Here is a 42996-nt window from a genome sequence, read left to right as displayed (position 1 = left end):
TTGACCGGCGCATACCGGAAGATCATCCAGGTGCTGGAAGGCAAGACCATCAGTCCACCGCCGATCTGGCTCATGAGACAGGCAGGGCGTTATCTGCCGGAATACCGGGAGACGCGGGCGACGGCGGGAAGTTTTCTCGATCTCTGTTATACGCCGGATCTGGCTGTCGAGGTGACCTTGCAGCCGATCCGGCGCTACGGCTTCGATGCGGCGATCCTGTTTTCCGATATCCTCGTCATTCCGGATGCGCTTCACCGGAACGTGCGGTTCGTGCAGGGCGAAGGCCCGCAGATGGATCCGATCGATGTTGCCGGCATTCAGGCGCTGAGGGGCGACGGAGTTCTTGCCCATCTTGCTCCGGTCATGGAAACGGTTCGCCGTCTGAGACGGGAACTCCCTGACGAGACCACGCTGCTCGGTTTCTGTGGCGCCCCCTGGACGGTTGCCACCTATATGATCGCCGGCCATGGGACGCCTGATCAGGCCCCTGCCCGGCTCTTCGCCTATCGGCATACCGAGGCTTTCGAGAAGCTCCTTTCGCTGCTTGCGGAAATTTCCGCGGAATATCTGGTCGCCCAGATCGATGCCGGGGCGGATGCCGTGCAGATCTTCGATTCCTGGGCGGGCGTGCTTGGCGAAAAGGAATTCGAAGCCTATGCGGTGAAACCCGTCGCCCGGATGATCGAGATCGTTCGCCGCCAGCGGCCGCAGGCAAAGATCATCGCCTTCGCCAAGGGCGCCGGCCTGAACCTGAAATCCTATCGCCAGAAAACCAATGCGGATGCGATCGGCCTCGACTGGTCGGTGCCGCTTTCGTTTGCTGCCGAGCTGCAGAAGGACGGCCCGGTTCAGGGCAACCTCGATCCGATGCGGGTCGTCGCCGGCGGCAGGTCGCTTGACGACGGTATCGACGCCATTCTCGAGAAACTCGGGCAAGGGCCGCTGATCTTCAACCTTGGCCATGGCATTACGCCCGAAGCTAATCCTGACCACGTGACGACACTGATCGAGCGCGTGCGCGGAGCGAAGATGTGAGCGGGCAGGAGCTGCAGACAGGCAAGACAGCCGGTCGGCGGTCGGCAATGCGGGCCTTCATCGCACTTGCCGTCTTCGTCGCCATCCTGGTGGCGGTCTATCTGGCTCAGCCGGATGATTTTCTTCTCTACGTCAAGGCTTTCCATGTCATCGCGGTGATGTCCTGGATGGCCGGTCTGCTCTACATGCCGCGGCTGTTCATCTATCACAGCGACGCGGAGCCGGGTTCGGCGCAGTCCGAAACCTTCAAGATGATGGAACAGCGGCTCCTGAAGATCATCATGAATCCGGCGATGATGATCACCTGGGTTCTCGGTCTTTTCCTCGCCTGGGACGTCTACGAATTTCGCGGCGGATGGCTGCATGCGAAGATCGGGCTTGTCGTGCTGCTCACAATGGTGCATGTGCTGTTCAGCCGCGCGGTGCGTAACTTCGCGGTCGATGGTTCGCGAAGAACGCCGCGTTACTGGCGTTTGATGAATGAACTCCCGACCGTTCTGATGATCGGGATCGTCATTCTGGTGATCGTGAAACCGTTCTGACGCGAGGATATTCTTTCTTTGGCAAGATTTCCGTCTTGCCCCTTGCGGCGTTCCACGTGAATCGCTATTTTCCTCCCCATCTCATCTCGTGGCATGCGTGTAATTTCCCGTCGTCCCCGGTTCATCTTCCGCGGTAGCGAATTTCACCGACACGCCTACATCCCCCGAAATTCTCAATATGGTCCCCCCCTTCATGGCTGAAATGAAGCTTCAAGAACTCAAGAGCAAATCCCCTACCGATTTGCTGACCTTCGCCGAATCACTGGAGGTCGAGAACGCCAGCACCATGCGCAAGCAGGAACTGATGTTTGCGATCCTCAAGGTTCTGGCGAGCCAGGACGTCGAAATCATCGGCGAAGGTGTGGTCGAGGTCTTGCAGGACGGGTTTGGTTTCCTGCGTTCCGCGAACGCAAACTACCTCCCCGGTCCCGATGATATCTATATCTCTCCCTCCCAGATCCGCCGCTTCTCGCTGAAGACCGGCGACACGGTCGAGGGTCCGATCCGCGGTCCCAAGGAAGGCGAGCGTTATTTCGCCCTTCTCAAGGTCAACACGATCAATTTCGACGACCCGGAAAAGATCCGCCACAAGGTCCATTTCGACAACTTGACACCGCTTTACCCGAACGAGCGGTTCAAGATGGAACTGGAAGTTCCGACCTCCAAGGATCTCTCCGCCCGCGTGATCGACCTGGTGGCACCGCTCGGCAAGGGCCAGCGTGGCCTGATCGTCGCGCCGCCGCGCACCGGTAAGACCGTTCTCCTGCAGAACATCGCCCACTCGATCACCGCCAATCATCCGGAATGCTACCTGATCGTCCTGCTGATCGACGAACGGCCGGAAGAAGTCACGGACATGCAGCGCTCGGTCAAGGGCGAGGTCGTTTCCTCCACCTTCGACGAACCGGCCGTGCGCCACGTGCAGGTCGCCGAAATGGTCATCGAGAAGGCAAAGCGCCTGGTCGAGCACGGCCGCGACGTCGTCATCCTGCTCGATTCCATCACCCGCCTTGGCCGCGCCTACAATACCGTCGTGCCCTCCTCCGGCAAGGTCCTGACGGGCGGCGTGGACGCCAACGCCCTGCAGCGCCCGAAGCGCTTCTTCGGTGCCGCCCGTAACATCGAGGAAGGCGGCTCGCTGACGATCATCGCGACCGCGCTGATCGACACCGGCAGCCGCATGGACGAAGTCATCTTCGAAGAGTTCAAGGGCACCGGCAACTCGGAAATCGTGCTCGACCGCAAGGTCGCCGACAAGCGCATCTTCCCGTCGATGGACATCCTCAAGTCAGGTACGCGTAAGGAAGACCTGCTGGTGCCGCGCCAGGATCTCCAGAAGATCTTCGTGCTTCGCCGTATTCTCGCCCCGATGGGCACCACGGATGCGATCGAGTTCCTGATCGACAAGCTGAAACAGACGAAGACCAACGGCGATTTCTTCGACTCGATGAACACCTGATCCTTAGCCGGATTCGCAAAGACGACGAGCGCTCGGTTCTACCGGGCGCTTTTCAGTTTGGAGCCGTCTCTGATAGATTGATTGCATGATCCAGGCACTCAACGATACGATCTATGCCAACTCCAGCGGGACTCTCCCCGCCGGCGTTGCGGTTATCCGGATAAGCGGGACGCAGGCATTCGACGCCTCCGGGGTTTTGGTAGGGGACCTGCCGATGGGCAGGAAGGCTGCGCTTAGGACGATTCGGAGCCGCAACGGTTCGATCATCGATCAGGCTCTGGTTCTGACCTTTCCGGGCCCGAGTTCCTTTACCGGCGAGGACTGTGTTGAAATACACTTGCATGGCAGCCGTGCCGTCGTTGCCGCCGTTTATCGGGAACTGGAGGCCATCGGGCTTCGTCTGGCCGAAGCGGGGGAGTTTTCCCGTCGAGCCTTCGAAAACGGAAAGCTGGATCTGGTGGAGGTCGAGGGCCTCGCGGATCTGATTGCCGCTGAGACCGAGATGCAACGGCGGCTGGCGGTCGAACAGGGTTTTGGCGGGCAGTCGGCGCTCTATATGGAATGGGCCGAGAGATTGACCCGAGCGCGGGCCTTGATCGAGGCGGAGCTTGACTTCGCGGATGAGGATGACGTTCCCGGATCGGTTTCGGACAGGGTCTGGACTGAGGTGGCGGATCTTTATCTCGAGATCGAGAAGCATATTGCCTCAGCGAAAGCCGGAGAGATCATTCGCGACGGATACAAGGTGGTCATCGCAGGTCCTCCGAATGCCGGCAAGTCCAGTCTTCTCAACGCGCTGGCGAAACGGGATGTCGCTATCGTCACGGAGATTGCCGGCACCACGCGGGATATTCTGCATGTCGACGTGGACATGGATGGCTATCTTGTGCGGTTCTTCGATACGGCGGGGCTTCGTGAAAGCGAGGATCGCGTTGAGCAGGAGGGTGTGCGGCGGGCGCGAATAGCGATCGAACAGGCCGATCTCGTCCTGCAGCTCGAAGAGATCGATTCGGACTCGAAACAGATCCTCGAGAGGGTGACCGCGGAGGTGCTGCGGGTTGGAACCAAGGCGGATATACGCCGCCCGTCGGCTGCGTACGATCTGAATATCTCCAGCGAAACGGGGGATGGGCTGGACGAGCTTCGTTCGCTGATCCTGGAAAAGCTCCGCGAAACCTGGTCCGGATCGCTGGTTCCCAACCGGCAGCGACACCTTCAGTACCTGAAAGAGGCTTCCATTTTCATCGAAGAAGCGTTAAACGGCCGAGAGCTCGATCTTCGGGCCGAGAGCCTCCGGGCCGCAGCATCGTCGCTGGGCCGCATCACCGGCCGGGTAGATGTGGAGCAGCTGCTTGACGTGATTTTTTCGCAGTTCTGCATCGGTAAGTGATTCACGTGAAACAGAGCGGCCGTGCTGTTTCATAAGGTAGGCAAATGGAAACGACATTCGACGTCATCGTCATCGGCGGAGGGCATGCTGGCTGCGAGGCAGCGAGTGCGGCCGCGCGCATGGGAGCCAGCACCGCGCTGATAACGCATAACCGACAGACCATCGGTGTGATGTCTTGCAACCCTGCGATCGGCGGTCTCGGCAAGGGCCATCTTGTGCGTGAGGTCGATGCCTTTGACGGCTTGATGGGCCGCGTGGCGGATGCCTCCGGCATCCAGTTCCGGCTTCTCAATCGCAAGAAGGGACCTGCGGTGCGCGGGCCACGGACCCAGGCCGATCGCAAGCTTTACCGCCTGGCGATGCAGCGTGAAATTTTCGACCACCCCAATCTCACCGTGATCGAGGGAGACGCCTTCGATATAGGGATCGAGGACGGGCGAGTCGGCTCGGTTGAACTGAAAGACGGACGTCGATTCGGATGCGGAACAATTGTTCTGACAACTGGCACTTTTCTTCGCGGCCTGATTCACATTGGTGACCAGAAGATTCCTGCGGGCCGTGTCGGTGAAGCCCCTTCCCTGGGATTGTCTGAGACCCTGGCGCGATTTGGCTTACGCCTGGGTCGGCTGAAAACCGGTACTCCGGCGCGGCTGGATGGAAATACGATCGATTGGAGCCGTGTCGGCTTGCAGGAGGCGGACGAACAGCCGGTTCCTTTTTCCTTCATGACCGACAAGATCAAAACAAGGCAGATTGCCTGCGGCGTCACGCGCACAACGGACGCGACCCACAAGATCATTTCAGACAATATCCACCGCTCCGCGATGTATTCCGGCCAGATCGAAGGAGTAGGTCCACGTTATTGCCCCTCGATCGAGGACAAGATCGTCCGTTTCGGCGAGCGCGACGGGCACCAGATCTTTCTGGAGCCGGAAGGCTTGGACGATCCGACGGTATATCCGAATGGCATTTCAACATCCCTCCCCGCCGATGTCCAGGAAGCGTTCATTCGAACCATTCCGGGTCTGGAGGCGGTGACGATCATGCAGCCGGGCTACGCGATCGAATATGATCACGTCGATCCCCGAGAACTGACCGCGGGCTTGGAATTGAAGAAGATTCAGGGGCTTTTTCTTGCTGGGCAGATCAATGGCACAACGGGTTACGAAGAAGCAGCAGCGCAGGGTTTGGTTGCCGGCTTGAATGCGGCGCAAAGGGCGTCTGGCAGTGAGACCTATCATTTCAGCCGCGCCGAATCCTATATCGGCGTGATGATTGACGATCTCACATCCCGCGGAGTGACTGAACCCTATCGGATGTTTACGTCGCGTGCCGAATACCGGCTGTCGCTCAGGGCCGACAACGCGGATGTTCGCCTGACGGAAAAGGCGATCGAACTGGGCTGTGTCGGGCCAGCGCGGGCGGCGAAGTTTCGGGCCTATACGCAGGCGCTGGATGCAGGTCGAGAATTACTCCGATCCCGTAATCTGACTCCCAACGAAGCCAATGGCCACGGCCTGAAGCTAAACAAGGATGGGCAGCGCCGAACTGCTTATGAGTTGCTGGCCTATCCTGATCAATCCTTGTCGGGCCTCACGGCCATATGGCCTGAATTCGCACAGTTACCGCCCAAGGTTGGAGAAGCCTTGGAGATCGAAGCGTCCTATGCGGTTTACATGAATCGGCAGGCGGCCGATATCCATGCTACCCATCGCGACGAAGCCCGCATTATACCGCAAGGCTTTGATTTCACAGTACTTCCGGGACTTTCCAATGAACTTAAGCTGAAGCTGTCGTCGGCAAATCCGGAGAATCTTGCACAAGCGGGAAAGGTTGACGGGATGACGCCAGCCGCCCTAGCTCTCATCCTGGCGCTACTTCGGAAAGAAGAAGCTGCACCACATCGCCTCAAGCGAGTCCTGTAAATGCTTCTGAACGGCAAGAGTGTTTCACGTGAAACGCAAGAGAAGCTTGAGCATTTCTCATCGCTTTTCCAGAAGTGGGCGAAGGCCATCAACCTTGTGGCGCCATCGACGCTGGACGAGTTGTGGCGCCGGCATATTGCTGACAGCGCTCAGATCTTCCAGCTCTCCCCCCAACCCCGCAAATGGCTGGATCTCGGTTCTGGAGGAGGCTTCCCCGGGATCATAACCGCGATCTTTCTGGCCGAGGCGCAGGAGGGATGGGTTCACTTGGTGGAAAGCAATCAGAAAAAGGCAGCGTTTCTTCGAGTGGCGCTTAGCGAGACGGGTGCCAGAGGTTCTGTCCATCCGTTGCGAATCGAATCGGCCTCAAAGGCTCTTCCAGATTGCGAGCGCATCTCGGCCAGGGCTCTTGCAGAGCTCGATCCGCTTCTTTCCTACACATCGGCGTGGATGATCGACAAAGAAACAAGAGCTTTTTTTCATAAAGGCCGGGATTACGAGGCAGAAGTCGAGAAAGCCCGTGGTCGTTGGGTATTCGATCTGATAAAACATCGGAGTGCCGTCGAGCCGGATTCAATTATCCTCGAGATATGCAATTTGAGGCACAAAGAACCCTAGATTTTCAGGTGCCGCATGTTTGAAAGAAATCGGGTCATCACGATTGCCAACCAAAAAGGTGGCGTCGGCAAGACGACGACGGCGATCAACCTGGCCACGGCGCTCGCCGCTATCGGCGAGAGTGTGCTGATCGTGGACCTCGATCCGCAGGGCAATGCCAGCACCGGGCTGGGCATTGAGCGCCGTGATCGCAAGATCTCCTCCTATGACCTGCTGATGGGTTACAATTCCATTGCCGAGACTGCGCTGGCAACGGCTGTTCCGAACCTTCACATCGTCCCTTCAACGATGGATCTACTCGGGTTCGAGATGGAGATCTCCCAGGCCTCCGATCGGGCGTTCAAGCTTCGAAGTGCCCTGAATGGCGGTGATGCCTTGGCCTATTCCTACATCCTGCTGGATTGCCCCCCATCGTTTAACCTGCTGACGATGAATGCCATGGCGGCGGCTCATTCTGTTCTTGTGCCTCTCCAATGTGAGTTCTTTGCTCTCGAGGGCTTGAGTCAGCTGCTGGAAACCGTCGATCAGGTGCGTCGCAGCCTTAATCCCTCGCTCGACATTCAGGGAATTGTTCTGACCATGTTCGATGCGCGAAACAACCTCGCCCAGCAGGTCGTCAACGATGTTCGGACGCATCTGGGGGAGAAGGTCTACCATACGTTGATTCCGCGCAATGTTCGCGTTTCGGAAGCGCCCTCGTACGGTAAGCCGGCGATCCTTTACGACTTGAAATGCGCCGGCAGCCAGGCCTATTTGCAGTTGGCTTCTGAAGTCATCCAGCGGGAACGTCGGCGCAAGGCCGCCTGAAGCTTTGCAGACAAGTGAGTAGTGAGAATGAACGACGACCTTTCGAAACGGCGCCTCGGGCGCGGCCTTGCAGCTCTTATCGGTGAGATGGACCAGCCGGCACCGGTCAACAGTGGTGCCCGTAGCGTCAATCCGGATCGCATGGTGCCGATCGAGCATGTGTCGCGCAATCCGAAGAACCCGCGCCGGAGCTTTGACGAGGGTGAGCTGCAGGATCTCGCAAGCTCGATTCGTCAGCATGGTATCGTGCAGCCGGTCGTTGTTCGGCCGCGTGGTGTCGAACAGTTTGAAATCATCGCCGGCGAACGCCGCTGGCGTGCGGCTCAACTGGCCGGCCTAGTCGAAATTCCGGTCATCGTTCGCGATGTGGATGATCGGACGGCGCTTGAGATTGCTATCGTTGAAAACGTCCAGCGCTCAGATCTCAATCCCTTGGAAGAAGCGCTGGGTTATGATCAGCTAATTGCCGAGCATGGTTATACCCAGAATGATCTTGGCGAAATCATCGGCAAAAGCCGAAGCCATGTGGCCAACAGCCTCCGTCTGCTGAAGTTACCGGAGCCGGTTCGCGAGATGTTGGCGGGAGGCAGCCTTTCCGCGGGTCACGCCCGTGCGCTGATCACCACATCGGACCCGGTTTCGCTGGCACGTACGATTGTCGCCAAGGGTATGTCGGTTCGCGATGCTGAGAAGTTGGCTCAAAATGACATCAAGGCTCAATCGGAGCCCGCAAACGTTTCGAAAGCGGAACAAAAGGACTCCGATACCCTTGCGTTGGAACGCACGCTTTCTGATTCGCTTGGTCTGGATGTGAAGATCAACCACAAGAACGGTAGCGGGCAGATCAGGATCAGTTACCGCACGCTTGAGCAACTCGAAGAAATATGTCGCCTTCTCGAGCGGAGATAACTTAGTCTATTCAACGGCTTGACTGAATAGCTGTGGCCATCAGCGTATGAAACGCAATGCTGGGTTCGAGGCTCTGCCTCTGTCGCGACATCAGAATTGCTGCCTGCAATCTCTCCGTTTCACGAGCAAGCGCCGACGAACTCCAGGTTCTCAGCGCTTTTTCCACGATCGGCTTCCGCTTGAAGTGAATATGCCTGCCGAGCGTCATCATGACCTGGGCGGTCTGGAGCTTCTTCTCCTCCATCTCCGCCTTCATCAGATCCAGCAGCTGGAATTGTTTCAGGCAGGATTGCAGGACGAGAAAAACCGGTGTCTTCGACGAGACGATCTTTTGGATGGCGCGATGCAGAGCGGGCAAATCGCCGCCAAGGATTGCATCGACGGCTTCATCGGCTGAAACTGCGCTCGCGTCGCCGATGATTTCATCGATCTGCGCCTCTTCGACCATACCTGTGCCACGGCAGTATAGCGCGAGCTTACGGATCTCGTTCCGGGAGGCCACGCGGTCTCCTCCAAGCAGTTCCAGGAGCCTCTGGCGGGCGTTAGGGCTGATCCTGAGGCCTTCGCTCCCCAATTCCGAATCGATGAGGCTGTTCAAAGCCTTGATATCGTCCGCGTAGCAGGGAACGACAGCGATGGATCGGGAGGGTTCAGCGATCTTGCGCAGCCCGCTCCCTTTCTTGAGGTCGCCGGCCTCGACGATCAGGATGTTGGCTGGAGCCGGGCCGTCAGCCAAAATCTGCATCGCGTCCAGAAGCGGTTTTTCGTTGGCAGCGCCACGCAGCCAGACGAGCTTCGAGCCGCCGAAAAGGCCCATTGAATTCACTTCATCGAGAAGCCGCCCCGGGTCGCCCTGCAGGTCCGAAACGTCGAGCTTGAGCATCGCAAACGGATCATCCTGGGAGATGCCCGTCTTGCCCGCGATCAGTGCCGCACGTTCGGAAACCAGGCCACGATCCGGGCCGTAGATTACAAAAATCTTGTAGATTTCCGCACTCTTCTCGGCAAACCGATCGAATTCGTGGGATTTTACTTCTGCCATACCGTCTGCGGCTGAGGTTCGCGCGAAAGCGCAATCGCGATCTCGGCGCGGATGAACTCAGCAAGTTCCCTTGCGGCGCGATTTTCGGCGTCTCGAATGGTGCGGAGGCCTGCGTAGGCCTGGCCGGAGATGTCGATGAGCGCAACGACCTGACGTTTGCCGGATTTCAGCACCTGCCCGTCGCTGATGCGGCTAATCGTGTAGGTGCCTTGCACCTGGACGCGGCCGGGGACCGGTACGCCGGTTGGAGACACGTTGTCGTCGTCAATGATGCTCGAGGCAGCGCTATTTATTGCCAGTTTTACGTTGTAGGCGGGATGAGTCGACTCGCCTGCACCACCAGAGGTCAGGAAGACGAGATGGTTGCGAACAACCTGGTCGAGACGGGTGCGGGGTTGCTCGAAGCCGACGGAGGCAAGGCGCTCGCCTGTGCCGGAAGCCTCGGAATAAAGCGGGCGAACCTGGCAGCCGGCGAGCACTGTCAGCATTACCAGGCTGGATACGAACCCAAAACGACGAAGAGAGCGGTCAAACGACAATGTTTACGATCCTCTGTGGGACGACGATTACTTTCTTCGGCGCCCGGCCTTCAAGCGCCGCTTTGACCGCATCCAGCGCCAGAACCGCAGCTTCGACCGCACTTTGATCCGCGTCGCGCGCGATTGTCAATTCGCCGCGCTTCTTGCCGTTGATTTGGACCGGCAGTGTGACCTCGTTCTCGACGACGAGGGTTTCGTCATATTGCGGCCAGGCAGCCAGGGAGAGCAGTTCCTTGTTGCCGAGAACCGCCCAGCATTCTTCGGCCAGATGTGGCGTCATGGGGGCGACAAGCTGGATCAGGATCTCCGACGCGTTGCGGACGGATCCCCGATAGGCCGCATCGCCCTCGCCGCCTGCGACCCGGGCGAGCGGCGCCGCAAGTGCGTTCACAAGCTCATAGATGCGCGCGACGGCCTTGTTGAAGGAGAGCTTGTCGTAATCGCCCTGAACCGCCTTCAGCGTCTTGTGGGCAAGCTGCGAGAGCGTCAGAGCTTCTCCGTCCTTAGCCGGCACCGGATCGACGCCGGCCAAGTTTTCGGAGGCTTCCGAAATCAGGCGCCACAGGCGCTGGGTGAAGCGGTGAGCGCCTTCGACGCCGGCTTCCGACCAGATGACGTCGCGGTCCGGCGGAGAATCGGAAAGTACGAAGAAGCGTGCGGTATCGGCACCGTAGGAGGCGATGATATCGTCCGGATCGACAACGTTCTTCTTCGATTTCGACATCTTTTCGATGGAGCCGATGGTGACTTCCTCGCCACCCTCGAGCATGGTGGCGCGGCGTTTGCCGTCCACTTCCTCGATGCGAATGTCGGCCGGGGCCACCCATTCACCGTTCGGGCCACTGCCACGGCGATAGGTTTCGTGCACGACCATGCCTTGCGTGAAGAGGCCCTTGAAGGGCTCTTTGACCTCGACATGGCCGGTCTCGCGCATGGCGCGGGTGAAGAAACGGGAATAGAGCAGGTGCAGGATCGCGTGCTCGATGCCGCCGATATACTGGTCGACCGGCAGCCATCGGTTGGCGACGGCCGGATCGGTCGGATCCTTCTCCCAAGGCGCGGTAAAGCGGGTGAAATACCAGCTCGAATCGACGAACGTATCCATTGTGTCCGTCTCGCGGCGGGCTTGCTTGCCGCATTGCGGGCAGGCGACATGGCGCCAGGTCGGATGGCGGTCGAGCGGGTTGCCCGGCAGGTCGAAGGTCACGTCGTCCGGCAGCTTGACCGGCAGGTCCGCTTTCGGCACCGGCACGACGCCGCAATCATCGCAATGGATGACCGGGATCGGGCAACCCCAGTAGCGCTGGCGCGAGATGCCCCAGTCGCGCAGGCGGAAGTTCACCTTGCGCTCCCCCTGCGGCATGTTGCCAACGATCGTTTCCGACAGGCGGTTGGCCACGATCTCGAAGGCTTCGTCGGTCGTCTTGCCGTCGAGGAAGCGCGAATTGATCATCACGCCGTCATCGACATAAGCGGTGTCGCCGACGGTAAAGGTCGCGGCATCGCCATCCTTAGGCATGACCACTGGTACAACGGGCAGACCGTATTTACGGGCGAAATCGAGGTCCCGCTGATCGCCGGACGGGCAGCCGAAGATTGCGCCTGTACCGTAATCCATCAGCACGAAGTTCGCGACGTAGACCGGCAGTTCCCAGGATGGGTCGAGCGGATGCCTGACCCGGATGCCGGTGTCGATGCCCTTCTTCTCGGCCGTTTCCAGCGCTGCGAGCGAGGTTCCGTGATGGCGGCATTCCTCGGCGAAAGCTTCGATAGCCGGATTCTGCGCGGCTGCGGCCTTGGCCAGCGGATGGTCGGCGGCGATGGCCAGGAACGACGCACCGAACAGCGTGTCGGGACGGGTCGTGTAGACCACGACTTCGCTTTCGCCGGCGGGTGCCGTCGAACTCACGATTTCCCAGCGAACCGTCAGGCCCTCGGATCGGCCGATCCAGTTCTTCTGCATCAGCCGGACCTTTTCCGGCCACTGATCGAGCGTTTCGAGCGAGTCCAGGAGGTCCTGGCTGAAATCGGTGATCTTGAAAAACCACTGCACCAGGTCGCGCTGCTCCACCAGCGCACCCGAGCGCCAGCCGCGGCCGTCGATGACCTGCTCGTTGGCCAGAACCGTCTGGTCTACAGGATCCCAATTGACCTTGGACTGCTTGCGGTAGACCAGGCCCTTTTCCATCATGTCGAGGAAGAGGTGCTGCTGCTGCTGATAATATTCGACATCACAGGTGGCGAATTCGCGTGACCAGTCGAGCGACAGGCCCATGGCCTTCAGCTGCGCCTTCATGGATTCGATGTTCTGATAGGTCCAGGTCTTCGGATGCACCTTGTTGTCGCGGGCGGCATTTTCAGCCGGCATGCCGAAAGCGTCCCAGCCCATCGGGTGCAGGACGTTGAAGCCACGGGCGCGCTTATAGCGGGCCACCACGTCGCCCATGGCGTAGTTGCGCACATGGCCCATGTGGATGCGGCCCGACGGATAGGGAAACATCTCCAGAACGTAGTATTTTTCGCGCGGATCGCTGTTGTCGGTTTCGAAAACCTTGGCATCGTTCCAGGTCTGCTGCCAACGGGGCTCGGCATCGCGCGGATTATAACGTTCAGTCGCCATTTCAATGATATTCCGGGAAAACAGGATCAAGAGTCGGGCGAGACCTTCACCATGAAACCCTGCAAGCGTCAAGTTTTACAGGGTCGGGAAAGGCCAAGTTTAGGGCGAAACACCCTTGGCAGAGCCTTATATGAGGGCTAAGCGCTGAGCTTGCAAGAAAAGCGGAAGGCATGGGTCATGAGCGTTGAAGAACGGCTGCGGGATGTGAAAGCTCGGATCGAGAAGGCGGAGCGCTTTTCGAAGCGGCCGGCGGGGTCGGTGACGCTTGTGGCAGTTTCAAAGACGTTCGATGCTGAAGACATCCGCCCGGTGATTGCGGCCGGGCAGCGGGTGTTCGGCGAGAACCGCGTACAGGAAAGCCAGGGCAAGTGGCCGAAACTCAAGGCCGAGACGCCGAATCTCGAACTGCACCTGATCGGGCCCCTGCAATCGAACAAGGCCGCGGATGCCGTGGCGCTGTTCGACGTCATTGAAACGGTGGACCGGGAAAAGATCGCCCGCGCGCTTGCCGACGAGATCAAGAAGCAGGGCAAGGCGCCAAAGCTCTATGTGCAGGTCAATACCGGGCTGGAGCCGCAGAAGGCTGGTATCGAGCCGAAAGAGACCGTTGCCTTTGTGGAACTTTGCCGTCGAGAGCTCGGGCTTTCGGTCGAGGGGCTGATGTGCATTCCGCCGGCCGAGGAAAATCCTGGGCCGCATTTCGCCCTGCTCGCCAAGCTGGCGAAGGAATGCGGCGTCGAAAAGCTCTCCATGGGCATGTCCGGCGATTTCGAGACGGCTGTCGAGTTTGGCGCGACCAGCGTCCGGGTCGGCTCGGCCATCTTCGGATCGCGCTGAAAATAGGCTTTTGCCAAGCGCCTAGCGCTTTCGTCGGGCTTCCCGGCACTCCCCGAGCACCCTAGATTGGTCATTCCGGGCTGTGCTCATGTGACGGGAGGTGCAGATGCAAAGCCGCTATTTCGACGTTTATGAGGGCTGGCAACGGGATCCGGAAGGGTTCTGGAGAGGCGCTTCCGCCGCCATCGACTGGTTCAGGGAACCGGAAAAAATCTTCGACAAGGATGAGGGGGTCTATGGCCGCTGGTTCACCGGCGGCGAGACCAATACCTGCTACAACTGCCTTGACCGGCACGTCGCGGCCGGCCGTGGCGGGCAGCGGGCCTTCATCCACGACAGCGCCATGACGGGAAAACAGCAGACTTTCACCTATGCCGAGGTTCTCGACGAGGTGAAGGCAATCGCCGCGGTTCTCCTCGACCTCGGCATCGGCAAGGGCGACCGCGTCGTCATCTACATGCCGATGGTCCCGGAAGCGATCTTCTCGATGCTGGCCTGCGCGCGGCTGGGTGCGGTGCATTCGGTCGTGTTTGGCGGTTTTGCGGCGCAGGAACTGGCAACGCGGCTGAACGATTCGGAGGCGAAACTGGTAATCAGCGCGAGCTGTGGCCTCGAGCCGGGCCGCACCGTCGCCTACAAGCCGTTGCTCGACCAGGCGATCGAACTTGCCCGGGTGAAGCCCGCTCATAGCCTTATCCTTCAGCGTGACCAGCTTCTGGCGGAGCTGCGTCCCGAACGGGGCGAGCTCGATTTTACGGAATCCGTCGACAAAGCTCGGGGCAGGGAGGTGGAATGCGTGCCGGTCAAGGCGACCGATCCGCTCTACATTCTCTACACATCCGGAACGACGGGCGAGCCAAAGGGCGTGGTGCGCGACAACGGCGGGCACATGGTGGCGCTGCATTGGAGCATGGAAAACATTTTTGGCGTCAAGCCGGGGGAGGTGTTCTGGACGGCATCCGATATCGGCTGGGTCGTCGGCCATTCCTATATCGTCTACGGACCGTTGTTGACCGGCAATACCAGCGTGATCTTCGAGGGCAAGCCGGTCGGCACGCCGGATGCAGGCACGTTCTGGCGTGTCGTCAGCGATCACGACGTGAAAGTGCTGTTCACGGCGCCGACGGCTTTTCGGGCGATCCGTCGCGACGATCCGGACGGTGAACTGGTCGAGAAATATGATCTGACCGGCATGCGCGCCCTGTTCCTCGCCGGCGAGCGGGCCGATTCGGAAACGCTGAAATGGGCCGAGCAGAAGCTGAAGATCCCGGTCATCGATCATTGGTGGCAGACGGAGACGGGTTGGCCGGTAGCCGCCAATACGGTGGGGCTCGGGTTGATGCCGGTCAAGCACGGTTCGCCGACGCGCCCGATGCCCGGTTATGCGCTCGACGTGCTGGACGATGCCGGCCATCCGGTGCCGCGCGGCACGCTCGGCAATATAGTCATCAAGCTGCCGCTGCCGCCCGGCTGCCTCGTCAGCTTCTGGAATGCCGACCAGCGGTTCCGCGAGGCTTGCCTCGACGAGTTTCCGGGGTACTACAAGACGGCCGATGCCGGGTTGATGGACGAAGAGGGTTATATCTTCGTGATGGCGCGTACCGACGACATCATCAACTGCGCCGGCCATCGGCTTTCCACCGGGGCGATGGAGGAAGTCTGCTCCAAACATCCGGACGTTGCCGAATGCGCGGTGATCGGCGTACACGATGCGACGAAGGGGCAGATCCCCTGCGGATTCGTGGTGCTGAAGAACCATGTTTCACGGGAAACCGCTGATATCGCCAGAGAAGTGGCTGAACTCGTGCGCAACGAGATCGGCCCGGTCGCGGCGTTCAAGACGGTCATGGTGGTGCACAAGCTGCCGAAGACCCGATCGGGCAAGATATTGCGCGGCACGATGCAGAAGATCGCCGACGACATGCCGTGGAAAATGCCGGCGACGATCGAGGATGCGACGGTGCTGGACGAGATCACTGCGATCCTGAAGGCCAACGGCTATGCCCGCGAGGGCAGTGGCCTGAAACAGAGCGCCTGAACGAAAAAAGCCCCGGAGACGATCCGGGGCTTTTTGAATGCAATCGAAAGAGGTTCGATCAGAACCGGTCTTCTTCCTCGTCGTCGTCGCGACGGGTGGACTTGAGCGACGAGAGCTTGGCGAAAACGGCGTCCGCGTCGATCTCCTTTTCCTTCTCTTCCTCGCGCTCGTTGCGATAATTGAAACCGAGGTTTTCGGTCTCGCTCGCGGGCTGCAGGGAAGCGCCGAGTTCGGCGGCGGTCGGCAGTGGTCGGCCCTTGGAAGCACGTTCGACTTCGAGGTCGAGGTCGATCTGGCTGCAGAGGCCGAGCGTCACCGGATCCATCGGCGTCAGGTTGGTCGAGTTCCAGTGGGTGCGCTCGCGAATCTGCTCGATCGTCGACTTGGTGGTGCCGACGAGGCGGGAGATCTGGGCGTCTTTCAGTTCCGGATGGTTGCGGACCAGCCAGAGAATGGCGTTCGGGCGGTCCTGGCGCTTGGAGACCGGCGTGTAGCGCGGGCCACGGCGCTTCGATTCGGGCACGCGAACCTTCGGCTCGGAAAGCTTCAGCTTGTGATTGATGTCCTTTTCGCCTCGCTCGATTTCATCGCGCGAAAGCTGACCGGTGGCGATCGGGTCGAGGCCCTTGATGCCCTGCGCCGCTTCGCCATCCGCAATCGCCTTCACCTCGAGCGGGTGGAGTTTGCAGAAATTGGCGATCTGTTCGAAGGAAAGCGCGGTATTGTCGACCAGCCATACAGCGGTCGCCTTCGGCATGAGCAATTGTTGAGCCATGGGTATAGGTCCTCTGTCCGTCCGCGCCGGTGTCGCGGGCCGTGGGTATCAACCACAATTTCCGGGAATTTACCGCCCTATAATCGAATTGGGACAGAATTGCAAATCTTTGAAGCGAGATCGTTGCCGCCCGGATGAACCGTTTGTCTAATTGCCGCCCTTGCCTCACCTGTTATGAATGCGGCACATATCGCTGACGGCTCGATGCGTCGTCATGCGTGCCAATTCAGGGAGGTGTTCATGTCCGAAAAAGTCTACCCGGTCCTCAAGTCTGCCAAAGCGAAAGCGCTCATCGACAAGGACAAATACGAAAAATGGTACGAGGAGAGCGTCGAGGATCCGGACAAGTTCTGGGGCAAGCACGGCAAGCGCATCGACTGGTTCAAGCCCTATACCAAAGTCAAGAATACCTCCTTCAAGGGCAAGGTCTCGATCAAGTGGTTCGAGGACGGCCTGACCAACGTCTCCTACAATTGCATCGACCGCCACCTGAAGACCCATGGGGAGCGCACGGCGCTGATCTGGGAAGGCGACAATCCCTATATCGACAAGAAGATCACCTATAACCAGCTTTACGATCAGGTCTGCCGGCTCGCCAACGTCTTGAAGAAACACGGCGTCAAGAAGGGCGACCGCGTCACCATCTACATGCCGATGATCCCGGAAGCGGCCTATGCGATGCTCGCCTGCGCCCGCATCGGCGCGGTGCATTCGGTCGTGTTCGGCGGGTTCTCGCCGGAAGCGCTGGCCGGCCGCATCATCGACTGCCAGTCCACCTTCGTGATCACCTGCGACGAGGGTGTGCGCGGCGGAAAGCCGGTGCCGCTCAAGGACAATACCGATACGGCGATCCATATCGCGGCCCGCCAGCACGTGATCGTCAACAAGGTCGTGGTGGTGCGCCGCACCGGCGGCAAGACCGGCTGGGCGCCCGGCCGCGACCTCTGGTACCACCAGGAAATCGCCACCGTGAAGGAGCACTGCGAGCCGGCGAAGATGAAAGCGGAAGATCCGCTGTTCATCCTCTACACGTCGGGTTCGACCGGCAAGCCGAAGGGCGTGCTGCACACGACCGGCGGTTATCTCGTCTTCGCGGCGATGACCCACGAATACACGTTCGACTACCATGACGGCGACATCTACTGGTGCACGGCGGATGTGGGCTGGGTCACCGGCCATTCCTACATCGTCTACGGGCCGCTTGCGAACTGCGCCACCTCGCTGATGTTCGAAGGCGTGCCGAACTTCCCCGACCAGGGCCGTTTCTGGGAAATCATCGACAAGCACAAGGTCAACATCTTCTATACCGCGCCGACGGCAATCCGCTCGCTGATGGGTGCCGGCGACGAATTCGTGAAGCGCTCCTCGCGGGAAAGCCTGCGCCTGCTCGGTACGGTCGGCGAGCCGATCAATCCGGAAGCCTGGGAATGGTATTACAACGTGGTGGGCGACAAGCGCTGCCCGGTCGTCGATACCTGGTGGCAGACGGAAACCGGTGGTCACATGATCACCCCGCTCCCGGGCGCCACCGACCTGAAGCCGGGTTCGGCGACCAAGCCGTTCTTCGGCGTGAAGCCGGAACTGGTCGACAACGAGGGCAAGGTGCTGGAAGGCGCGGCCGACGGCAATCTCTGCATCACCGACGCGTGGCCGGGCATGATGCGCACGCTCTACGGCGACCATGACCGCTTCATCGAGGCCTATTTCTCTACCTACAAGGGGAAATATTTCACCGGCGACGGCTGCCGTCGCGACGAGGACGGTTATTACTGGATCACCGGCCGCGTCGATGACGTGCTCAACGTCTCCGGCCACCGGCTCGGCACCGCGGAAGTGGAATCGGCGCTCGTCTCGCACCATCTCGTGTCGGAAGCGGCCGTCGTCGGTTATCCGCACAACATCAAGGGCCAGGGTATCTATTGCTACGTGACCCTGATGTCCGGGCATGAGGGCAATGACGCGCTGCGCCAGGAACTGGTGAAGCACGTCCGCCAGGAGATTGGCCCTATCGCGGCGCCGGACAAGATCCAGTTCGCACCCGGCCTGCCGAAGACCCGCTCCGGCAAGATCATGCGCCGCATCCTGCGCAAGATCGCCGAGGACGATTTCGGCTCACTCGGCGATATTTCGACGCTCGCTGATCCTGGCGTAGTGGACGACCTGATCGCCAACCGCCAGAACAAGGCAGGCTGATCGAACCAAAAGGCCGCTCGGGAAACCGGGCGGCCTTTCAGTCCGTGTCGCAGACCTGCCGCGGCTTGCGACCGCCGTCATAGGTCTGCACGAGGCCAGCGAGCAGCAGGTCGCCACCGGCGCTGCGGCCATCGGAGAGCACCACGTCTGCGACGATGCGGCCGAAATATTTGTCGCCGGAAATATGGGTGAGCTGAATTTTGCGTGATTGGGCGGTCAGCGCTTCGAGCGCACGTTGGGCGCCAAGGCCCGCCTCACGAAGCCGCTCGCATTTCGATTTCAGCTCCGGCGCATCGATGCCCCGGATGCGCACATAAACTTCCATCTTCTGCTGCGGCCAAGGCTGCGCTTCAACCAGCAGCGTATCGCCGTCGATGACCCGCAGGATTTCGGCCGCCACTGGTCCCGAGATTTCGTCACGCGCTTCCGCCTCGGTGGCGAACACCGCGACGATGCCGATGAGAATCAGAAGCGACTTGATCATGGAAAGGAATAAATTCCGATCCATGATCGAAGTCAATAGGAATATTTACTTAGAAATCGATCGCCCGGCCGTTGATCTCCCAGTCGCCGAAGCGGGCGGGGTCGGCGCCGCCGCGGCCGCCGAATTCTTCGGGCAGTTCGGCCTTGGCCGCTGCCTGGCGGCGCTCTTCGGCTTCCTTCAAGGCCCGCTCGGCGGCCGGGGAAAGTGGCTTCTTAGGCGCACCTTCTTCCGGTAGGATTTCTGAATTGTCGTTATCTGCGCTTTGCATCGTGGGCTTCGCCGGTGGATTATTGAAAACTCTGGTCGAATTGACCACATCATAAGGCGTTCGTGCCCAGTGGAAAACCCTTTACCCGCTCTGGGACGATATCGGCAACGGGAGAGATGACGATGAATGTAATGCGCACCGCCATGCTTCTGGCCTTCATGACTGCCCTGTTCATGGGGATCGGCTTTCTGATCGGCGGCACGGGCGGCATGATGATCGCGTTGGTGATCGCTGCCGGCATGAACCTGTTTTCCTACTGGAATTCCGACAAGATGGTGCTGTCGGCCTATCATGCGCAGGAAGTCGATGCGCGCAGCGCCCCGGAATTCTACAACATGATCCGCGACCTTTCGGCCAATGCCGGCCTGCCGATGCCGAAGGTCTATGTCTACGACAATCCGCAGCCGAACGCTTTTGCGACCGGCCGTAATCCGCAGAACGCGGCCGTTGCCGCCTCGACCGGGCTGATGCAGCGGCTGACGCATGAGGAAGTGGCGGGCGTGATGGCGCACGAGCTCGCGCATATCCAGAACCGCGACACCCTGACCATGACGATCACCGCGACGCTTGCCGGCGCGATCTCGATGCTCGGCAATTTCGCCTTCTTCTTCGGCGGCAATCGCGAGAACAACAATCCGCTCGGCTTCATCGGCGTGATCGTGGCGATGATCGTCGCCCCGTTCGCGGCGATGCTGGTGCAGATGGCGATCAGCCGGACGCGCGAATATTCGGCCGACCGTCGCGGCGCCGAAATCTGCGGCAATCCGCTGTGGCTCGCCTCAGCACTCGGCAAGATCGCCGGTGCCGCGCATCAGATCCCGAACTACGAGGCCGAACGCAATCCCGCAACGGCGCATATGTTCATCATCAACCCGCTGTCGGGCGAGCGCATGGACAACCTGTTCTCGACCCACCCGGACACCGGGAACCGTATCGCCGCGCTGCAGCAGATGGCCGGGGAGTTCCGCAGCGGTGCCTCGACGGCCGGGTTCCAGGCTGATAGACCGCAGCGCACCGCGCGCTCCGTTCCGAATACCGGTTGGGGCCGCGGCTCGGATGAACCGCGCAAAGGTCCCTGGTCTTGAACGAAGACAAGAAGAACAAGAAGCCATACAAGCCATCGGGCAAACCAGCCGAACAGCGCAGGAGACCAGCTCACTCGGAGCGGGAAAGCGGCCCCTTCAAGGCGGGCCTCGAAGTTCGTGTGACGGCCGCCAAGTTGCTGGCGGCGGTCATCGATCGCAAGATCTCGCTCGACGGCATGCTCGACCTCGTCCACGGCAATCCGGCCTATCGGGCGCTCAGCGACGCTGACCGGGCGCTGACCCGCGCCATCCTCAATACCGCACTCCGGCATCTGCCGCGCATCGAGGCGGCGATCACTTCGCTGATCGATACGCCGCTGCCGGAAGGCGCTCGGGCGCTTCACCATGTGCTGGTGATCGCTGCCGCGCAGATCCTGCATCTCGACGTGCCGCCGCATGCGGCCGTCGACCTCGCGGTCGAGCAGGCCAATCGCGACCCGCGCAATCGCCGCTTCGCCAAGCTGGTGAATGCGGTCCTGCGCCGGCTGGACCGCGAAAAGGACGATATCCTTGCCGCAACTGCCAGCATATCCCCGGTGCCGGCCTGGTTCCGCAAGCGTCTGGTCGCCCTCTATGGCGAGGCGGAGGCGGATCGTATCGCCGAGGCCCAGCTCGTTCCGGCAGCCATCGACCTGACGGTCAAATCCGATCCCGCTGCCTGGGCGGAAAAGCTCGGCGGCACGGTTCTGCCGACCGGCAGCATTCGCCTGACGGCCTTCGATGGCGCGGTTTCCGCGCTCGAAGGGTTCGACGACGGTGTCTGGTGGGTGCAGGATGTCGCGGCCAGCATTCCGGCAAAGCTGTTCGGCGATCTCAAGGGCAAGAAGGTCGCAGATCTCTGCGCGGCCCCCGGCGGCAAGACGGCGCAGCTGATTGCGGCCGGTGCCGAGGTGATCGCCGTCGAACAATCCGGTAATCGGCTGGCGCGGCTCAAGGAAAATCTCGGACGGCTTGGCTACGAGGCGGAACTGGTTGGCGGCGACCTTTTCGAGTTCAAGCCGGCAGAGCTGCTGGATGGCGTGCTTCTCGATGCGCCCTGCTCCTCGACCGGCACCACGCGCCGGCATCCGGATGTGCTCTGGACCAAGGGTCCGGACGATGTGAACAAGCTCGCGGCTCTGCAGGAAAAGATGCTGCGCCACGCCGTCACGCTGGTGAAACCCGGCGGCCTTATCGTTTTTTCCAATTGCTCGCTCGATTCGGCAGAGGGGGAGGAACTGGTTGTGCGCGTTCTCAAGGACCATCCCGAATTGAAACGTCTGGCCGTCAATCCTGGAGACTGGCCTGGGCTGGAAGGCGCGATCTCGCCGCTTGGCGAATTCCGCACCACGCCGGCCATGCTGCCCGCCAGCGAAAATTTTGTGGGTGGCATGGACGGCTTCTTCGCGAGCGTGCTCCAGGTCCGGTAAGGCTTTCTTCACCATACCGGCTGATACTTTCGAACAATCTAATAGTTGATTCCCGCCGGCAGGGCGGAGGCTGATTCCTGCGGAGTATTCCAGATTGAAGATGCGGCTCGCGGATCGCCGGAGGCTCCTGTCCTTCGGCTTGCGGGAAATCTGGCGACGCCTTTGCCGGCGCTCCGCCGGATTTCGCCTGGCCGTGACCTCCTTTTCGATGCAGGTGCCGGACCGGCTGATCGTTGCGCCGACGGATCTGCGGGCGCTCGATCCGTTCGTGGCGGAGGAGATCCTGGAGGGGAGGTTCCCGCTCGCGGGGCGGATCCTCGAAACCTATGGCCAATCGCCGTTCTCCGTCGAGCTGCCGTCTCGAGCGGCAGCGGAGCGGCTGCATTCTTTCGCCTGGCTCCGCCATATCCGCACCAACAAGACGGAAGTGGCCTGTGCCAGCGCCCGGCAGGTCGTTGCCGACTGGATCGTGCTTTATGGCCGAAGCCCGAAAGGCATTGCCTGGGAAGCACATGTGGCGGCTGAACGGGTGATCGCCTGGCTCTCGCATTCAACCGTGGTGCTGCAGGGCGCCGAGGCCGGCTTCTATCGCCGCTTCATGAAAAGCCTCGCCTACCAGGTCCGTTATCTCAGGAAGATAGCCGGCTGCACGCCCGAGGGCGATACGCGGCTGAGACTCAGGATCGCGCTCGCCATGGCCTCGATCTCGATGCCGACGCGGGCCGCCTATATCCGTCGTGAGGGCAGGCGGCTGGATCGGGAGCTGGAACGCCAGATCCTTGCCGATGGCGGGCATGTGTCGCGCAATCCGCGTGCGGTGCTCGACCTGCTGATCGATCTCCTGCCGCTTCGCCAGACCTATATCAATCTCGGCCACGACCTGCCGCAGAAGCTCATCCCGACGATCGACCGCATGTACCCAGCGCTCCGCTTCTTTCGCCATCAGGATGGCGATCTGGCGCTGTTCAACGGTGCGAGCTCGACGCCCGCGAGCGAGCTGATGTCGGTGCTGCGTTATGACGAGACGGCGGGCAAGCCGTTCAAGGCGCTGCCGCATATGCATTATCACCGCCTGTCGGCGGATGGCACGACGCTGATCGTCGATACCGGCCGGCCGCTCTCCCCCGGGCTTTCCCGCGGCGCGCATGCGGGCTGTCTTTCCTTCGAGATGTCGGCCGGCCGGCATCGTTTCATCGTCAACTGCGGTTCGCCGAAATATGCCGGCCGCAATTACCGGCACATGTCGCGCTCGACGCCCGCCCATTCGACGGTGACGCTCAACGAGACCTCGTCCAGCCGCATCATCCGGTCCCGCTTCGCGGGCTCCATGCTGCTCGGCGGCGTGTCGGATGTGGAGGTCGAGCGCTGGGACGACATGCACGGCAATGACTGGCTGCGCGCCAGCCACGACGGTTACATCCACCAGTTCGGGTTTTTCCACGAGCGCGAGATCGGCCTCAATGTGAAGGGCAACAAGATCAAGGGCCATGACCGGCTCTACCTGCCCGAGGGCAAGGCTGCCGATAACGGGCCTTTCCTGGCGGTGGCGCGCTTCCACATCCACCCGGTCATCACGCTTTCGCGGCGGGACGAGGAAAGCGTCAGCATGCGCGCCCCTGATGGCGAGACCTGGATCTTTGCGGCGCCGGGGCTGCAGGTGATGATCGACGAGGACATCTTCTTTGCCGACGTTTCCGGCGTGCGGCCGAGCCAGCAGCTCGTCATCGAGTTTTCTCCGCCGGAGACATCGGAAATACGCTGGATGCTGAGGCGCGGCGAATAGGCCGTTTCTTCTTCCGCCAAGCTGTGCTAACGGGCGGCCATCTTACCGTGCGCCGGGTTCCGCGGCGCGTTTCCAGGAGAGACCGATGGCCGTCGTTTCCAAGAAAATCCCCGCTCCCGACCGCATCAGGATCCGCACTGCGCTGCTCTCGGTCTCCGACAAGACCGGTATTATAGAGCTTGCCCAGGCGCTCACCGAACAGGGCGTCAAGCTCCTGTCGACCGGCGGCACCCACAAGGCGATCGCCGCGGCCGGCCTTGCCGTCACCGACGTGTCGGAGGTGACGGGTTTTCCGGAAATCATGGACGGCCGGGTGAAGACGCTGCATCCGATGGTGCATGGCGGCCTGCTGGCGATCCGCGACGATGCGGAACACGTCGCGGCGATGAAGGAACACGGCATCGAGGGCATCGATCTCGCCGTCATCAACCTCTACCCGTTCGAGGAAGTGCGCGCCGCCGGCGGCGACTACCCGACGACGGTCGAGAACATCGATATCGGCGGCCCGGCGATGATCCGCGCATCCGCCAAGAACCATGCCTATGTGACCACCGTCACCGACCCTTCCGATTATCCGGCGCTGATCGAGGCGCTGCGTTCGAATGACGGCCAGACGGTCTATGCCTTCCGCCAGAAGCTGGCAGCCAAGGCCTATGCCCGCACGGCGGCCTACGACACGGCGATTTCCAACTGGTTCGCCGAAGCGCTCGACATCGAGATCCCGCGCTACCGGACGATCGGCGGCGTGCTCAAGGAAGAGATGCGCTACGGCGAGAACCCGCACCAGAGTGCCGGCTTCTACGTGACTGGCGAAAACCGTCCGGGCGTGGCGACCGCTAAGCTCCTGCAGGGCAAGCAGCTCTCCTACAACAATATCAACGATACCGACGGCGCCTTCGAGCTGATCGCCGAGTTCTCGCCGGAAAAGGCGCCGGCCTGCGCGATCATCAAGCATGCCAACCCCTGCGGCGTGGCGACCGGACCGAGCCTCAGGCAAGCCTATCTCCGGGCGCTTGCCTGCGATTCCACCTCGGCCTTCGGCGGCATCATCGCGGTCAACCAGCTTCTTGACGCCGAGACGGCCGAAGAGATCGTCAAGCTGTTCACGGAAGTCATCATCGCGCCGGAGGTTTCCGACGAGGCCCAGGCGATCATCGCCGCCAAGAAGAACCTGCGCCTGCTGGTGACCGGCGGCCTGCCGGACCCGCGCTCGCGCGGTCTGACGGCAAAGACGGTTTCCGGCGGCCTGCTGGTCCAGACCCGCGACAACGGCATGGTCGAGGATCTAGATCTGCGCGTCGTCACCAAGCGCGCGCCGACGCCGACCGAACTTGAAGACATGAAATTCGCCTTCAAGGTCGCCAAGCACGTGAAGTCGAATGCGGTCGTCTATGCCAAGGACGGCCAGACGGCCGGCATCGGCGCCGGTCAGATGAGCCGCGTCGATTCCGCCCGCATCGCCGGCATCAAGGCGGAAGAGGCGGCGAAGGCCATGGGCTGGACTGAGCCGATGACCAAGGGCTCTGCGGTCGCTTCGGAAGCGTTCTTCCCGTTTGCGGACGGCCTGCTTTCGGCGATCGCCGCCGGCGCCACGGCAGTCATCCAGCCGGGCGGTTCGATGCGCGACGACGAGGTGATCGCTGCCGCCGACGAGCATGGCGTTGCGATGGTGTTTACCGGGATGCGGCATTTCCGGCACTGATTGCTGAATGTGATGCTCTGAGGGCGTGGCGTGGATCCTCGGGTCGAGCCCGAGGATGACGGCGGTGAGGGTGTTTCAGGGTTGCCTAAAGAGACATTTGAGCAAGCTGCAACGTTCCGTTTTTTTCTCTGCTTGACCCCCGCGCTCCGTCATCCTCGGGCTCGACCCGAGGATCCACCTCCCAGCCGAATAGCTATCCGTCTCTACTTCCTGTTTGCCGGATAAGGCGTCGCAAGCAACAGCATCAAGCCCGCCACGAGGAAGATCAGCAGCGTCGCCATGCCGAGGCGGGCTGAGCCGCTGGCATAGGTCATGAGCGAGAAGAACAGGGTGGCGAGAAAGCTCGTGGCGCGGCCGGAGAGTGCGTAGATGCCGAAATATCGGCCGGTCTCCGAGAGGCTGACGCTGCGGGCGAGATACGATCTGGACGAAGCCTGGACCGGCCCGAAGGCGATGCCGATCAGCAATCCGAACAGGATATAGGCTTTTTCCGCAGCGGTGCCGAACAGGCCGCCGCTGTCCTCTCCCGAGAGCGGCAGAAGGCCGAAGAAGACGAAGCCCGGGCCGGTGGAAATGATGCCGAGGGTAGCGATCACCAGCAATACCAGGCTGATGATCACGACGATCTTCGAGCCGAGCAGGCGGTCGAGCCAGCCGGCGACGATGCAGCCGAAGATCGCCACGACGTTCAGGATGATGCCGTAGATGCCGATCTCGATCGTCGCCCAGCCGAACATCCCGGCCGCAAACGTGCCGCCGAGGATCAGCAGGCCGTTGACGCCGTCCTGGTAGAGCATGCGGGCGACCAGGAATTTCGCGATGCCGGTGCGCTGCCTCAGGTCCCGCAGCGTGCCGCCAAGTTCCCTTATGCCGGAGCGGACCGCCGCGCCGAGCGGCAGGCCCTTCCTGGCGTCCGGCGTGAAGAAGAACATCGGCAGGATGAACAGGAAATACCAGAGGGCGGAGATCGGACCGGTGATGCGCGCATCTTCGCCGAGATGCGGATCGAGGCCGAAGAGCGGAGGGATGCCGATCAGCGTTTTGCCGCTTTCGGGATTGGCGGCAATCAGTGTCACGACCGCGATCAGCACGATCATGCCGCCGAGATAACCAAGCCCCCAGGCGACGTTCGAAACCCGGCCGACATCCTGCTTGGAAACCAGCCGCGGCATCATGGAATCGTTGAACACGGTCGAGAACTCCGCGGCGATCGATGCGAAGATCATGAAGATCATCGGCCAGATGATCGGCGAGCTGGGTGCCGCGAACCAGAGGGCCGAAACGCAGGCGATCTTGATCACCGCGAAGAAGGCGATCCAGGGTTTTCGCGGGCCGGCCTGATCGGCGATCGAGCCGAGGATCGGGGAGAAGACGGCGATGACCAGCGACGAGATCGTCGCCATATTGCTCCAGGCAGCCTGCGCGGAAACCGGGTCCTCGGTCAGGCGGGCGACGAAATAGGGGCCGAAGATGAAGGTCGTGACGACGGTGAAAAACGGCTGGGCTGCCCAATCGAAGAACATCCAGCCCAAGATGCCGCGCCGGCTCGTTTTTACCGGCGCATCGTCCCCATCAGTAACGGCCATTTTTCCCCCGGATCAGCCAGCCTTGCCCGTTCTCCTACATCGCCCGGCCATGCGCAAGATCGCTCAGGAGACCGGCCGCGACGGTGATCTTCGGAAGCGTCAACTCGCCGCTTTCGCTCAAGGTCACCAGTTCGGCACCGATGCGGTTCACCCGCACCCGGTCGCCGCCGACCCAGGCTTCCAGCGGCTTCTTTTCCTTCGGATGGGCGGTGAGCGCGGCGATGACGATATCGCGGCGCGCCGAGGCGAGCTGCTGCAGGCTGCGGGAGAGCGCCAGGCTCTCGTAATGTTCCGACGTGGTGATCCGATCTCCCGCGCCGATCAGGCGGTTGACCCGGAAGGTTTCGGTGACGGCGAAATAGCTCTCGGTGGCACGCGCCATGGTCTCGCCGGTGCGGTCGGCGATCAGCATGATCTCCGGCACCAGGACCAGCGTCGAGAGCAGCACGATCTCGCGGGCAAGCGACGCCGGTATGCCCTGCGCTTCGAGTTCTACGGCGCGTGCCGCAGTTTCCACGAAATCTCCGCCGGCCAGCGACGAACGAAGCCCCTTGATCGCCGCCTTGAGGCGGCTCATTGCGCCGTCCATGTCGCCGGTGCCGACCTGCGTCTGCAGGATGAGGCGGGTCGCTTCCGCAAAGGTCTCGGTGGTGCGGGCGTAGAGATCGTTCTGCAGCTGGCCGGGGATTTTTCCGTCCAGCGCATCGATCTCGGCCCAGAGCTTTGGAAGTTCGAAGCCGTCGCGGGCAAGGAAGGCGGCCTTGACGACATTCGCCGCCGTGGCACCCGTCATGTCGCTCATCTGCTGCACAAAACCCGGGCCGCCGCGGTTGATCGCCTCGTTGGCGAGCGTGGTGGCGACGATTTCGCGATGCAGGCGATGGGACTGGATATCTCCCGCGTAAGCCTTCTGCATCTTGGCCGGGAAATAGGCTTTCAGGACAGCCGAGAAATAGGGGTCGTCCGGCAGGCTGCTGTCGAGCAGCGCATCGAAGAGAACGATCTTCGAATAGGAGAGTAACACGCCGATTTCCGGCCGGGTCAGCGGCCTGCCGGAGGAATAACGCTCCGCAAGCTCCGCATCGTCGGGAAGGGTTTCGACCTTGCGGTTGAGCTGGCCTTGCGATTCCATGACGGACATCAGCCGCGACAGCTCTTCCCGGTTGCCGGTGCCCTTGCGTTCGGTCAGCGAGATCGACAGCGGCTGCAGGTAGTTGTTGCGCAGCACGAGGTGACCGACTTCCTCGGTCATCGAGGCGAGAAGCTGGTTGCGCTTTTCGCGGGTCAGGCGGCCGTCCTGCATGGCCGAATTGAGGGCGATCTTGATGTTCACCTCGACGTCGGAGCAGTTGACGCCGGCGGAATTGTCGATCGCGTCGGAATTGCAGCGGCCGCCATTCAGGGAATAGGCGATGCGGCCCTTCTGGGTCATCCCGAGATTGGCACCCTCGCCGATGACGCTGGCGCGCACGTCCGCTGCTGTGATGCGGATCGGATCGTTGGCGCGGTCGCCAACTTCCGCATCTGTCTCGGAGGGCGCCTTGATATAAGTGCCGATGCCGCCGAACCAGAGAAGGTCGACAGGGCTCTTCAGGATCGCGGTCATGATCTCAAAGGGCGTTGCGGTCGTCTTGTCGATGCCGATCGCGGCCGCGGCCTGCCTGGTGAGCTTGACCGACTTCTCCGAGCGGGAAATGATCATCGCGCCTTCGGAAAGCACCGACTTGTCGTAATCCTGCCAGCTCGACCGCGGCAGGGCGAACATGCGTTCGCGCTCGGCGAAGGACTTTTCGATATCCGGATCGGGATCGATGACAATATCGCGATGGTCGAAGGCGGCGATGAGACGGATCTTGCGCGACAACAGCATGCCGTTGCCGAAGACGTCGCCGGACATGTCGCCGACGCCGGCGACCGTGAACGGCGTCGTCTGGATGTCGATGTCTTTCTCGCGGAAATGCCGTTTCACGGCCTCCCAGGCGCCGCGGGCGGTGATGCCCATCTTCTTGTGGTCGTAACCGACCGAACCGCCTGACGCAAAGGCATCGTCCAGCCAGAAGCCGGCTTCCTGCGCCAGGCCGTTGGCGGTGTCGGAGAAGGTCGCCGTGCCCTTGTCGGCGGCGACCACGAAATAGGGGTCGTCGCCATCGATGCGGATCGTGTCCGGCGGCCCGACTATGTCGGCGCCGACGATGTTGTCGGTGATCGACAGGAGGGTGCGGATGAAGGTCTTGTAGGCCTCCTTGCCGGCATTGAAGAACGCGTCGCGGGAGCTCGCCGGGGGCAGCATCTTCGGGAAGAAGCCGCCCTTGGCGCCAACCGGTACGATCACGGCATTCTTGACCTGCTGCGCCTTCACGAGGCCGAGGATTTCCGTCCGATAGTCCTCGCCGCGGTCCGACCAGCGCAGGCCGCCGCGCGCAACCTTGCCGAAGCGCAGGTGCACGCCTTCGACCTCGGTGCCGTAGACGAAGATTTCACGGAAAGGGCGGGGTTCCGGCAGGCCGTCGAGCAGCTTCGGATCGAGCTTGAAGGCGAACATCCGGTGCGGTGCGCCATTGGCATCGCGCTGGAAATAGTTGGTCCTGAGCGTCGCATCGACCGCATTGACGAAACGTCGAAGCGTGCGGTCCTCGTCGAGATTGGGCACGTTGCCGAGGGCTTCTTCGATTTCGGCGTGATGGTCGGTGAGTTTCTTGATGCGGGCCTTTTCGGCAATCTTCGGGTCGAAGCCGTCGCGGAAGAGGCGGAAGATGGCGGCGGATATGGCCGGGTATTTCACCAGCGTATCGGCGATATAGGCCTGCGAATAAACGATGCCGGTCTGGCGCAGATAACGGGAATATGCGCGCAGCACCGTGACTTCGCGGGCGGACAGGCCGGCCAGCAGTACCAGCCGGTTGAAGGCGTCGTTGTCGATCAGGCCTTCGAAGGCGGAGAGGAAGGCCTCTTCCAGAGCCAGGCCTTCGCGGGACAGGTCGACTTCGCGCCCGTCGCCGAGCTGCAGTTCCATATCGTGGAGGACGATCAGCTTGCGGTCGTTTTCCGGACCGACCTCGATCTCGAACGTCTGCTCGCTGACGGCGTGGAAGCCAAGGTTTTCGAGAAGCGGCACGCGGCGGGAGAGCGACAGGTGCCGGTCCTTGTGGAAGATCTTCAGCGAGACGGTGCTGGCGGCGTCGCCGGGGCGGCGATAGAAGGCGATGCGGATCGTTTCGCCGGCTGCACAGGCGGCAATGTCCGGCAGGTCGGCGAAGGTTTCCTCGGGCGAGAAGGCTTCCTGGAAGGCCTGGGTGACGGTGAGCCGCGGCCCTTCCTCGGCGAGCGCTGCGAAGCGTTCCTCCCAGGGCGTGGCGATCAGCCGGATCGCTTCCTCGAGCTTGGCTTGCGCGATCCTCGGCGTCTTGCCGCCGCGCCTGCCGATGATCATGTGGACGCGGGCGACGCCGCCCTCCGGGAAGGCCGGGTAGTAGGCGGAGACGTGGCCGTCATAGACCTTGGTCAGATAGTCGCCCACCTTTTCGCGGACGTGGGAATTATAGTCCTCGCGAGGCACGTAGACGATCACCGAGACGAAACGGTCGAAGTGGTCGATGCGCGGCAGGACCCGGACGCGCGGGCGCTCGTTCAGTTCCATGATCTGCTCGCAGAAGCGGGCCAGCAGATCGACATCGATCTGGAAGAGGTCGTCGCGCGGATAGGATTCGAGCGTGTTTTCCAGCATGCGGCCGGAATGGCTGTCGGGGTCGAAGCCGAACTGCTCCTCCACCCGGCCGGTCTTGGCGCGCAGGAGAGGGATGTCGCGCACGGAGTGGGTATAGGCGGTTGCCGTGAAAAGGCCGACGACACGCAGCTCACCGACCACTTCGCCCTTTTCGTCGAAGCGCTTGACGCCGACATAGTCCATATAGGCGCGGCGGTGCACCACCGATTTCACATTGGCCTTGGTGACGATCAGGAAATCGGGACCGTCGAGGAACTCGAGGATTTCCGGCGTGGTCGTCACCGCGTCCTTGCCCTGGCGCAGCACCAGCACGTCCGGATCGGAGAGGATGCCGAGACCGCGGCCCTTGCCGCGTTCGACCTTGGCCTCTGTGCCCTTGCCGGAATAGACGTATTCGCGCATGCCGAGGAAGGTGAAGTTGTCGTCGCGCAGCCAGTCCAGGAAGGCGAGAGCCTCGTCGCGGTCGGCCTTGCGGCGGCTTGTCGAATTACCGAGCTGCTTGGCGGCGCCGTCGAGGACTTCCAGCATGGAGCCCCAGTCGGTGATCGACAGATGCACCTGGTCGAGGATGTAGCGGATGCGCTCGGTGAGCGAAGCAGCCTGTTCCTCGTTGAGCGGCGACAGATGGATCTGGATGAGGCTCACGTGATGAGCCGGGTTGCCGGGCTGCTCGTTGGAGCGCAGGACCGGTTCCTTGCCCGGCTCCACGACCAGGATCGGATGGACCGCCATGGTGAGGTCGCGGTGGGTGGCGGTCACCTCGCCCATGACCGAGTCGAACAAAAAGGGCATGTTGCGGTCGACGACGGTCAGCACCGAGACCGGAATACCGTCCGGCTCTACACCGGCGATCGGTTCGACCGTGATGTCGGCCCGGACCCGCGTCCAGGCCATCAGCCGCTCGGCCGCGTGTTTGGCGGAAAGCGCCAGCATGTCCGGCGTGTAGCTTTCGAGGTCGTCAGTGCTGGCCCGGCCGAACAGGATGAGCGGGTCGAGATGCGGCCCCTTGCTCGCAGCGACGAGCTTGCGCGCGCTTTCGATCTGTTTTTCCCGCTTCGGATTCTGCCTGACGGCCATGTCCCTCTCCCCTTTTTCCGTCCCCAGACGGAATAAACTAGATTTGTGTCATCGTGCAGCAACGTGGCTGATCCATGTCCGTCGGCACTACACGTTTCATTGTTCCGTGAAGGCTTGTTGACATGCGGCGACGAAGAAACGATCAACAGGGCCATCGTAGCCGGAAAGCAATCTCATGCAGGATACCAGCAGTGCCGTCCTCGTCATCTCCAGCCATGTCGTGCGCGGCTCGGTCGGCAATCGCGCCGCCGTCTTCGCGCTCGAGACGCTGGGATTTCCCGTCTGGGCAATGCCGACCGTCGTCCTCCCCTGGCATCCCGGTCATGGGCCTTCTACACGGCTGACCTTTCCCGAATCAGATTTCGACAAGGCTATAGACGATCTTATTCGCGCGCCATGGCTGGGAGAAGTGAAGGCGGTGCTGACCGGCTATTTCGGCAATGCCGCCCAGCCGCGTTCGGTGGCGCGGCTGATAAGGGCGCTGAAGGAGAAGAACCCGGGCCTTCTCTATGTCTGCGATCCTGTCATGGGCGATCTCGGCGGGCTCTATATTCCGCAGCCGACGGCAGAAGCGATCCGTGACGAACTCATTCCGCTTGCGACGATCGCCACCCCGAACCGCTACGAGCTCGCCTGGCTTTCCGGCGCGCCGCTCGAAACCAACAACGATATCATGGATGCCGCAATCGCGCTCGGGCCGCCGCGCATCCTGGTGACCTCGGCCGTGCCGATGATGGCGGGCGGTACCGGCAATCTCTACCTGACCGGCAAACATGCGCTGCTTGCCGAACACCGGCTGATCGACAATCCGCCGAACGGACTCGGCGACCTCCTGGGAGCGCTCTTCCTCGGGCGAATCCTTGCCGGCATGGACGAGGAAAAGGCGCTGCAGCTGGCAACTGCGAGCGTTTTCGAAGTCCTTGCGCGCACGGCCAAGCGCGGCGGCGACGAGCTGACGCTGGAGACGGACGCATCGAGCCTCTCCACACCCATGGCAATGGTTCAGATGCGCCGGCTCGTGCACCCCTTGCAGCGGACCAAGCGGTAATCGGCGCCGGAACTTCGCAGATGCACAATGGCCGTTGATCTTCGCTCGGCAGCGCTATAATCGTTGCTCCATGACGGATTTTCCTGACAGACTTCTGGCGGGCTACCGCAACTTCATGAGCGGTCGCTATAGTGACGAACGCGAGCGCTACCGCGTGCTGGCGGATACGGGGCAGAAGCCCCATACGCTGCTGATTGCCTGTTGTGACTCCCGTTCTGCGCCGGAGACCATTTTCGATTGCGGGCCGGGTGAGCTTTTTGTCGTGCGCAATGTGGCCAACATGGTGCCGCCCTATGAGCCCGACAGCCAGTTTCACGCCACCTCGGCAGCGCTCGAATATGCGGTCCAGGTGCTGGAGATCGACAATATCGTGGTGATGGGCCATGGCCGTTGCGGCGGCATCCGGGCAGCTCTCGACCCTGCCATGGAGCCTTTGTCGCCGGGCGACTTCATCGGCAAGTGGATGGGACTGGTGAAGCCCGCCGCCGAGCAGATCCAGAACAACGAATTCATGACGCAGGCCGAACGCCAGACGGCGCTGGAGCGGGTCTCGATCCGCAATTCTATCGCCAATCTGCAGACGTTTCCCTTTGTTCGCAAACTCGGCGAAGAAGGGAAACTCGGCATTCACGGCGCCTGGTTCGACATTTCGACCGGCGAACTCTGGATCATGGACAGCAAGGGCGATTTCGTCCGCCCGGACCTCACCGAACCGCCGGAGCAGGCCGAACAGGCGTCGGCCTGATTTACGATAAACCAGGCTTACTGGCCGTCGATCTGCGCGCCCATATAGGCGATCGCCTGCTGATAGACGGTTGCAGCGTTCCAGCCCTGGATGGCGACGAAGTTCGGCTGACCCGGCTGGTAACCGGCACCCGGCCTCCAGCCGTGTCCTTTCAGGAAATTCGCGGTCGAGGCAAGCGCATCGGCACGCGAGCGGACCATGTCGATATGGCCGTCGCCGTCGCCATCCGCGCCGTAGCGGACGACGTTCAGCGGCAGGAACTGGGTCTGGCCGATCTCGCCATGGGCAGCGCCGCGGGCGGTGATGCTCAGATCGCCTCGGCCGACGAGCTGAAGGGCCGCGTAGAGCTGCTCGGTGAAATAGGCGGAGCGGCGGCAATCGTAAGCGAGCGTCGCGACGGCGGAAAGCGTGTGCTGATCACCCATGAAGCTGCCGAAACCGGTTTCCATGCCCCAGATGGCGATGATCGGGCCGGCCGGCACGCCGTAGCGGCGTTCGATCTGTGCAAACAGCGAAGCGTTGCCGGATTTCATGCCCTTGCCGCGGGAGATGATGGCAGCCCCGCCGCGTTTCTTCATAAATTCGTCGAAGGAAAGCTTGAAGCTCTTCTGGCCGCGATCGGCGCTGATGGTCGGGCGATTGTAGGAGACGTTCGAGAAAGCCTTTTCGACGACGGAAGGGTTGACGCCGCTCGAAGGTGCAACCCGCTTGAACTCTTCGACCCAGCGGGCGAAGCCGGATGAATCGTTGCCGCATTGGAGCGCGGCAAGCGCCGGACTAGCGGTCATGAAACCGGTTGCGATCAATCCTGCCAGCAAAATCTTCTTCATGCGGTCAAACCCGTCCCGAGAGCCGGATCGCTTAAGTCTGAAGCGTCCGGATAATGTGCATTGTTTCGGCCTTATGGCGGCGGTTGCAGACAATCGCAACTCACCCGTTCATGAATAGTTCGTGATATGGGTGATTCGAAAGAAAAACCCCGCCATTTCTGACGGGGTTTCTATCGGAACATGCTTAATAAATTTATTATTTATCAGGCAGCAGCCTTGCGCGGCTTGATCAGGCCGCGATTAACGAGCAATTCGGCGATCTGGATGGCGTTGAGCGCGGCACCCTTGCGCAGGTTGTCGGAAACGACCCAGATATTGAGGCCGTTTTCCACCGTCGCATCCTCGCGGATACGGGAAATGTAGGTGGCATCCTCACCGGCGCATTCGTAAGGCGTCATGTAGCCGCCGTTTTCATGCTTGTCGATGACGAGGCAGCCCGGAGCTTCGCGCAGGATATCGCGGGCCTGGTCCGCGGTGATCTCGTTTTCGAACTCGATATTGACCGATTCCGAATGGCCGATGAAGACCGGAACGCGCACGGCGGTGCAGGTCACCTTGATCTTCGGGTCGAGCATCTTCTTGGTTTCGGCGAGAACCTTCCACTCTTCCTTCGTATACCCGTCTTCCATGAAGCTATCGATATGTGGGATGACGTTGAAGGCGATGCGCTTGGTGAACTTCTTGGATTCGACCGGATCAGCGACGAAGACGGCGCGGGTCTGGGTGAAGAGCTCGTCCATGCCTTCCTTGCCTGCGCCGGAGACCGACTGGTAGGTCGAGACGACGACGCGCTTGATCTTGGCGAAGTCGTGCAGCGGCTTCAGGGCAACGACGAGCTGGGCGGTCGAGCAATTCGGATTGGCGATGATGTTGCGCTTGGTAAAGCCGGAGATCGCATCGGGGTTCACTTCCGGAACGATCAGCGGAACGTCCTGATCGTAACGCCAGGCGGACGAGTTGTCGATGACGACGCAGCCCTGGGCGCCGATCTTTGGCGACCACTTCTTGGAAACCTCGCCTCCTGCCGACATTAGGCAGATATCGGTGTCGGAAAAATCGTAGTTTTCCAGGTTGGAAACCTTCAGCGTCCGGTCGCCGAACGAAACTTCGGTTCCCTGGCTACGGGCGGATGCCAGCGCCACGACTTCGTCGACCGGGAAGCCGCGCTCGGAAAGGATCGACAGCATTTCCCTGCCGACATTGCCGGTTGCACCGGCGACTGCGATCTTGAAACCCATTTTTTGCTCTCTTTCTGTCTCTCCTCGATTTGGTGAGGGGGAAGCCGCGATCAACTCGCGGAATTCCTTGTCCCCGGCCATCCGGGGAGAGAGCGGCGGCCAGAGACGTCAGACGGTTTTCGTCGTCGTTTTGGCCTTGGTTTTGGAGAAAGCGGCAAAACACGCCCGCTGCGCAGCCTGGATGGCCGGCAGTGCTAAGGCAGCGATATGGAATTCGCAGGCGCGCATGTGGGTGTCTTCCCGTTCGCGGAGTTGTTTAAAAGATTTTCGCAACGAGTCAAGCGACGGCTGACGCAGGTGATGCGCCGCATTGCCCTTATGCCGCGCCGCAGCATCCGCTGTGCACGGCAGGCGCGATATTAGACGAAAGTCATAATCCCAAAGCATCGCTCTCCTTAGCCCTTGAATTCTGTCAATCTGCGACAATGCGTCGCCATATCCATGCCCTGGAGGGAACGGGCTCGGAGCCGGCACGCGAGTTTCATCTTAAGGGAGGACGACAATGGCAAATGTCGCAACTGCGATTGACACCAGAACCAAGCCGATGACGGCCGAGGAGCGGAAGGTGATTATCGCCTCCTCGCTCGGCACCGTCTTCGAATGGTATGATTTCTATTTGTACGGAACGCTGGCTGCGATCATCGGCAAGCAGTTCTTCTCTCAGTTCCCGCCGGCAACGCAGGCGATCTTCGCCCTGCTGACCTTTGCCGCCGGCTTCCTTGTCCGCCCCTTCGGCGCGCTGGTTTTCGGTCGGCTCGGCGATCTCGTCGGCCGCAAATACACCTTCCTTCTCACCATCCTGATCATGGGTCTGTCGACCTTCGCGGTCGGTCTTCTGCCAAGCTATGACCAGATTGGTGTTGCTGCACCCATCATTCTCGTGGCGCTGCGCATGGCTCAAGGCCTGGCGCTCGGCGGTGAATATGGGGGCGCGGTGGTTTATGTTGCCGAGCATTCGCCGCGGAACCGGCGAGGTTTCTATACCGCCTGGATCCAGACCACGGCCACCATGGGTCTGCTCCTGTCGCTGTTTGTGATCGTGACCTTGCGCCTCAACATGGGCGAGGAAGCCTTCGCGACCTCGCAGCCGATTCTCTTCGGGCTTCAGGGTGGATGGCGCATTCCCTTCCTCCTGTCGATCATCCTGCTCATCATCTCGATCTACATTCGTCTGCAGATGAATGAATCACCGCTCTTCAAGAAAATGAAGGAGGAAGGCACTCAGTCCAAGGCGCCACTGTCGGAAGCTTTCGGTAACTGGGGTAATGGCAAGATCGTGCTGGTCGCGCTGTTCGGCCTCGTGGTCGGCCAGGCGGTCGTCTGGTATACGGGACAGTTCTACGCCCTGTTCTTCCTGCAGACTGTGCTGAAGATCGACCTTCTGACAGCCAACGTGCTGATCGCCTGGGCGTTGATCATCGCAACACCCTTCTTCCTGGTGTTTGGCTCTCTTTCTGACCGGATCGGAAGGAAGCCGGTGATCCTGGCGGGCTGCCTTCTCGCGGCAGTAACTTACTTCCCTCTGTTCAGCGCCCTGACAACGGCGGCCAACCCGACCTATTCCAAGGCGATCGAATCCGTGAAGGCTGAAGTCAGGGCCGATCCCGCCACCTGCGGTTCCCTGTTCGACCCGGTCGGCATCCGCACCTTCACGACGCCTTGCGATGTGATGCGCCGCACCATGTCAACTCAGGCTTTCCGCTACACGCTGGTGGACGCGCCTGCGGGCTCTCCGGCCCAACTCGTCGTCAATGGCGGAGCGCCGATATCCTTCACCGATGCCCCAGCCTTCAATGCAGCGCTCGCCCCGGCTATGGTTGCGGCTGGCTATCCGGCGGCAAACGACCCGGGCAAGGTCAAGGTCAGCGGCTTCTTCTCCGCCTTGGCTAACGGTCAGTCGTTGACGGTCATCGCGATCCTGACGATCATGGTGATCTACGTCACCATCGTATACGGCCCGATCGCTGCTGCCCTGGTCGAGTTCTTCCCGACCCGCATTCGTTATACGGCCATGTCCCTGCCCTACCACATCGGTAACGGCTGGTTCGGCGGCCTCCTGCCGGCCACCTCCTTCGCAATCGTCGCCTCCACCGGCGATATTTTCGCAGGACTCTGGTATCCCGTCATCTTCGCACTTTTGACGGTCGTAATCGGCCTGCTGTTCGTCCGCGAGAAACGGGACGTCGATCTCGCTCACTGAGGCAGGACCAGCAGATAAAAAAGGGGCTCGGTACAATGTGCCGGGCCCTTATGTTTTTGAAGGTTCTTATGGAATTCGAGCCGGTATCTTTGATCCGGCACCTACGCTTCGGCTTGATGATGCTCCGGAATCCTTGCCGTTTTGCGCGACACGCCTTGAGTATTTAGTCGCTCCGCTTCGGCGGAATGCCGCGGAGCGGGAATGGCACTGTCGCCCGATTGGGGCGCAATAGGAGAGGAATGGGCCGGCGCGGAACCGGCCAACCGTCAGGTTCCTGCCGGAAGAGCAGCCCGTAGCGGGAAAAGACGATCGCCATGATGACAGAGAACCAGGCGCCGAACGAGAGACCGGCAATCACGTCGCTCGGATAATGCGCCGCGACGATGACGCGCGAAAAACCGAGCCAGAAGCTCATGATCAGAAAGAACAGGCGGTAGCGCGGAGCGAGCAGTGCCAGCGCCATCAGGAATGCCCCGACCGTGGTTGCGTGACCGGAAGGAAAGCTTTCGAACCGGGAGCCGGAAAAAGGGCTGAGACCGTAAAAGCCCCATTGCTCGTAAAGAACCGGGCGGGCACGGCCGATGATGCGCTTCACCAGGTTGACGAGAAGGCCCGAGCCGGCAACGGCCACAAAGATATAAGCCGCAACATGGCTGACCAGCATTGCCTGGAAGCGAGCTTTCAGGCCGGGCGCGAGACGGATGACCGCGAGCGCTTCGAAGAAGAGGAGCGCTGCCGCAAAAAGGATCCAGCCGGACGTGCCGAAATCGGTAATCGCCTTGCCGATCGGCAGCAGTACGTTGGGCGTATGGGCGGCATAGGAGCCAACCGGCGCATCGAGCAGGAAAAAGGCGATCAGGATCAGGTTAACCGCGACCAGCGCATAAGCCAGCCATCGCGGCGATGGCAATCCGGATGGATGGCGATACCGCCGATGTTTCAGTTTTTCGATTGTCCGTTTCATCGGCCTCTTCCGTGGCGCGGGAGCGATCCCGCGCCGCTTCTTCCCATAGATTTTGCGATATGGGTAGCAGGATGCCGAACGCCAAATGTCGAAGTGTCTTTCCGCCCTGCGACGGAAAGACACCGATCGGTGTATCAGGCGGAAAGGCTTACGAATTCCCTGAGGATCGCATCGCCCATTTCGGCGGTGCCGACCTTGCGGGCGCCTTCGGCCATGATGTCGCCGGTGCGGATGCCCTGATCGAGCACGTTGGCGATCGCCTTTTCGAGGTTGTCGGCTTCCGTGACCATGTTGAAGGAATAACGCAGGCACATGGCAAACGAGGCGATCATGGCGATCGGGTTGGCAACGCCGGTGCCGGCGATGTCAGGCGCCGAACCGTGCACCGGCTCGTAAAGCGCCTTGCGCTTGCCAGTCTTGGTGTCCGGCGCGCCGAGCGAAGCGGAGGGCAGCATGCCGAGCGAGCCGGTCAGCATGGCCGCGACGTCGGAGAGCATGTCGCCGAACAGGTTGTCGGTGACGATGACGTCGAACTGTTTGGGAGCCCGGACCAGCTGCATGCCGCCCGCATCGGCCAGCATATGCTCCAGCTTGACGTCGGAATATTTCGCCTTGTGCGTCTCGGTGACCACCTGGTTCCAGAGCACGCCCGACTTCATGACGTTGCGCTTTTCCATCGAGCAGACAGCGTTCTTGCGGGTGCGGGCAAGCTCGAAGGCGACGCCGGCAATACGTTCGATCTCATAGGTATCGTAGACCTGGGTATCGATACCGCGCTTCTGGCCGTTGCCGAGGTCGACGATTTCCTTCGGCTCGCCGAAATAGACGCCACCGGTGAGCTCGCGGACGATCAGGATGTCGAGGCCTTCGACCAGTTCCGGCTTCAGGGAGGAAGCGGAGCTAAGCGCCGGATAGCAGATGGCGGGGCGCAGGTTGGCGAAAAGCTCCATGTCCTTGCGCAGCCGCAGCAGGCCGGCTTCCGGACGCACTTCATAAGCAACGTGATCCCATTTCGGGCCGCCGACGGCACCGAAAAGCACCGCGTCCGCTGCCATCGCCTTGGCCATGTCCTCTTCGGAAATGGCGGCGCCATGCGCATCGTAGGCGCAGCCGCCGACCAGGCCTTCGTCGAGGACGAAATCGGCCTTCATGGCGCTGTTCATATGGGCGATGATCTTGCGGACTTCGCCCATGGCCTCGGGGCCGATGCCGTCGCCGGGAAGGAGGAAGAGGTTCTTTGCCATATCGTTTTCGTGTCCTTGCGGGTTTTGCAGGCTCGCGTCCTCCCGCGCGGAATCTCCGCGCCTGGCAAAACCTCGTCCGAGCCTGCCGAAGGACGAGGCTGGAAAGGTTTTAAGGACTGCCGGCGCCGATGCGGGCAGTCACTTCGATCTCGATCTTCATTTCGGGTGTAGTGAGGCCGCAAACGACCATGGTCGCCGCAGGCCGGATCTCGGAGAAGGTCTCGCCGAGAACCTGAACGATGGAATCGTAATCAGCCATGTCGGTGAGGTAGTAGCGCACCCGGACGACGTCCTGGAGGCCACTTCCGGCCTCTTTCAGGGCCTTCTCGATCGTGCCGAGTGTATTGCGGGTCTGGGCGGCCGCGTCGGCGGGCATTTCCATCCGGGCATAGTCGTAGCCGGTGGTGCCGGAGACATAGACCATGTCGCGATCCACCACGGCGCGCGAATAGCCGATCCGCGCTTCGAAGGGCGATCCGGAGGAAATCCGCTTGACCATCAGGATGCTCCGGAAATCAGAGCCAGGGACGTGCGGCTCGGTTGTTGTTCTCGAAAGTGCTGATCGCCGCGTCGCTCTTCAGCGTCGAGGCAATGTCGTCGAGGCCTTCGAGCATGATATGGCGACGGCCGGGATCGATGTCGAAACGGATCGAGCCGCCATCCGGGCCGGTGATTTCCTGGGCTTCCAGGTCGATCGAGAGGATGGCGTTCGAGCCGCGTTCGGCATCGTCCATCAGCTTGTCCAGGTCTTCCTGGGAAACGACGATCGGCAGAATGCCGTTCTTGAAACAGTTATTGTAGAAAATGTCGGCGAAGCTCGTCGAAATGACGCAGCGGATGCCGAAGTCGAGAAGTGCCCAGGGAGCGTGTTCGCGCGAGGAGCCGCAGCCGAAATTGTCGCCAGCGACCAGGATCTTGGCGTTGCGATAGGCCGGCTTGTTCAGCACGAAATCGGGATTTTCAGAACCGTCGTCCTTGTAGCGGGCTTCCGAGAAGAGACCCTTGCCAAGACCGGTACGCTTGATGGTCTTGAGGTAATCCTTGGGAATGATCATGTCCGTGTCGATATTGATGACCGGAAGCGGCGCTGCAACGCCGGTGAGCTTGGTGAACTTTTCCATGATCTGCCTCCACGTGGACTTATCTGCGGAAGCTGCCATAAAGCAAATCGACGCGGATTTGAAGGGCTGTTTGGCGTGAACCGGTACGCCGAGGCGCCGGAAACCGGCGCATTCGTCTCTTTACGCTTCGGAGCGATCAAAGATCGATGATCGTGCCGCGCCCGTCGTTCCAGACACGCATTTCGCGCTTGTTCGTCTTGGCCCGCACCGGAACCGGCTTCAGCCGGGCCGAAAGCGCGCGTCCGATGGACAGAACCGCGAGGATGCCCGCGAATGCGACGGTCAGCGAAGCCGTCAGAAGCGCTGCCATGGCGAGCACGGCAATGGCCGAAACGATGACGAAGAATACGCGAATATTTTGCATGGTATATACCTTTCTCATCGAGGAATGTGGGGCCTTGCGCCCTTTCTTGCAAGGGCTTTTGCGCATGGCGGTATTGCCGCAGATCAAAAAGATTGGCACAAAGCGCCGATGACCGCCTTGACCGATATCAATTATTCCTCAGTTCCTCTTCGCCGCTCTATCCTGAGCGTGCCGGCCGGCAATACGAGGGCGTTGGAAAAGGTGCATGGGCTGGATTGTGACGCGGTGATCTTCGATCTGGAAGATTCCGTCGCGTCGGAAAAGAAGGGCGAGGCCCGCGACAACCTGCGCCGGCTGTTTACGGAAAACCCGCTCAAGGACAGGGAAACGATCATCCGCATCAACCCGCTCGAAACGGAGTTCGGCAAGGCGGATATGGATCTCGTCACCGAGGTCTCCCCCGACGTGGTGCTGATCCCCAAGGTCGAGCACATGTCGCAGATCCAGGCGGTGGCGGATATCTTTTCCGAGGCCGGGGCTCCGGACAGTCTTGCCATCTGGGCCATGATCGAAACGCCGAAGGGCGTCCTGAATGCGCCGGCGATTGCCCCTGTCGACGAACGGCTCCAGTGCTTCGTGGTCGGCCTCAACGACCTGCGCAAGGAGACAGGCGTGCTGCCCCAGCCCGGCCGGGCCTATCTGGTGCCGTGGCTGATGCAGATCGTGCTTGTCGGCCGCGCCCATGGTGTCGACGTGATCGACAGCGTCTTCAACGATTTCAAGGATGCGGAAGCCTTCGAGGCAGAATGCGCGCAGGGCCGCGCCATGGGTTTTTCCGGCAAGATGCTGATCCATCCGGCCCAGATCGAGCCCGCCAACCGGCATTTCGGGCCGGATCCCCAGGCCGTGAAAGAGGCGGAAGCGGTGATCGCCGCCTTTGCGAAGCCTGAAGCGCTGCATCTCAACGTCATCAACCTGAACGGCAGAATGGTCGAGCGACTGCATCTGGTGGAGGCCGAAAAGCTTGCCGCCAGGGCGAGGATCATCGCTGAACGAAAGAAAACGCCATGAAACTTTATCGCTTCCTCAGCGGTCCCGACGATTCCTCCTTCTGCCACAAGGTGACGGCGGCGCTGAACAAGGGCTGGGAACTGTCCGGCTCGCCGACCTATGCCTTCAACGCCACGACCGGCGAGATGCAGTGCGGGCAGGCGGTGACGAAAACCGTTCACGGCAAGGAATACGATCCCGAGATGAAGCTCGGCGAGCAATAAGCTACAGTCAGAGGATCAGCGCTGGGCCGCTTCCTCGGCGCTGGCCTCGATGCGTTCCATGTCGTCGTCGCTGAGGCCGAAATGGTGACCGATCTCGTGGATCAGCACATGGGTGATGATATCGCCCAGGGTTTCCTCGTTTTCCGCCCAGTAGTCGAGGATTGGCCGGCGGTAAAGCCGG

Annotated in this window: 37 protein-coding genes (1 of these 37 running past the window's edge); 20 read left to right on the top strand and 17 right to left on the bottom strand. The window is 61.1% G+C overall.

Translation table 11 applies throughout. From position 1 onward, the window contains the following. Window positions 1-72 precede the first annotated feature (72 nt). The 8 genes from hemE to LZK81_RS22840 all read left to right on the top strand — a co-directional run bounded on the left by hemE (window position 73) and on the right by LZK81_RS22840 (window position 8685). Window positions 73-1035, top strand: coding sequence for a uroporphyrinogen decarboxylase (gene hemE / locus LZK81_RS22875; RefSeq protein WP_418936511.1), 963 nt, complete (start codon window positions 73-75; stop codon window positions 1033-1035). 47 nt (window positions 1036-1082) lie between these two features. Then, the gene (gene hemJ, locus LZK81_RS22870) at window positions 1083-1577 is read left to right on the top strand and encodes a protoporphyrinogen oxidase HemJ (RefSeq protein ID WP_046611915.1); all 495 of its coding nucleotides are present in this window, start codon (window positions 1083-1085) and stop codon (window positions 1575-1577) included. A 193-nt stretch (window positions 1578-1770) separates the two neighbouring features. Then, window positions 1771-3036, top strand: a complete 1266-nt coding sequence (gene rho / locus LZK81_RS22865; RefSeq protein WP_105404823.1) for a transcription termination factor Rho — start codon at window positions 1771-1773, stop codon at window positions 3034-3036. Window positions 3037-3121: 85 nt separating this feature from the next. After that, on the top strand, window positions 3122-4426 hold the full coding sequence (gene mnmE / locus LZK81_RS22860) for a tRNA uridine-5-carboxymethylaminomethyl(34) synthesis GTPase MnmE (RefSeq protein WP_046611873.1): 1305 nt from the start codon (window positions 3122-3124) through the stop codon (window positions 4424-4426). A 44-nt stretch (window positions 4427-4470) separates the two neighbouring features. Beyond that, window positions 4471-6351 (top strand): tRNA uridine-5-carboxymethylaminomethyl(34) synthesis enzyme MnmG, encoded by a 1881-nt coding sequence (gene mnmG / locus LZK81_RS22855; protein WP_233954793.1) that lies wholly within the window; start codon window positions 4471-4473, stop codon window positions 6349-6351. After that, window positions 6352-6969: a 16S rRNA (guanine(527)-N(7))-methyltransferase RsmG gene (gene rsmG, locus LZK81_RS22850; protein WP_233954792.1), complete on the top strand. Its 618-nt coding sequence runs from the start codon at window positions 6352-6354 to the stop codon at window positions 6967-6969. It abuts the gene before it with no gap. A gap of 15 nt (window positions 6970-6984) precedes the next feature. Beyond that, window positions 6985-7776 (top strand): ParA family protein, encoded by a 792-nt coding sequence (locus LZK81_RS22845; RefSeq protein ID WP_233954791.1) that lies wholly within the window; start codon window positions 6985-6987, stop codon window positions 7774-7776. A gap of 27 nt (window positions 7777-7803) precedes the next feature. Continuing rightward, the gene (locus LZK81_RS22840) at window positions 7804-8685 is read left to right on the top strand and encodes a ParB/RepB/Spo0J family partition protein (RefSeq protein WP_233954790.1); all 882 of its coding nucleotides are present in this window, start codon (window positions 7804-7806) and stop codon (window positions 8683-8685) included. A 10-nt stretch (window positions 8686-8695) separates the two neighbouring features. Here the strand turns inward: LZK81_RS22840 and holA are convergent, their stop codons facing one another. Genes holA through leuS form a run of 3 tightly spaced genes read right to left on the bottom strand, consistent with a single transcriptional unit; the run spans window position 8696 to window position 12886 of the window. Further along, window positions 8696-9727, bottom strand: a complete 1032-nt coding sequence (gene holA, locus LZK81_RS22835) for a DNA polymerase III subunit delta (RefSeq protein WP_233954788.1) — start codon at window positions 9725-9727, stop codon at window positions 8696-8698. Continuing rightward, window positions 9715-10266, bottom strand: coding sequence for a hypothetical protein (locus tag LZK81_RS22830; protein ID WP_233954787.1), 552 nt, complete (start codon window positions 10264-10266; stop codon window positions 9715-9717). Before LZK81_RS22830 ends, holA begins: the two co-directional genes overlap by 13 nt. After that, the gene (gene leuS / locus LZK81_RS22825) at window positions 10256-12886 is read right to left on the bottom strand and encodes a leucine--tRNA ligase (protein WP_233954786.1); all 2631 of its coding nucleotides are present in this window, start codon (window positions 12884-12886) and stop codon (window positions 10256-10258) included. The genes LZK81_RS22830 and leuS overlap by 11 nt, the downstream gene beginning before the upstream one ends. A gap of 177 nt (window positions 12887-13063) precedes the next feature. On the opposite strand from leuS, the gene LZK81_RS22820 reads away from it, so the two are divergent. After that, window positions 13064-13723 carry a YggS family pyridoxal phosphate-dependent enzyme gene (locus LZK81_RS22820; protein WP_233954785.1) on the top strand — a complete coding sequence of 220 codons (660 nt, stop codon included), beginning with the start codon at window positions 13064-13066 and terminating at the stop codon, window positions 13721-13723. A 106-nt stretch (window positions 13724-13829) separates the two neighbouring features. Then, a complete protein-coding gene (locus LZK81_RS22815) occupies window positions 13830-15761 on the top strand; it encodes a propionyl-CoA synthetase (RefSeq protein WP_233954784.1) in 1932 nt (643 codons plus the stop codon). Between the two features lie 58 nt (window positions 15762-15819). On the opposite strand, the gene LZK81_RS22810 is transcribed toward LZK81_RS22815, so the two are convergent. After that, complete coding sequence (locus LZK81_RS22810; RefSeq protein ID WP_233954783.1) at window positions 15820-16536, bottom strand: DUF1013 domain-containing protein; 717 nt, start codon at window positions 16534-16536, stop codon at window positions 15820-15822. Window positions 16537-16776: 240 nt separating this feature from the next. Here LZK81_RS22810 and acs point away from each other — a divergent pair, with 240 nt between their 5' ends. After that, complete coding sequence (gene acs, locus LZK81_RS22805; RefSeq protein WP_046606649.1) at window positions 16777-18729, top strand: acetate--CoA ligase; 1953 nt, start codon at window positions 16777-16779, stop codon at window positions 18727-18729. 37 nt (window positions 18730-18766) lie between these two features. On the opposite strand, the gene LZK81_RS22800 is transcribed toward acs, so the two are convergent. Both LZK81_RS22800 and LZK81_RS22795 read right to left on the bottom strand, forming a co-directional pair. Continuing rightward, complete coding sequence (locus tag LZK81_RS22800) at window positions 18767-19213, bottom strand: thermonuclease family protein (protein WP_233954782.1); 447 nt, start codon at window positions 19211-19213, stop codon at window positions 18767-18769. A 49-nt stretch (window positions 19214-19262) separates the two neighbouring features. Further along, a complete protein-coding gene (locus LZK81_RS22795; protein ID WP_233954781.1) occupies window positions 19263-19481 on the bottom strand; it encodes a DUF1674 domain-containing protein in 219 nt (72 codons plus the stop codon). Between the two features lie 122 nt (window positions 19482-19603). On the opposite strand from LZK81_RS22795, the gene htpX reads away from it, so the two are divergent. From htpX to purH, 4 genes are all read left to right on the top strand, one after another. Then, a complete protein-coding gene (gene htpX, locus LZK81_RS22790; RefSeq protein ID WP_038591537.1) occupies window positions 19604-20566 on the top strand; it encodes a zinc metalloprotease HtpX in 963 nt (320 codons plus the stop codon). Continuing rightward, the gene (locus LZK81_RS22785; RefSeq protein ID WP_233956672.1) at window positions 20557-21975 is read left to right on the top strand and encodes an RsmB/NOP family class I SAM-dependent RNA methyltransferase; all 1419 of its coding nucleotides are present in this window, start codon (window positions 20557-20559) and stop codon (window positions 21973-21975) included. Before htpX ends, LZK81_RS22785 begins: the two co-directional genes overlap by 10 nt. 100 nt (window positions 21976-22075) lie before the next feature. Then, window positions 22076-23758 carry a heparinase II/III family protein gene (locus LZK81_RS22780; RefSeq protein WP_046606757.1) on the top strand — a complete coding sequence of 561 codons (1683 nt, stop codon included), beginning with the start codon at window positions 22076-22078 and terminating at the stop codon, window positions 23756-23758. 85 nt (window positions 23759-23843) lie between these two features. Next, window positions 23844-25460, top strand: a complete 1617-nt coding sequence (gene purH, locus LZK81_RS22775) for a bifunctional phosphoribosylaminoimidazolecarboxamide formyltransferase/IMP cyclohydrolase (protein WP_233954779.1) — start codon at window positions 23844-23846, stop codon at window positions 25458-25460. A gap of 203 nt (window positions 25461-25663) precedes the next feature. Here the strand turns inward: purH and LZK81_RS22770 are convergent, their stop codons facing one another. Both LZK81_RS22770 and LZK81_RS22765 read right to left on the bottom strand, forming a co-directional pair. Next, window positions 25664-27046, bottom strand: a complete 1383-nt coding sequence (locus tag LZK81_RS22770) for an MFS transporter (protein WP_233954778.1) — start codon at window positions 27044-27046, stop codon at window positions 25664-25666. Window positions 27047-27080: 34 nt separating this feature from the next. Next, window positions 27081-31847, bottom strand: coding sequence for an NAD-glutamate dehydrogenase (locus tag LZK81_RS22765; protein WP_233954777.1), 4767 nt, complete (start codon window positions 31845-31847; stop codon window positions 27081-27083). Window positions 31848-32022: 175 nt separating this feature from the next. Here LZK81_RS22765 and pdxY point away from each other — a divergent pair, with 175 nt between their 5' ends. Together pdxY and LZK81_RS22755 are read left to right on the top strand one after the other, a co-directional pair. Continuing rightward, a complete protein-coding gene (pdxY, locus tag LZK81_RS22760; protein WP_233954776.1) occupies window positions 32023-32895 on the top strand; it encodes a pyridoxal kinase PdxY in 873 nt (290 codons plus the stop codon). A 70-nt stretch (window positions 32896-32965) separates the two neighbouring features. After that, a complete protein-coding gene (locus tag LZK81_RS22755) occupies window positions 32966-33640 on the top strand; it encodes a carbonic anhydrase (protein WP_046606758.1) in 675 nt (224 codons plus the stop codon). Window positions 33641-33657: 17 nt separating this feature from the next. Here LZK81_RS22755 and LZK81_RS22750 read toward each other — a convergent pair whose 3' ends face one another. The 3 genes from LZK81_RS22750 to LZK81_RS22740 all read right to left on the bottom strand — a co-directional run bounded on the left by LZK81_RS22750 (window position 33658) and on the right by LZK81_RS22740 (window position 36095). Continuing rightward, complete coding sequence (locus LZK81_RS22750; protein WP_080954571.1) at window positions 33658-34470, bottom strand: lytic murein transglycosylase; 813 nt, start codon at window positions 34468-34470, stop codon at window positions 33658-33660. A gap of 203 nt (window positions 34471-34673) precedes the next feature. After that, window positions 34674-35708 (bottom strand): aspartate-semialdehyde dehydrogenase, encoded by a 1035-nt coding sequence (locus tag LZK81_RS22745; protein ID WP_046606657.1) that lies wholly within the window; start codon window positions 35706-35708, stop codon window positions 34674-34676. 108 nt (window positions 35709-35816) lie between these two features. After that, on the bottom strand, window positions 35817-36095 hold the full coding sequence (locus LZK81_RS22740; RefSeq protein ID WP_233954775.1) for a hypothetical protein: 279 nt from the start codon (window positions 36093-36095) through the stop codon (window positions 35817-35819). Window positions 36096-36210: 115 nt separating this feature from the next. Here LZK81_RS22740 and LZK81_RS22735 point away from each other — a divergent pair, with 115 nt between their 5' ends. Next, complete coding sequence (locus LZK81_RS22735) at window positions 36211-37908, top strand: MFS transporter (protein ID WP_233954774.1); 1698 nt, start codon at window positions 36211-36213, stop codon at window positions 37906-37908. 163 nt (window positions 37909-38071) lie between these two features. On the opposite strand, the gene lpxE is transcribed toward LZK81_RS22735, so the two are convergent. From lpxE to LZK81_RS22710, 5 genes are all read right to left on the bottom strand, one after another. After that, on the bottom strand, window positions 38072-38872 hold the full coding sequence (lpxE, locus tag LZK81_RS22730; protein WP_233954773.1) for a lipid A 1-phosphatase LpxE: 801 nt from the start codon (window positions 38870-38872) through the stop codon (window positions 38072-38074). A gap of 134 nt (window positions 38873-39006) precedes the next feature. Further along, window positions 39007-40116 (bottom strand): 3-isopropylmalate dehydrogenase, encoded by a 1110-nt coding sequence (gene leuB / locus LZK81_RS22725; RefSeq protein WP_233954772.1) that lies wholly within the window; start codon window positions 40114-40116, stop codon window positions 39007-39009. A 109-nt stretch (window positions 40117-40225) separates the two neighbouring features. After that, entirely contained in the window at window positions 40226-40615 is a 390-nt protein-coding gene (locus tag LZK81_RS22720) for a RidA family protein (RefSeq protein WP_233954771.1), read from the bottom strand. A gap of 16 nt (window positions 40616-40631) precedes the next feature. Continuing rightward, entirely contained in the window at window positions 40632-41237 is a 606-nt protein-coding gene (leuD, locus tag LZK81_RS22715) for a 3-isopropylmalate dehydratase small subunit (RefSeq protein ID WP_046612070.1), read from the bottom strand. A 136-nt stretch (window positions 41238-41373) separates the two neighbouring features. Next, window positions 41374-41601 (bottom strand): hypothetical protein, encoded by a 228-nt coding sequence (locus tag LZK81_RS22710; RefSeq protein WP_037086236.1) that lies wholly within the window; start codon window positions 41599-41601, stop codon window positions 41374-41376. Window positions 41602-41709: 108 nt separating this feature from the next. Here LZK81_RS22710 and LZK81_RS22705 point away from each other — a divergent pair, with 108 nt between their 5' ends. Both LZK81_RS22705 and LZK81_RS22700 read left to right on the top strand, forming a co-directional pair. Then, window positions 41710-42612: an HpcH/HpaI aldolase/citrate lyase family protein gene (locus tag LZK81_RS22705; RefSeq protein ID WP_233954770.1), complete on the top strand. Its 903-nt coding sequence runs from the start codon at window positions 41710-41712 to the stop codon at window positions 42610-42612. After that, window positions 42609-42815 carry a DUF1737 domain-containing protein gene (locus LZK81_RS22700; protein WP_007764402.1) on the top strand — a complete coding sequence of 69 codons (207 nt, stop codon included), beginning with the start codon at window positions 42609-42611 and terminating at the stop codon, window positions 42813-42815. Before LZK81_RS22705 ends, LZK81_RS22700 begins: the two co-directional genes overlap by 4 nt. A gap of 15 nt (window positions 42816-42830) precedes the next feature. On the opposite strand, the gene LZK81_RS22695 is transcribed toward LZK81_RS22700, so the two are convergent. Further along, window positions 42831-42996 carry the final stretch of a metallopeptidase family protein gene (locus LZK81_RS22695; protein WP_007764405.1) on the bottom strand. 272 nt of this gene lie beyond the right edge of the window, so the window shows 166 of its 438 coding nt (coding positions 273-438); its start codon lies beyond the right edge, outside the window — the gene reads right to left on this strand; it ends in the stop codon at window positions 42831-42833.

Origin of the sequence: Neorhizobium galegae (genome assembly GCF_021391675.1) — a bacterium.
Taxonomy (GTDB): Bacteria; Pseudomonadota; Alphaproteobacteria; order Rhizobiales; family Rhizobiaceae; genus Neorhizobium; species Neorhizobium galegae_B.
The sequence above is the reverse complement of the archived record's forward strand: the minus strand, read 5'-3'. Positions and strand labels throughout refer to the sequence as shown.

Coding starts and splice junctions, on each gene's coding strand:
- LZK81_RS22700 (WP_007764402.1), top strand. CDS start 42,609: ATGAAACTTTATCGCTTCCTCAGCGGTCCCGACGATTCCTCCTTCTGC.
- LZK81_RS22810 (WP_233954783.1), bottom strand. CDS start 16,536: ATGGCTCAACAATTGCTCATGCCGAAGGCGACCGCTGTATGGCTGGTC.
- rsmG (WP_233954792.1), top strand. CDS start 6,352: ATGCTTCTGAACGGCAAGAGTGTTTCACGTGAAACGCAAGAGAAGCTT.
- acs (WP_046606649.1), top strand. CDS start 16,777: ATGTCCGAAAAAGTCTACCCGGTCCTCAAGTCTGCCAAAGCGAAAGCG.
- LZK81_RS22770 (WP_233954778.1), bottom strand. CDS start 27,046: ATGGCCGTTACTGATGGGGACGATGCGCCGGTAAAAACGAGCCGGCGC.
- LZK81_RS22765 (WP_233954777.1), bottom strand. CDS start 31,847: ATGGCCGTCAGGCAGAATCCGAAGCGGGAAAAACAGATCGAAAGCGCG.
- LZK81_RS22720 (WP_233954771.1), bottom strand. CDS start 40,615: ATGGTCAAGCGGATTTCCTCCGGATCGCCCTTCGAAGCGCGGATCGGC.
- LZK81_RS22740 (WP_233954775.1), bottom strand. CDS start 36,095: ATGCTTTGGGATTATGACTTTCGTCTAATATCGCGCCTGCCGTGCACA.
- LZK81_RS22750 (WP_080954571.1), bottom strand. CDS start 34,470: ATGAAGAAGATTTTGCTGGCAGGATTGATCGCAACCGGTTTCATGACC.
- LZK81_RS22820 (WP_233954785.1), top strand. CDS start 13,064: ATGAGCGTTGAAGAACGGCTGCGGGATGTGAAAGCTCGGATCGAGAAG.
- LZK81_RS22755 (WP_046606758.1), top strand. CDS start 32,966: ATGACGGATTTTCCTGACAGACTTCTGGCGGGCTACCGCAACTTCATG.
- holA (WP_233954788.1), bottom strand. CDS start 9,727: ATGGCAGAAGTAAAATCCCACGAATTCGATCGGTTTGCCGAGAAGAGT.
- pdxY (WP_233954776.1), top strand. CDS start 32,023: ATGCAGGATACCAGCAGTGCCGTCCTCGTCATCTCCAGCCATGTCGTG.
- LZK81_RS22745 (WP_046606657.1), bottom strand. CDS start 35,708: ATGGGTTTCAAGATCGCAGTCGCCGGTGCAACCGGCAATGTCGGCAGG.
- LZK81_RS22705 (WP_233954770.1), top strand. CDS start 41,710: ATGACCGCCTTGACCGATATCAATTATTCCTCAGTTCCTCTTCGCCGC.
- LZK81_RS22795 (WP_233954781.1), bottom strand. CDS start 19,481: ATGCAAAGCGCAGATAACGACAATTCAGAAATCCTACCGGAAGAAGGT.
- leuS (WP_233954786.1), bottom strand. CDS start 12,886: ATGGCGACTGAACGTTATAATCCGCGCGATGCCGAGCCCCGTTGGCAG.
- lpxE (WP_233954773.1), bottom strand. CDS start 38,872: ATGAAACGGACAATCGAAAAACTGAAACATCGGCGGTATCGCCATCCA.
- leuD (WP_046612070.1), bottom strand. CDS start 41,237: ATGGAAAAGTTCACCAAGCTCACCGGCGTTGCAGCGCCGCTTCCGGTC.
- LZK81_RS22710 (WP_037086236.1), bottom strand. CDS start 41,601: ATGCAAAATATTCGCGTATTCTTCGTCATCGTTTCGGCCATTGCCGTG.
- purH (WP_233954779.1), top strand. CDS start 23,844: ATGGCCGTCGTTTCCAAGAAAATCCCCGCTCCCGACCGCATCAGGATC.
- mnmE (WP_046611873.1), top strand. CDS start 3,122: ATGATCCAGGCACTCAACGATACGATCTATGCCAACTCCAGCGGGACT.
- LZK81_RS22800 (WP_233954782.1), bottom strand. CDS start 19,213: ATGATCAAGTCGCTTCTGATTCTCATCGGCATCGTCGCGGTGTTCGCC.
- rho (WP_105404823.1), top strand. CDS start 1,771: ATGGCTGAAATGAAGCTTCAAGAACTCAAGAGCAAATCCCCTACCGAT.
- mnmG (WP_233954793.1), top strand. CDS start 4,471: ATGGAAACGACATTCGACGTCATCGTCATCGGCGGAGGGCATGCTGGC.
- LZK81_RS22840 (WP_233954790.1), top strand. CDS start 7,804: ATGAACGACGACCTTTCGAAACGGCGCCTCGGGCGCGGCCTTGCAGCT.
- LZK81_RS22815 (WP_233954784.1), top strand. CDS start 13,830: ATGCAAAGCCGCTATTTCGACGTTTATGAGGGCTGGCAACGGGATCCG.
- htpX (WP_038591537.1), top strand. CDS start 19,604: ATGAATGTAATGCGCACCGCCATGCTTCTGGCCTTCATGACTGCCCTG.
- hemE (WP_418936511.1), top strand. CDS start 73: ATGAGACAGGCAGGGCGTTATCTGCCGGAATACCGGGAGACGCGGGCG.
- LZK81_RS22735 (WP_233954774.1), top strand. CDS start 36,211: ATGGCAAATGTCGCAACTGCGATTGACACCAGAACCAAGCCGATGACG.
- leuB (WP_233954772.1), bottom strand. CDS start 40,116: ATGGCAAAGAACCTCTTCCTCCTTCCCGGCGACGGCATCGGCCCCGAG.
- LZK81_RS22780 (WP_046606757.1), top strand. CDS start 22,076: ATGCGGCTCGCGGATCGCCGGAGGCTCCTGTCCTTCGGCTTGCGGGAA.
- LZK81_RS22845 (WP_233954791.1), top strand. CDS start 6,985: ATGTTTGAAAGAAATCGGGTCATCACGATTGCCAACCAAAAAGGTGGC.
- hemJ (WP_046611915.1), top strand. CDS start 1,083: ATGCGGGCCTTCATCGCACTTGCCGTCTTCGTCGCCATCCTGGTGGCG.